Genomic DNA, 57,671 nt, shown 5'->3' on the forward strand with positions numbered 1-57,671 from the left:
GACCTCGGTGACATCAAGGAAATCATGCTGGATATGAACAACGGCAAAATCGCTTACGCTGTATTGTCATTCGGCGGATTCATGGGCATTGCCAACAAGCTCTTCGCCGTGCCCTGGAATGCGCTGAAGCTCGATACCGGGAACAAGCGCTTTATACTCAACGTGGATAAGGAACGTCTTGAGAGCGCACCGGGATTCGACAAGGATAACTGGCCCGATATGGCTGACCCCACCTGGCAGAGCACAATACATTCCTATTACGGAACAAAGTCGTACACTGACACAAGCTACACGGACACAAAATCCACCAAGGATTACACGACGCCAGCTCATAAAAACAACGAAAGAATAATACCGGTCGCGCCTGTTGGCACCGATCATGTCAAACATGACATCGACTGATCAAGTAAAAAGGCAGCCGGGGCAAGATATGGTTCACAGGTAAGTACGGATTCATATCTCGCTATCGGCTGGATCGGGAACTGAGCAATATAAAACAAGAGAGGCAGGTTATCTTGCCTCTCTTGTTTTATATTGCTCAACCTTCCACCAGGCGGGTAATAGTCGAAGAACATCGGGTCGCGTAAACCTGTCGTCAATAAGGTAAATAACGCCCTGGTCCAGATGAGTGCGAATGACGCGGCCTGCGGCCTGCACCACCTTCTGTATGCCTGGAAAGAGATAAGTGTAGTCGTGACCGGCCTTGAAGGCCGCATCCATGCGCTGCTTGATTTGCTCGTTGACGGGATTGATCTGCGCCAGCCCGAGGGTTGCGATAAAGGCTCCCGTCAGGCGCTTGCCGGGGAGGTCGACGCCTTCGGCAAAGGATCCGCCAAGCACGGCAAATCCTATCCCGTGTCCCGCAGGGGTGAAGCGTGCCAGAAAGTCCGCCTTTTCAGCCTCTTCCATTCCACGCGTTTGCTCCCAGACGGGAATTTCCGGGTATCTTGCCCTGAACAACAGCGCGACCATCTGCAAGTAGTCGAAGCTGCTGAAGAATGCCAGATAATTTCCAGGCATTGTTTTATATTGGCCGGCTATCAAATCAGCAATAGGCGAAACAGAACGCTCGCGATGCTGATAACGGGTAGAAATGTCGCTGACGATTCGTACTGATAATTGCTCGGCTTTGAATGGCGATTCCACGTCTATCCACGCAGCGTTCTCCGGCAGGCCCAGCGTGTTGCCGTAGAAACGCCAGGGTGTCAATGTAGCGGAAAATAACGCCGTTGACTGAGCGGCCGCAAAACGCGGCGCCAGTAAGGGCCCTGGAATAATATTTCTGAGGCAGAGTACTGCGCAGGACCGGTTCTTTTTTACGACGCTGTTTACAGAGCTCTTTTCAGGATTTCTCGTAACCTTCGTTATATCGAATAGCGAGTGCTCATCAAACAACTCGCTCACTCGGCAGAAGTGCAAGGCATCGAAGTAGAAGCGTTGCAGTTCCCGGTTTATGCCCGTCGGGTTATTGGTCAGATAATCCGTGATCGCCGTAATCGCTTGCTGTAACTCAGTAAGAAATTTATCCGGTAAAGCGGAATAAACCCGGTAAGCATGTTCCTGATCCTTGTGCAATTCATTCCAGCGGCGATTGACGCGATCAAGAATCTTCTTGAGTGCCATCGGCGCCGAACGGCGCATCGCTTTAAAAGCTGCCTGATCCAGCTCCGCCGAATACATCTTTCGTCCGCGCTCCAGCAGGTTGTGCGCCTCATCCACCAAAACGGTGACGCGCCACTGATTGGCGCTGGCCAAGCCGTATAGCAAGGCGCTCAGATCGAAGTAGTGGTTGTAGTCGCCCACGACTACATCACACCAGCGCACTAAATCCTGGCCGAGATAGTAGGGACAAACCTGATGCTCGCTGGCGACGGCTCGCAGTGCATCCTTATTCAATACAGCCCCGTCTCCGCCATTTATCGAACCAATCGCCAGTGCAGCGGTTCTTGCTGCGGGCAAGCGGTCATAAAACCCGCTTGCAAGGGGGCAGGAGTCGCCGTGACAGGCTTTATCGGGATGTTCGCATGCCTTATCCCGGGCTACCAGTTCAAGCACTCGCAGCGCTAATGCCGGTTCCTTGTTTTTAATTAACGTGAGTGCGTCGAGCGCAAGTTTCCGGCCTGACGTCTTCGCCGTCAGGTAAAAAATCTTGTCCAGTTCCTGCCGGGGGCAGGCCTTCAAAAGAGGGAATAGGGTGCCGATTGTTTTGCCTATGCCGGTGGGCGCCTGGGCGATAAGGCATCGGCCTGCTGAGGCCGTCTTGTACACAGCCTCAGCCAGTGGACGTTGGCCCTGGCGGAAGGATGGATGGGGGAAGCGCAGGGAGTTTAACGCTTCATTCCTCATCGTGCGGTGGGCCAGTTCCTGTTCGGCCCAATTCAGAAAGCATTCGCACCGGCTTTCGAAGTACTGCTTGAGCGAACCCACATCATGGGTTTCGCTCAACCACGTTTCTTTCTTGCTGACGATATCGAAGTAGATCAGTGCCAGACGAATCTCGGATAAATCCAGCTTCTGGCAGAGCAACCAGCCATATATTTTGACCTGCGCCCAATGCAGTTGACGATGATTGTCCGGCATGGCGCCGAGGTCACCCCGAAAAGTCTTGATCTCTTCGACCTGATTTTGAACCGGGTCAAAACCGTCTGCCCGCCCCCGGATGAGCAAGTGTTTATACTCGCCTGCGAGACTTACTTCCCTTTGGTAATTGGCCGGGCGGCGCAACATTACAACTCCATGCCCGGCAATGCCTTCCTGCGCGGAAGGCGTGGGGGTGAAGCGCAGATCGAGATCCCCTTCTTTGGCGGTGAATTCGCACAGGGCGCGCACGGATACCGTATATTTTATTTGGTGTTCCGTATGAGCCTGCGGGTCAATCCCTTGAACTACCCCTGCGCCAGGAGTGCGTTTTGGCCCGGTCGGCGCATGAATCAAGCCGTTACTCATTATGCCTCGCCCGCAATGCTTTTTTGCCCGGAAATCGGCATAACGATTATCGCCGACTTCAGGATGTCCATCGTTTCGTTAATGAAATGAGCACCATTAATATGGATCAAAAACCGATTTATTGCCGAGGGCACGGTCCTTGATGTCATACGTGGCAGTTCCTGCCCCGATTGTTATCAAAATCATCAGGAATCAGCTTTTAATTTTTACCGCTACAGGCTGTTAAACTCTGCGAGATGCACTCCATCCCCTATTGGCGCCTTTCCGGCTTTTATTTCTTCCATTTCGCTTTTATCGGCGCCTTTGCCCCTTACTGGAGCCTTTACCTCAAATCCCTCTCCTTTGGCGCTTTCCAGATAGGCGTGCTTATGTCGCTGTTGCATGTTACACGTATATTCGCACCGGCTGCTTGGGGCTGGCTTGCCGACTATACCGGTAAACGGCTGCTGATTGTCCGATGGGCGGCAGTTACGGGATTGATAAGTTACTGCGGATTTTTTCTTGGCGAGTCGTTCGCCTGGATATTCGTGGTCATGGCGCTGATGAGTTTTTTCTGGAGCGCATCGTTGCCATTGATAGAGGCGACCACCCTTTCTTATCTTGGCGAGAGCACCTCAAAGTATGGACGCATTAGAGTTTGGGGTTCGGTAGGATTCATTTTCGCGGTAACGGGTATCGGCTACCTTCTGGACGCTACGGATATCAGCTCGTTATTGTGGGCGGTGCTTGGGTTCAAGCTGGGGATCGTCATTTTTTCTCGCCAGATTCCCGAGGCAGAAATAGTGGTTCATTCCGCGGATGGTCATTCCGTAAGGCAAATATTCGAGCGGCCGGAAGTGCTGGCGTTTTTCGCGGCCTGCTTGTTGATGGCGCTTGCCCATGGTCCTTATTACACTTTTTATTCCATTTATCTGGTGGAGCACGGTTACAGCAAGAGCACGGTGGGATGGCTGTGGGCTACCGGCGTAGCCTGCGAGATCGGCATATTTTTCCTGATGCCGCAGTTGATGCAGCGGTTTCGCCTGAAGCAGATCATGGCTTTCAGCCTGAGTTGTGCGATTGCCCGTTTTCTGATGATAGGCTGGGGAGTTGATTTTCCGGTTGTGATATTGGTGGCGCAAGTACTTCATGCTGCGACCTACGGCGCGCATCACGCTACCTCCATGATGCTGGTGCATCAATTTTTTCGCGGACGGCATCAGGCCAAAGGGCAGGCCCTCTACACCAGTCTTACATTCGGCCTTGGGGGGGCCGCCGGGGGCATACTCAGCGGTTACGCCTGGGAGTGGCTGGGGCCGGGTCTGACATTCACGCTGAGCGCCGCCGCGGTTCTGCTTGGGCTGGTGCTGGTGATCTGGAAGATGAATGTCGACCCGCGAGTGTAACAAGCAAGAGGCGGTGGTGTTCTAGCTGTTTCTTGGCGGCCCGTTATGGGATAATCCCTGGTTCCATTAGGATTTGAAGCTGGATTCCAGCTCCCGATATGCAAACGTTATACGACAAACTCTGGCAAAGCCATTTGGTACATGAGGAATCCGATAAGCCGGATGGCATGGCGCTGATCTATATCGATCGCCATCTTGTGCACGAAGTTACCAGCCCACAGGCGTTTGAGGGACTGAAACTGGCGGGGCGCAAGCCATGGCGGCTTGATTCGATTCTGGCCGTGGCCGACCATAATGTACCCACGACCGGTCGCGATCACGGCATCAAAGATCCGATATCGCGTCTTCAGGTAGACACACTTGACCAGAACTGCGAGGAATTGGGCATCACTGAATTCAGGATGAACGATCGGCGCCAGGGTATTGTTCATGTCATCGGTCCGGAGCAGGGCGCTACCTTGCCTGGCATGACAGTAGTATGCGGCGACTCGCATACCAGCACACATGGTGCATTTGCGTGTCTCGCTTTCGGCATAGGCACTTCTGAAGTGGAGCATGTGCTCGCGACACAGTGCCTGCTGATGAAAAGGGCAAAAACGATGCAGGTTTCGGTTGAGGGCGAACTTGGCCACGGCGTGACCGCCAAGGATATCGCGCTCGCCGTCATTGGTGAGATCGGGACAGCGGGAGGCACGGGCTTCGCAATCGAATTCTCCGGCAGCGCCATCCGGGCGCTTTCCATGGAAGGGCGCATGACACTTTGCAATATGGCGATAGAGGCGGGAGCGCGCGCCGGCATGGTGGCGGTAGACGATACCACTATTGAATATCTTGGCGGACGGCCTTTTGCACCAAAAGGCGAGCGATGGGAGAAGGCGGCTGCATACTGGCGTACGCTGAAAACCGACGAGGGCGCAAGCTTCGACAAGATCGTGTGGGTGGATGCGGCACAGGTTAAACCCCAGGTAACCTGGGGGACGTCTCCGGAAATGGTAACGACTATTGACGGAAGAGTGCCCGATCCGGCGCAGATTACCGATATCGTGAAGCGTCACGATATGGAGCGCGCTCTGAAGTACATGGGACTTGCTCCCAACACGCCGATCAGTGAAATTCGCCCGGACAAGATATTCATCGGTTCCTGCACCAACGCGCGCATAGAAGACTTGCGGACTGCGGCGGAAGTGGTCAAAGGCAGGCACATTGCCGCGAATATCAAGCTTGCGATGGTCGTGCCGGGTTCCGGTTTGGTCAAGCACCAGGCGGAGCAGGAGGGGCTGGACAAGATATTTCGCGAGGCAGGATTTGAATGGCGCGAGCCGGGCTGCTCGATGTGCCTCGCGATGAATGATGACCGGCTTGAATCCGGGGAACGCTGTGCTTCTACTTCCAACCGTAACTTTGAAGGCAGACAGGGGCCAGGGGGACGCACTCACCTCGTGAGCCCGGCGATGGCAGCAGCTGCAGCGGTAGCGGGACATTTTGTGGATGTACGGGAATTATATTAAAATTTGAATGCAACAAAAGTGGATCTGTTTTTTTACTATAAAAAGGGGTTTGTAATGAGAATGCTAACGGTAATGATTGCCTTGGTCGCTGCTTTTGGTTTGTCCGCCTGTAATACCATGCAAGGCCTGGGCAAGGATGTTCAGAGCGGCGGCGAAGCGCTGGAAAAACAGGCGAAATAAAGCAGTATCAGAGTAATCAGCTTGTGAAAAAATTTGATTTCTGCGACGGATTGGTGGCGCCGCTGGATCGCGCGAACGTCGATACCGACGCCATCATTCCGAAGCAGTTTCTGAAATCCATCAAACGATCCGGCTTCGGGCTGAATCTGTTTGACGAGTGGCGTTATCTGGATCATGGCGAACCGGGCATGGATGCCAGCCAGCGTGTACTGAATCCGGATTTCATACTCAACCTGCCGCGCTACCACGGCGCGCAAATTTTGCTGGCGCGCGCGAATTTCGGTTGTGGCTCAAGCCGCGAACATGCTCCTTGGGCACTTCAGGACTATGGCTTCCAGGTGATCATCGCACCCAGCTTTGCCGATATTTTTTTCAATAATTGTTTCAAGATCGGCTTGCTTCCCATTGTGCTGGATGCAGGCAGCGTGGATAAACTGTTCCACGAGGTAGAGGCAACCGAAGGATATCGGCTGGCGGTTCATTTGCAGGATCAGTCGGTGACGGCGCCGGCCGGTAAAACTTTCTTTTTCGATATCGATCCTTTCCGCAAGCATAGCCTGTTGAAGGGCCTGGATGAAATCGGGCTGACGTTGCAACATTCGGACAAAATCAAGGCATTCGAGGAAAAGCATCGCGCAGCGCAACCGTGGCTGTTTGCATGAAACATCGTTACCGGGTTGCAAGAGCCTTATGAAAATAGCAATCCTGGCCGGGGACGGTATCGGCCCGGAAATCGTTGCTCAAGCGGTACGAGTTCTTCAAGCGTTGAGAAGTGACGGGCTGAAGTTTGAACTGGAACCCGGTTTACTGGGCGGATGCGCGGTAGAAGCCGCTGGTGAGCCATTTCCAGAGGTAACACGCAAGCTTGTTGCCGATGCGGATGCGGTGTTGCTGGGGGCTGTAGGAGGTCCGCAATATGACGCGCTCCCCCGTCGGCAGCGGCCGGAACAAGGTTTGCTCAGTATAAGGAGAATGCTGAATCTGTTTGCAAATCTTCGCCCGGCGATACTGCATCCGGAGCTTGCGAATGCCTCGACGCTAAAGCCTGAGGTGGTGGCTGGCCTGGACATTCTCATCGTGCGCGAGTTGACCGGCGATATTTACTTCGGAGAGCCACGCGGTATTGAACGGCGGGACGGTCAACGTGTCGGTTACAATACCATGATATACAGCGAAGCCGAAATCCGGAGGATTGCCCATGTAGCCTTTCAGGCGGCGCGCAAGCGTAACCGCAGGCTTTGCTCCGTGGATAAGATGAACGTGCTCGAATGCACGCAATTGTGGCGCGATGTTGTGACCGAGACGGCAAAGGAGTATCCGGACGTGGAGCTTTCGCACATGCTGGTGGATAACGCTGCAATGCAACTGGTACGCAACCCCAGGCAATTCGATGTGGTGGTGACAGGCAACATGTTTGGCGATATTCTGTCGGATGAGGCATCCATGCTGACCGGCTCAATCGGTATGCTGCCATCGGCCTCACTGGATGATCGGAGCAAAGGGCTTTATGAGCCTATCCACGGCTCCGCTCCCGACATTGCCGGCAAGGATGTGGCTAACCCTTTGGCAACAATATTGTCAGCGGCAATGATGCTGCGATACACGTTCGATGAGGAAGCTGCGGCCGTTCGAATCGAGAGTGCAGTAAAAAAAGTTTTGGCGGGCGGATATCGAACCCGGGACATTTACGAACCGGGAACGAAAAAGGTCGGCACTGCGGCAATGGGCGACGCGGTACTGGCGAATATATGATTATGGATCATGCATGGAAGAGACCAGGAACCGTAATCCTGGAAAGAGGCGATCGATGAAACGAGTCGGGTTTATCGGATGGCGCGGCATGGTAGGTTCAGTACTCATGCAGCGCATGCGGGAAGAGAATGATTTTGCCCTGGTTGAGCCGGCATTTTTTTCCACGTCCCAAAAGGGCGGAAAAGGTCCGGATATCGGCCAGGAAACGTCATCGCTCAAGGACGCGCATGATATAGATGAACTAAAATCGATGGACATCCTTGTTTCCTGTCAGGGCGGTGATTACACCAGCGCGATTTTCCCAAGGCTGCGCCAGGAGGGGTGGAAAGGTTACTGGATCGATGCGGCCTCTACATTGCGGATGGGACAGGACGCGATCATCATACTCGACCCCGTCAACCGCCCGGTTATTGAACAGGCACTGCACGATGGAGTAAAGAACTATATTGGCGGCAATTGCACAGTGAGCCTGATGCTGATGGCAGTTGGCGGATTGTTCGAGGAAGACATGGTGGAGTGGATGAGCGCCATGACTTATCAGGCGGCTTCCGGCGCGGGCGCACAGAACATGCGGGAGTTACTGCTGCAGATGGGCGAAGCGCATCGTGTGGCAAAAAATTTGCTGGACGATCCGGCTGCGGGCATACTTGACATTGACCGCGAGGTTGCGGGAACGCTGCGCAACGCCGGTTTTCCAACGGAGAATTTCGGCGTGCCGCTGGCAGGCAGCCTTATTCCATGGATAGATAAGGATCTTGGCAATGGGCAGACGCGGGAGGAATGGAAAGGCCAGTCCGAGACGAACAAGATCCTGGGGCGTAGCGGTCAGTCGATTCCCGTTGACGGGATATGTGTTCGTGTCGGTGCAATGCGATGTCATAGCCAGGCGCTGACCGTCAAGATGAAGAAGGACGTCCCGCTGGATGAGATCGAGGATATTCTGGCAGCTTCCAACAATTGGGTGCGGGTTATTCCCAACGAACGCGAGAGTACACTAAGAGAATTAACCCCCGCCGCGGTTACCGGGAAGTTGACCATTCCGGTGGGCCGCTTGCGTAAGCTTGCGATGGGTGGAGAATATCTTTCGGCGTTTACGGTAGGCGATCAATTGTTGTGGGGTGCGGCGGAGCCATTACGCAGAATGCTGAGAATCCTGGTGGAAGCCTGAGAGCCAGAGGCGCGTTTTGCGCTCGCTGCGCGTTAAGAGAGGCAATAATCCGGGACTCTGCTAACCAGCGGTTGCTGTCGAGCATTTCCTGCTCTCCGTTTCGGGGACATCTTTTCAACAATCCCAATTGAGCGTACGCCAATTACCGGGATTAATTGCTTGCCCGATTCCGGGGAGCGATAGTTCTTCTCGCCGTGAACGGGGTTTGGCAAAAAATTTGCCGTACGGCAAAGACAAACTTCAGCAAAGCGTTATTCCCCGCTAGTTCTGATACGTGTTCATAATCCATAAGCTTTCTTGAGAGTGTATTTGCCTGTGCGGAAGTTTGCTTCTAAAGCATGTTTACTTTTGTTTGCGATTATGTCGCCAGCAATCGTATACGCAGCCGGATTGGGCAGATTAACCGTTAATTCCGCTCTGGGCCAACCGTTGAGCGCGGAAATCGATCTGGTGGCAGTCAAGAAAGAAGAGAAGTCTTCTCTGACGGCCCGTCTCGCGTCGGAGAATACCTTCCGCCGGACAAATGTAGATTACTCGCCCCTTCTTTCGACATTTAAAACGAGTATCGAAACTCATCCCGATGGGCACCTGTATGTCAGGATTATTTCTTCGCAGCCAGTCGCCGAACCGCTACTGAATATGCTTGTTGAACTGAATTGGTCATCAGGACGATTATTACGTGAATATACCGTTTTGCTCCCTTCACAAGAACAGGATGGACATTCGCAGGCAGGACCGGCAACGCAAACCGCCCCGCCCGTCGGCGCCAGAGCGGAATGGGCGGGCAGCGGGCCGGATTCATCAATCGGGCGAGATGGCAGTTCTCCTCTACGGGATAAGACCGTTTCGGGGACAGCGGGCGGCAGGACTGATACCGTTTATGGTCCCGTAAAGCCGGGAGATACGCTGGGCGGAATAGCGAAAATTATAGGTCTTCCCGCCGGCGTCAGTTTCAATCAGATGCTGGTGGCTTTGCAACGAGCGAATCGCAATGCTTTCTTTGGCAACAATATACACCAGCTTAAGACAGGGCCGATTTTAAGAATACCGGACAGTAACGAAATTAGTACGATAACCGCGGCGGAAGCCAACCAGGAAGTAAAAGTACAGACTGCGGACTGGCGCCGGCGCAGATTTGAAGACGTAGAAAGCGCGACTGAAGAACTGGATCAAGTGTCAGCCGGAAAGATCGAGCGGGCCGCTGAGGTGTCAGCCGCATCAGATCATGCGCTGCCGCGAGAGATATTAAAGCTTTCCAGAGTCGAAGAGCCGCGCTATGCCACAAATAACGCGGGCAGTAATGTGGACGGGAGCGTAGATGGCAAGGTGCGCGGAAAAGAATCAAATTTACAGAGCCAGTTAGAGGCGATGGAAGAAGATGCCATAGCAAGACATGGATCGCTTCGGGAAGCAGGTGAGCGTATTGCGTTGCTTGAGAAAAATATCGAGAAATTGCAACAGCTGCTGGCGTTGAGAAATCCCTCACTGGCGGGCATGCAGATGCGGGCAGAAGCTATCCTGCCTGTCGAGTGGGATGCGGTCGCATTGACTTCCTACCCCGTTTCAGCAGCCCGGCCTGTCTCCTTTCGTACTGAAGAAAATACCGGAATAAACAACCTGGGAAGCCACGAAGAATCGGAGATAGCTCTTGCAGCAGCGGATGAGCCGGTAGAAATAGCCAGACCGGTGCAATCAGCCTCGTTGCCAACCGCTCGATCTGCGCCTGACTTTGACCTCGCGCCGGGAACACATACCAGTAACCTGACCGGTGATCTGGATGCGAATGTAGAATACCTGGGTGGCGCGCTTGTCCTTCTGGTGACAGGTATCGTCGGAGTGTCCATGGCGCGTCGCACCAGGGAGGCGCCCAGTGACAATGGTACGTTCGCTTCCACTGTCCGCGTGCAGCCGTCTGACCAGACGGTTGCCTCCTTCATGAGCCAGGAACTGTATAATGCTGCGGGAGCCGATGGGATGGACGCCGGAAGGCAAACTCATCCGGAGCGTGATGACATTCGGATTGGGACTGCGAAAATTGCCGAAAATATCGTGCCGGAAGATTGCGCGCAATCCGGCAAATCCGGGATACCGGCCAGTTCACCTGGCCGTGCTTCATCAGCGCTTATTCCTGTCGCCACCGAAGACCATGCATTGGATGGCATCAAGCTGTGCATGGACAACATCCGGTTTGCGAGTCCGTCTGCCGATTCAATAAAAAGCGGAGTCGTAGAACGTAACCACCGGTGGCACGAGATAGTTTCGGGGATTGACTTGGCCAGAGCTTATCAGGAAATGGGTGACAACGACGCCGCCGCGCAAGCTCTTCAGCAAGTAATGCAGGAGGGCGACGCACAGCAACAGGAAAGCGCAAGATTGGTATTGGCGAGACTCCACGATCCGGCTCAGCTTGGCTCACAAGACTGAACCTACTACCGGCGATCGACCGCTATTTTTCACTATTCTGCGACGCCAGGTCCACTTGTACACGCAGTGTTCAATTCCCCATATTGTCTTCCGGCAAGCCTGCCTGGGAAGTCCCTGTATAATCCTCAAGTGAAGTTCAGGATAATCATGACCATTGCGATGCCGCTGCCGTGAGAATCGCAATGGTGCTGGAGTACGATGGCAGCAATTTTTGCGGCTGGCAAAGCCAGCGATCCGGCGGTTCGGTGCAGGACGCGGTAGAAGCAGCGCTATCGAAAATCGCATGCGAAAATATCCGGGTAGTTACGGCCGGACGTACTGATGCCGGCGTTCATGCCTCATATCAGGTTTTGCATTTTGACACCCAGGCCCAGCGCCCAATGACCGCCTGGGTCAGGGGCGCCAATGCGCTGTTACCCGAGAGTATCGCCGTGCTGTGGGCATCGCAGATTTCCGATGAATTCCACGCTCGCTATTGCGCGACTGAACGACGCTATCTTTATCTTCTGTCGAATCATCCGTCCCGTCCCGGGCTTAATCGGGGCAAAGTCGGCTGGTTTCATCAAACGCTCGATCTTGAGCCTATGCGGACCGCAGCGCAGACGCTGCTGGGTGAACACGATTTCAGCGCCTTTCGCGCGGCCGAGTGCCAGGCCAAATCTCCTGTACGAAATCTGACAAAACTTGAGATTACACAATTGGGCGACATTATCGTGTTTGAACTGCGCGCCAACGCGTTTCTTCATCACATGGTGCGCAATATTGTCGGCTGCCTCATTTATGTGGGAAAAGGAAAGTATCCGCCGGAATGGATGGGCACCCTGGTGAAAAGCGGTAAGCGTAGCGAAGCTGCGCCGACTTTTCCTGCCGCGGGGTTATACTTGACGGGAGTCAGCTATGACGCCAGATGGAAATTTCCTCCCTTTGTCGAGCCGCCGCTTGCGTCAGTTTTGCCAAGGACAAGCAGGCCTCGCTAATTGCTTTGTGACAGGCCAGGATTATGGGAACACCAGAGATTGGGTTATGGCCGTTCGAGTAAAAATTTGCGGTATAACACGTGTCGAGGATGCGCTCGCTGCAGTGCGGCTTGGCGCTGATGCCATCGGGTTCGTGTTCTGGAGGCAAAGCGCACGTTACATCACGCTCTCCAAAGCCCGCGAAATTATCGCTGCGCTACCGGCATTCGTTACCGTCGTGGGTGTGTATGTGGACCCGGACCGGGATTGGGTAGAAGAAACCTTGTCAATAGCGGGTCCGGATTTGCTCCAATTTCATGGTAACGAGCCCCCGGAATTCTGCGGGCAATTTTCGCGGCCTTATATAAAGGCTGTGCGAGTCAGAGAGGGGGTAGATTTGCTACAATACGCATCCCGTTATGCTGGAGCCAGAGGCTTGCTGCTGGATACCTATATTGAAGGCGAGACGGGTGGAACGGGGCATGCATTTGACTGGAGTCTGATTCCCCCACATTTACAGCTGCCGCTTATCCTTTCGGGGGGGCTGCATGCTGGCAATATTTCAGAGGCGATTCAGCAGGCCAACCCTTGGGCGGTGGATGTGTCAAGCGGTGTCGAATCATCCAAAGGTATCAAAGACGCGGAAAAAATTGACGCGTTCATGCGAGGAGTCCGAACCAGTGAAAGTTTATGATCTTCCAGATGGCGGTGGGCATTTTGGCCCGTATGGGGGCGTATTTGTTGCTGAAACGCTCATTGCAGCCTTGGAGGAATTGCGCGCACAGTACGATCGCTATCGTGAGGACGCGGATTTTCAGGCCGAATTTGCCTATGAGTTGAAGCATTATGTAGGACGGCCCAGTCCCATCTATCATGCAAAAAGATGGTCGGCCCATTTGGGCGGCGCACAGATTTTATTGAAGCGCGAAGACCTGAATCATACCGGCGCCCATAAAATCAATAATGCCATCGGACAGGCTCTCCTGGCGAGGCGGATGGGCAAATCGCGGGTGATCGCCGAGACCGGCGCCGGCCAGCATGGTGTGGCCACCGCGACGGTAGCGGCGCGCTACGGCATGAAATGCATTGTTTATATGGGCTCGGTGGACGTAGAACGTCAAGCCGCCAATGTTTACCGGATGAAGCTTCTGGGCGCCACGGTGGTTCCGGTTGAATCAGGGTCCCGGACATTGAAGGATGCGCTGAATGAGGCCATGCGCGACTGGGTGACCAATATCGGGGATACCTTTTATATCATTGGCACGGTTGCAGGACCGCATCCCTATCCAATGATGGTACGTGATTTTCAGGCAATCATAGGGCGGGAAGCAATTGTGCAGATGCAGGAAGAATATGGACGCCAGCCGGATGCGCTGATCGCCTGCGTGGGCGGCGGATCAAATGCAATCGGCCTTTTTTATCCCTACCTGGACAGCGACATCCGCATGATCGGCGTGGAAGCGGCGGGTCGTGGAATAGAGAGCGGGGAGCACGCAGCTACTCTGACGACGGGAAGGCCGGGTGTATTGCACGGCAATCGCACCTATCTGATTCAGGATGAGAATGGTCAGATTATCGAAACCCACTCCATTTCGGCCGGTCTGGATTATCCCGGCGTCGGCCCCGAACACGCGTGGCTCAAGGACAGCAATCGCGCTGAATATATCGGGATAACCGACGACCAGGCACTGGAGGCATTTCATGCCCTTTGTCATTACGAAGGGATCATACCGGCGCTGGAATCGAGCCATGCGCTGGCATATGCCGCTCAGCTTGCACCCACGCTTGCCAGGGACAAGCTTTTGCTGGTGAACCTTTCCGGGCGCGGCGACAAGGATATGGCCACCGTGGCGCACGCTTCCGATATCACCTTCTGACACCGCCACTCATGACCCGGATCACTACCGTTTTTGACAAACTGCGCAAGCAAAACAGGAAAGCACTGATTCCTTTCATAACCGCAGGCGACCCCGATCCTGCCCTGATGATTCCACTGATGCATGAACTGGTGAAGGCGGGAGCTGACGTCATTGAGTTGGGCGTTCCGTTTTCCGATCCCATGGCTGATGGACCGACCATCCAGCGGTCTTCGGAACGGGCGTTGAAGTATGGCGTGGGTTTGAAAGACGTCCTGACCATGGTGGAGGAATTCAGAAAAGATGATATTGCTACGCCGGTTGTACTGATGGGCTATGCAAATCCGATAGAAGCGATGGGATACGAGGCATTTACGGCAAGAGCAAGAGCATGCGGCGTGGATGGAGTATTGACAGTGGATTATCCGCCTGAAGAATCCGCGGAGTGGGTAGCGTATCTCAACCGGCAGCAAATTGACGCAATTTTTCTGCTTTCTCCCACTACTCCGCTAGCGCGCATCGAACAGGTGGCGAAGATGGCGCAGGGATATATATATTATGTTTCGCTGAAAGGCGTAACGGGCGCATCGAATCTTGACCTGCGCGAGGTAGCGGGCAGATTGGCCCAGCTACGTTCCTGCATCTCCATTCCCATTGGCGTTGGTTTCGGCATTCGTGACAGCATGACCGCCAAGGCAGTGGCGGGGCTTGCCGACGCGGTCGTTATAGGTAGCCGCATTATCGAAGAAATAGAAAACTCAACCAGAGAAAACCTGCTGTCAAACGTATATCGCCTGGTGAAAAGCCTCCGCAGCGCCATTGACGAAGCCCAGCCCGAAACATTAGTCAGCCATCATTAACTTCACCTACTTATGAGCTGGTTTCAGAAACTTCTTCCGCCAAAAATAAAGCGTAAGGAAAGCGGCGAAAAAAAGGCCGTGCCCGAAGGGCTGTGGAGCAAATGCGCGTCCTGCGAAGCAGTGCTTTACTACTCTGACTTGGGAAATAATCTCAACGTCTGCCCCAAATGCAATCATCACAACCGCATTTCTGCCCGGGTGCGCCTTGATTTATTCCTGGATGCGGAGGGACGCCACGAGATCGGCCGTGAGGTTCAGTCGCTTGACCCGCTTAAATTCAAGGACAGCAAACGCTACGTTGATCGGCTGTCAGAGGCAAAAAAAGATACCGACGAGGACGACGCTCTCGTGGTGATGCAAGGCAGCGTCAAAACGATACCCCTGGTTGCAGCGGCATTCGAATTCGGGTTTATGGGCGGCTCGATGGGGTCGGTGGTGGGAGAGCGCTTTGCCCGCGGGGTTGAGTCCTGCCTTGAGCAGCGCCTGGCCTTTGTATGCTTCTCAGCCAGCGGGGGCGCGCGCATGCAGGAAGGCTTGCTGTCTTTAATGCAAATGGCTAAAACAACGGCGGCGCTTACGCGGTTGGGTCAGGAACGGTTGCCCTTTATCTCTGTGCTGACAGATCCCACAATGGGTGGAGTATCGGCCAGCTTTGCCTTTATCGGTGACGTGGTAATTGCTGAGCCAGGCGCCCTCATAGGATTCGCAGGGCCACGCGTTATCGAGCAGACGGTGCGGCAAACCCTGCCGGAAGGATTTCAACGCGCGGAATTCCTGCTGGAACACGGAGCGATAGACATGATAGTAGACCGCCGCCGCATGCGAGACAAGATCGCCAATCTCTGCACCTTACTGATGCGTACCTCTCCGCCGTCATCTTGACGTTTCTTTGCGTTCAGACCGGAGTGCGAGGATGGTAGGAAACGAGCTCCGTCCGGAATCCAGAACACTTTCAGAGTGGTTGCGCCAACTCGAACGTATCCACCCCAAGACGATCGAGATGGGACTGGAGCGTATAGACTATGTCAGGGCCGAGCTGGGCCTCGTGCCTTCCTTTCCCATCATTACGGTCGGCGGGACCAATGGCAAAGGGTCGTCATGCGCCATGATGGAGGCGATTCTGAGCCATGCCGGGTATCGTGTGGGTTGTTATACGTCACCGCATTTATTGCGTTATAACGAGCGCGTGCGAGTAGGCCGGCAGGAAGCAAGCGACGACGAGTTGTGCAATAGTTTCCGGGCTGTAGAGTCCGCTCGCATCAGGGCAGGTGTTTCCCTGACTTATTTCGAGTTTGGCACGCTGGCGGCAATGGAACTGTTCATACGGGCCGAAGTGGATATCGCGATACTGGAGGTGGGACTGGGCGGACGTTTGGACGCTGTAAATATTTTTGACGCTGATTGTGCCGTGCTCACCAGTGTAAATTTCGATCATATGGATTACCTGGGCAATACGCGCGAGGAAATTGGATGGGAAAAGGCCGGGATTTTCAGACGCGGGAAGGCTGCTGTGTGTGCGGAGCCTGATATCCCTGCCAGCGTGCGTAATCATGCCAAGGCGATCGGCGCAAATTTAATCCATATCGGGGAACAGTTCGGGTACTCAAGCAATGCCGACGCATCCGCCTGGAGTTATTGGGGGAGCGGAGGAAAACGTCATTCGCTTCCCTATCCCGCCCTGCGGGGAGCTTGTCAGCTGCTTAACGCCAGCGCCAGCCTGGCTGCGCTGGATTGTATCAGGGACAGGTTGCCGATTACCATGAGTGATATACGTCAGGGTTTACTGGATGTGGCATGGCCAGGCCGATTTCAGGTTTTGCCGGGACGGCCCGTCACAGTGCTGGACGTGGCTCACAATCCAAGCGCCGCAGGTGTTCTGGCCAGCAGTCTCGACAGCATGGGGCGATATCGGAAAACCTATGCTGTATTCGCGATGCTTAAGGATAAGGATATTGCCGGTGTAGCGAGGGCACTCGCTGCGAGGGTGGATATATGGTTGATAGCGGGCATCGACGCGCCGCGTGGTGCCTCGGCCGATGAAGTGATACGAGTATTGGAAGAGGAAGGCATTGGGAGAGAGGGGCCAGGAGGGGGAGGAGAGAAACCAATTCTTGCTTTTTCCGATCCTGCCGCAGCCTATGCATTTGCCTGTGAGCAGGTCAGCCGAGATGGCAAGGGAAATGATAGAATCTGCGTTTTCGGCTCGTTCCATACTGTGGCCGAGGTATTACGATACCGGACCGCGGTTGAGCACGGTTAGAATCATATGGCAAAGACCGTCAGCGAAGAAGAAATTCAATTAAGGAAGCGCGCCAGAAGACGCCTTGTCGGTGCTGTTACCCTGGTGATCGCAGCAATTGTCATTTTGCCCATGGTGCTTGATAGCAAGCCCGAGCAGCGAAGTCACCAGATTGACATTCGCATACCATCGGAAGACTCGGTAGGTGAACTCGCCCCCGAAGCCACTCCCGGCACTCCCCCCGCTGAGGCACAGGTTGCGACTATCCCTGAAGGACCTGCAACTGGAATGCAGGAGGACCAAAGCGCGTCCCAGCCAGCAGCCAATGCCGCTCGATCGGTGAAAAACCCCATGGAGAAACGGGATGCCGCTTCCGGAACCGAAGGGCGGACTCCGGACCCCAAGGCCCCCAAGGCCCCCAAGGCCGAATCAACCGGCAAAACGTCCACATCTGCCGTTGACGCAGATCTGTTTGTCGTGCAATTGGGCGCTTTTTCCAACCCTGCGAAGGCCAGACAACAGTTGCGAAGCGTGATGTCGAAGGATATCAAGGCACAGCCGGATGCGAAAGCCTATACTGAAACACTCAAGTCGGACAAGGGGGACATAACGCGCGTGCGCGTTGGTCCTTTCCGGACACGCGAAGAAGCAGAGAGTACGCGCGAGACACTGAACAGCTTGGGATTCGAAGGCGTAGTGACAGAGAAAGGGCCATGATGAGATCACCGAACAGCAACAGGCTTCGTAATTTTTGTGTTTACAGATGACCTGACTATCTTCGATTACTCTGTTCTCGCCATACTCGTCTTATCGATATTGCTGAGCATGGTACGGGGCGTGGTGCGCGAGATATTGTCGCTGGCTGGCTGGGTAGTTGCATTCATGGTGGCGAACTCATTTGCAGCAGGTTTTGCGCCCCTGCTTCCTTCCGGAATCTCTGGTGAATCACTGCGTTTATTGCTGGCCTTTGCCGCGTTGTTTCTCTCATCATTGCTGGCAATGGGCTTGATTACCATGTTGATATCGGCTTTGGTAAAAACCGTGGGGCTCGGGTTTGCGGACAGATTCATGGGGTCGCTGTTCGGTTTTGCCCGTGGATTGCTGGTAGTGTTATTAATGGTGCTGGCCGCTGGACTCACAGCGCTGCCGCAGGAACCGTTCTGGAAGAAAGCCGTGCTGAGCAAGCCTTTGGAAATGGCGGCGATGATGGTTATACCCTGGCTGCCGAGAGATTTATCGAAGCGCATCAGTTATGTGAAAACTGAAGCCTGAATAATGTGAACGGTGATCTTAGGTAGAGAAAAGGCGGGCGGAAAAATACATTTCTCCTTGCCGTATGAAACCTTCTGAATATTTTTTTGCACTTTTTTGTGCAGCGTTGATATAAAGCCATCTTTGCGGAGCGCATCATGTGTGGAATTCTCGGCCTTGTCGCACAAACCCCCGTCAATCAGTTGTTATACGACGGCCTGCTCGTGCTGCAACACCGCGGGCAGGACGCGGCCGGTATTGTCACTGCCCAGGATAATACTTTTCATATGCACAAGGCCAGTGGATTAGTGCGGGATGTGTTTCGCACGCGGAACATGCGTGCCCTGCTTGGCAATATGGGTATTGGCCACGTGCGCTATCCCACGGCCGGCTCTGGCGAGTCGCCATCAGAGGCGCAGCCGTTTTATGTCAACTCGCCGTTTGGTATCGTGCTCGGACATAACGGCAATCTTACGAATGCGGCGCAACTCAATGAAGAATTGTTCCGTGAGGACCTGCGCCACGTCAATACCAATTCGGATTCAGAAGTGCTGCTGAACGTACTGGCCCACGAATTACAGAGAAGCACGAAAAACCATCAGCTTGACACCGCAGCCATTTTCGCGGCGGTGTCGGGCGTGCACCGGCGCTGCCGTGGCGCTTACGCAGTGGTTGCGATGATAGCCGGTTATGGCTTACTGGCGTTTCGCGATCCTTACGGCATCCGTCCCCTGGTGTTTGGTTGTGCCGAGACCGAGCATGGAATGGACTATCTCGTGGGGTCGGAGAGTGTGGCGCTAGATACCTTGGGTTTTAAGCTGATTCGCGATGTTGCGCCGGGGGAGGCAATTTTTATCGACGAGAGCGGCAATTTCTACAATAAGCAATGCGCGGACAACCCCACGCATAATCCCTGTATTTTCGAGTATGTTTACATGGCGCGGCCGGATTCCGTGATGGACGGTATTTCGGTATATGAAACACGGCTTAACATGGGTGAAAGCCTGGCGGACAAGATCAGCTCCACCATGCGGCATCTGGACATCGATGTGGTAATACCAATTCCCGATTCCAGCCGTCCGAGTGCCTTGCAGCTTGCCAACCGCCTGGGCGTAAGCTTTCGTGAAGGCTTCGTCAAGAACCGCTACATAGGACGTACCTTTATCATGCCGGGGCAGCAGCAGCGGCGCAAATCAGTGCGCCAGAAGCTCAATGCCATGAGTGTGGAATTCCGCGGCAAAAATGTACTGCTGGTTGATGATTCCATCGTGCGCGGCACCACCAGCCGTGAAATTGTCCAGATGGCGCAGGAAGCAGGCGCCCATAAGGTATATTTCGCTTCTGCCGCGCCCCCGGTGAGGTTTCCAAATGTTTATGGAATTGATATGCCTACCCACCAGGAACTCATCGCCACCGGACGGAACGAAGATGAAATCTGCAGGGAGATTGGAGCCGACCATTTGGTTTACCAGGATATCGATTCCCTAATAAAAGATGTATGCCAGGTCAATCCATCCATTACCCACTATGAAACCTCCTGTTTTGACGGACATTACATTACCGGTGATGTTACGCCGGAGTATCTTGCCCTTCTGGAGGCGCAACGTCACGGCGGCGTACCTATGAATCGAGCCCGCTCCAGCACACAGCTGGATTTGAATCTGGTCGCGGCGGATTAGTGGAGATTTGACAAAAAGAATTACCAGGCGTAGTTTGATCCGTGCGTTATCTTGCATGCGCCGATTTGATATTCAGCTTGCGGGCGCATTATCCTGAATCCGGCAGTTGACCGCCTATTTGCGGTTTAATGCTGTGACCTGCAAAGACTTTTGCATCACTTCACCTTTACGGTGAGTTCGCTACAGGGTGGATTGAGCAATTTTGCCGCGCATGGCTGCGTTGCAACTCCTTGGAATAGAATGACTATTCTGCATCGTTGCGCCTTGCCCTGCACCCCAAAAACCACTCACTCCATCCTGTCCAACTGACGGATTCAGGATTATAAATTCGGCTAAAGCGGGAAGAACCCGTTTTGGCGAATGCTGGACGGGTTTTTTTGAAGGAGATCCAGATGTCTGATGATTTTGAGCCGGAAACCCTCGCGTTACACACGGGTATCCACCGCAGCCAATTCAATGAACACTCGGAGGCGCTGTATCTTACCTCCAGTTTCGTATTTGACAGTGCGGCTCAGGCCGCAGCCCGTTTTTCCGATGCGGAACCGGGGAATATTTATTCCCGCTTTACCAACCCAACGGTTACGGCTTTCCAGGAACGGCTTGCTGCGCTGGAAGGTGCGGAAGCCTGTGTGGCTACTTCTTCCGGTATGTCGGCCATCCTCGCCTGCGTAATGGGTCTTCTTTCCGCCGGTGATCACATCATTGCATCGCGTAGCCTGTTTGGCTCGACAGTGAGCCTGTTCAATAACATCCTCAAACGGTTCAATATCGATACGACATTTGTTTCCGCCACCGACGTCGCAGCATGGGAGGCGGCGGTAAAACCAGGCACAAAACTGTTGTTCATAGAAACGCCATCCAACCCGCTAACTGAGATTTCAGACATCGCCGCGCTTGCGGCCGTGGCAAAAAAAGCCGGGGCGTGGCTTGCGGTCGATAACTGTTTCTGCTCGCCGGCGCTGCAACGCCCGCTGGATTTGGGCGCCGATCTCGTGATTCACTCGGCTACCAAGTATCTGGAAGGGCAGGGAAGGGTATTGGGTGGTGCAGTCCTCGGAAAGCGCGATCTGGTGATGGAACGGGGGATATTTGGATTCCTGCGCACCGCCGGGCCGAGCCTGAGCCCTTTCAACGCCTGGGTTATCCTGAAAGGAATGGAAACGCTGAAAATTCGCATGGAAACGCATTCCGCCAATGCCTTGCAAATTGCTCATTGGCTCGAGGCGCAGCCCAGCGTGGCGCGGGTTCATTATCCCGGTTTACCTTCGCACCCGCAGCATGAACTTGCCAAGCGCCAACAGAAAACCGGTGGCGGAATTGTTTCATTCGAATTGAAGAAGGGGAGGGAGGCGGCCTGGCGGGTTGTGGATTCCGTTCGCCTGATTTCAATCACCGCCAATCTTGGGGATACGAAGAGCACGCTTACCCATCCCGCTACCACTACGCACGGCCGCATCAGTCAGGAAAACCGGGATGCAGCGGGAATTACCGAAGGCTTGTTGCGTATCGCAGTGGGGCTAGAGGCGGTAAAGGATCTCCAGGCTGATCTTGCCAGGGGGTTAAACGCCTGACAAGACCCTCACCGCCTCATTCGTTCCCAAGCTTCAGCGTTTTGCGGCTTCGTAGAGTGGCAAAACGGTTGGTAGCAGTGATTCAATTTGCTGGACCCGGGTCGCGTCTGCAGGATGAGTACTCAGAAACTCGGGTAACTGTCCGCCACTCTTGGCTTTCATCATTTTTTGCCACAAGGTAACGCCCGCCCGCGGGTTGTAGCCCGCGCGCGCCGTCAGTTCGAGACCGATGCGATCTGCCTCGGCTTCATCCGTTCGGCTAAAATGTGTGGCGATAAAGGCTTGATAACCTATACCGGCGAGGTTAGTCGCAGCCTGGCTGAGGCCAAACGCTGCCGAACCCAGGCCCAGCGCAGTTTGCGCTGCAATTGCCTGCGACACCTGTTCGCGAGAATGTTCACGTAAGGCATGGGCTATTTCATGGCCCATTACAACTGCAATTTCCTCATCCGTGAGTTTAAGCTGATTGATCAGCCCTGAATAAAACATGATCTTTCCACCAGGCATGCAGAAGGCGTTGAGCTGATCGCTATCGATTATATTGACCTCCCACTTCCAGCCCGGTGCATCCGGGCGGAAAACCGCTGTTTGCGGTTTGATCCGGTCTGCTATTGCCCGCACCCGCTGCAACATCTTTTCATTCTTGTTCAGTTCCCCCTGCTGCGCCGCTTCCGACTTCAACTGGCTGTAGCCCTGTGCGGCGGTTTGCTCCAGCTGCTCAGAAGATATGAGCAACAATTGTGAGCGGTTTGCGCCAACTGCTCCACCCGAGGTGGTCGTCGCACATCCGGTGAGCGTGACTAACCAGAGGCTAATGGATATCGTGGCAAGAAAACGAAAGGTGTACATAATTATCCCGATAACAGAAAAGATATTCCTTCTTATAGGCCCGGTGGCTGCTTCATCGTATAAAAGTGTTATTTCTCTCTCGTCACGTCATTCCGCTTTCAGGGGTAAGGCGTTTTTTCCAGCCCATCAGTCGATACTCGCGCCTGGCATGGAAGCCCGAAAAAATGCTCAGTTAATATCATAGCTCATAAACGGAGGCGAAACCATCGCCGCGCTCGCCTTATATCGGCGCTATCTTGACCAAGGCCCAATACGCCGCTTGGCCGCGCCTGTCCCCGGTTACCCGCTTTAAACCACTTCCGCTTTCTCCAATACCACGTCTTCCAGTGGTACATTCTGATGGCCGCTTCGGTTGCCGGTTTTAACCTTCCTGATTTCGTCCACTACATCCTTGCCATCCACAACCTTGCCGAATACGCAATAGCCGAAACCTTGAGAGGTGGGCGCGGTGAAATTGAGGAAATCATTACCGGCGGGATTGACGTTAATAAAAAATTGTGCGGTAGCGGAATGGACATCAGACGTCCGCGCCATGGCGACGGTATAGACATCGTTCTTGAGTCCATTGGCCGCTTCATTCTGAATCGGAGCGCGAGTCTTCTTCTGGTTCATTCCTGGCTCAAACCCGCCGCCCTGAATCATGAAGCCATCGATCACACGATGAAACAAAGTGTTATCGTAGTGTCCGCTTTTTACGTAGTCGATGAAGTTCTGAGCGGTTAGTGGCGCTTTTTCGCTATCGAGTTCGAGGGTGATGACGCCGTGATTGGTGTGCAGTTTGATCATGTTTTTTCCTTGTCCAGGTCTTGATTTGACGATGAGCTTAATTTATCGATCTACCCACATTGGGCGCAGGCTCTTCTGTTATGAGTTTGATTTTTTCAATGACTACGGTCACTTTAGGCACATCGGCCGGGAAGGGTCCCGCGGGTCCGGTAGGTGCCTGAGCAATCCTGTTCACGACTTCCATTCCCTTCACAACTTTTCCGAATACTGTATAGCCATAGCCCTGGGTGGTGCGCGCAGTATGATTTAGAGAAGCGTTATCGGCGACATTAATAAAAAACTGTGCCGATGCCGAGTGCGGGTCCGATGTGCGAGCCATAGAAATGGTCCCGGTCTCATTCCTGAGGCCGTTGGCTGCCTCGTTCTCGATCGGTGGTCTTGTGGGCTTTTGTTTGAGCGTCTCCTCGAAGCCGCCGCCCTGGATCATGAATCCCGGGATGACACGGTGAAATACCGTCCCTGTATAGTAGCCGTCCTTTACGTAGCTTAAAAAATTTTGCACTGTCCTGGGCGCCTTATCCGGATAGAGCTCAAGCAATATACTACCTAAATTCGTCTTTATTTCAACCTGCGGATTGGCGGCGCAAGCTGCGCTGAAGAAAAGAAATGTGAGGGCAGCGAGAAGTTTCTTGATATGCATGGGATTTCCTGTAAGGGAAAAAAAATAAATAAGTACTTACGGATCATGCCGCGCTTTCATAGATAATTTTCCACGGCCCTTTTTTGTCTTCCTTCATCCAGTATTGGCGTTTTTTTATTCTGTTAGAAAGGTTATTGCTGGAATACTCCTGATCAAAATTGACGACTGCAAGATCGTCTCTTCCGGGATAAAGAAACACCCCTATATTGCTGATTCCTACCTTGATCCAGTCTTTGCCGGTATTGACCTCGCGTTTGTGCCGCGTCCATTCCATCAGATTCTGGTTGCCGCTGGAAAAGTTACGTCCGTAATTCCGGATATATGCCTCGATATTCCCGCTTTCCCAATCGCGCCGCCAGTTTTCCAGGTGCTTTGTGAGTTTGCGGCGCAGGCTTGCTGCGTCCCCCGGTTTTACCCATTCCATTTTGTCGCTGATTATCACCGGTGTTATGCCAACCTGCAGTCTGGCGCCCACGGTCTGCAAGTCATCATTCGAAAGCACGACACAACCGTCGCTCGCCCGAGGGGGGCGGCTGTATGTATCCGAGGGCGTACCATGGATCCAGATGCCAAAACCGCTACGGCCATTCCGTTTATCCCATTCGTTGGGATAATTGATGGGAAAGGCACCGCCACCATAAAAATCAGTAAGTTTCTGCCGGGGTACATTGGCAGTGACAAAATAAACGCCAATGGGAGTTTTCTTGTCTCCTTCCTTCAGTTTTTGCGACCCATTCTTGCCGCTGCTGATGTAATAATCAGCAAGGTAACGTGCATGGCCTCCCACGTTCTCGTAGATATATAGTCGTGATTTGCCGGTGTCGGCAATAACCGCATATTTTTGTTCAGACGGCATTTGTACAAGATACTTTGGCGTCATATTACGGGGAATTGTTTCCCGATGACGCTGCAGACGTGCTCGCGCTTCTTCACGCAAATCAGCTAAATGTTGTTGCGAGACACCCGACGTATCTCCCATAGTACTGATTGGACGCGAACGGGACAGCAGCAAATCGCCTTTAATCAGATGGGCCAGTCGGAAGTTCGGGTTGGCCTTGATCAATTGTTCAACACCGCTTAAGGCCGAATCCATGCGGCTCTCCCCGATTTCCTGCAGGCTTTTGACGAGCATTGTTTCCGGTACGGTCAGTGAGCCGGGCAAGGCCGAGTGATCGGTAGCGGATGCGCCTGAGGCGAGGAAGCCGAGGAGGGCTATAGCGCATGTCGTAAATGCGGTTGTGATAAACAGGCCGGTGGATCGGGATCGCCCGGGGGAAATCGGTCCACTCGGGGACTTCATCGGCCGACCCGTTCCTGCTGTATGAGCCATTTTCCCCCGGTCTTGACCATCTCAAGGGTTTTAACCGTGTTACTCCTGAGCGCATCGGAGTGATAGGACTGCTTGAAGGTCACCTTGGCCTGAGTAGCATCGGTAAAGCTTATTTTAGGATCAGCAATGGCAACACGGATGGATTTGGGCTTGGTGATGCGCTCCCTCCGGCTCTTTTCCCAGGCGGTTCGCGAAAGGACGCCATGAGGGCGGAAGCTGCTTGCATAGAAGGTAAGGTATCCGGCTACATCCTTGCCAGACCAGGCCTTGGCCCATGCGTTCACAGTCTGGAGTATTTCATCTGAATCGTCCGGACCGGCAAATTGTTCCAGCGACGGTTTTTCAGCAACGGCAAGCTTTTTGGCCTCAGGTTTTTCCACTTTTTCTTCCGGCTTCTCCACCATTTTTCCCGAAGCTTTCTCTGGCGCCGCTGCTGGGGGGTTTGCCGGCGGATTATCTGGGGGCGCCAGGGAAGCGGGCGGGCTTGCAGTTGCGACTTGTACTTCTTTGGACCTGCCCGTGAATACGTCTTTAATCATCGCCAGCTTGGTTTGTGCAGCGGCATTATCCTTGTCCAGCTGTAATGCCTTGCCGTATGCCTGACTCGCCATCTTCGCATAAATATCACCCAGATTCTCGTGGGCGGTAGCATAGCTGGGGTGAGTGCGTATCGCCGCTTCCAGCGCGCCTTTGGCTTTATCATATTGGCCCTGGCTGGCGTAGAGAACTGCAAGATTATTGTAAGGTTCCGGCAGGTCGGGAAATTCTTCCGCGAGCGAAGAAAATATCCTGATGGCGTCAGCGGTCTTTTTTTGCTCGGTAAGTATCAGGCCTTTATGGAAGCGCATTTGGGCATCCTTGGGCTTGAGCGCGAGATAAGCATCAGCCTGCTGCAGGGCCTTGGTTAAATTGCCCTGTTTGTAGAGTTTGGCAACTTGGTCGTTTTCATCGGCAAGCGCTACGGGACTCGACAGCAGGAACAGCGCAGCAACCGCGATGGATGCGCTTGCCCAGCGAAAATCCAGTGTTTTCATTATGCTATACTGCTCCGATTTTTGTTGGGTTATCCTGAAACCTTCGGGATTCTACCAAGAAGCCTGCCCAATTCACAATCTCGCCAAGATGCTTAAAATCCATAATTCGCTTGCAAGGGAAAAACAGGACTTTATTCCCCTGACTCCCGGCAAGGTTAAAATATATGTTTGCGGCATGACGGTCTACGACTATTGCCATCTTGGTCATGCACGCATGATGGTGGTATTCGACATGGTACAACGCTGGCTTCAGGTGAGCGGCTTTGACGTTACCTACGTTCGCAATATAACCGATATAGACGACAAGATTATCAAACGCGCACAGGAAAACAACGAGTCCATCGAAGCGTTGACCGCCCGTTTTATCCGGGCAATGGAAGAAGATGCGGCCGCACTTGGCGTGACTCCGCCATCATTTGAGCCGCGAGCCACCCGACATGTAGAAGACATGATAGTCATGATACGCACGCTGGTGGATAAAAATCTCGCCTATGCAGCTTCCAATGGTGATGTGTACTTTGCCGTGCATAGATTTCCCGGATATGGAAAGCTTTCCGGGAAATCCCTTGAAGATTTACGTGCGGGAGAGCGGGTGGTTATCGATCCACACAAGAAAGATCCGCTGGATTTCGTATTGTGGAAAGCAGCCAAACCAGGTGAACCACAATGGGACTCACCGTGGGGTGGCGGGCGCCCTGGTTGGCACATTGAATGCTCGGCGATGGGCGAACGTTATCTGGGCGAACATTTTGACATACATGGGGGCGGCCAGGACCTGCAGTTTCCCCATCATGAAAACGAGATTGCGCAAAGCGAGGGCGCCCACGGTCATCCTTTCGTCAACTACTGGATGCATAACGGTTTCGTGCGGGTAGATGATGAAAAGATGTCGAAGTCGCTGGGAAATTTTTTTACGGTTCGCGAGATTCTCGCCCGTTATCAGCCGGAAGTGGTGCGGTTCTTTATCCTGCGGGCGCATTACCGCAGTCCGCTGAATTATTCCGATCAGCACCTTGAAGATGCCAGGCGCGCACTTGACCGGCTTTACACTGCGATCAAAGGAAGTGAAGACAGCGAAGTTGCGCCGGCAATAGACTGGAATGGGCCATACGCCCGGCGTTTCAGGGAAGCAATGGACGACGACTTTAACACCTCCGACGCGATAGCAGTGCTATTTGATCTCGCCAACGAAATTAACAAGACCGGATCCCAAAAGACTATAGTATTAATGAGAGCGCTCGGCGGTGTCCTGGGGTTGCTGCAACAGGACCCTCGGCAATATTTCCAGGATGTTGTGGCTGCGGCAGATTCTGCATTTACTCCGGAACGTGTTGAGCAAATGATTCAGCAGAGGCTCGTTGCCCGCGCAAAAAAAAATTATGACGAAGCAGACCGTATCCGGAAGGAGTTGCTGGATGCCGGTATTATTCTGGAAGATGGCGCGCAAGGCACAACCTGGCGGCGAGGCACAAGCGTTTCCGCTGTTTGATGCTTGGCGTACCTAGATCATCAGCCTCAGTTGCCGCTACACTCCACGGGCAGCTGATACGAGGAGAGTCAGAATGGATTTGAATGTTAAAAGGCTGGTATTCTCTGAGGAAAGCACCGTTGGTGAGTTATCAATAAATGGCGAGTTCGAATGCTACACACTGGAGGACAAGGTAAGACCGGTAAAGATCAAGGGGAAGACAGCGATCCCCGCCGGACGCTATGAAGTCATAATCAACTTTTCGCAGCGGTTTCAGCGACAACTCCCGCTTCTTTTGAAGGTACCTGATTTTGAGGGTGTCAGGATCCATCCTGGAAATACAGCCGCCAATACGGAGGGATGCATACTAGTCGGCGAAACGAAAGATGATAATTTTGTTGGGCACAGCAGATTGGCGTTTGATCGGTTATTCGAAAAATTGAAGGCTGCATCCACGACCGAAAAAATATTCATAAAGATAGAGTGAGATTGCAAATAGGGGCAAGTTCAAAAGGGAATGGCTATAACTGACAATGTTGAGCTTTCTGAAAATGCTGCTTGCCGGTTCTGCTGCATGCTCTTTTTGTGCCCTTGCAGAAACAGAGGCAATACCTTTCGTCCATGAGAAGACATATACGCTGCCGTCCGGCAAAAAAGTCGCTGTCAAGTTACGGGAACGCCAGTGCAAAGCCGGCGAGTGCCGCGAGGCGGATGCAGGGATGTGGGGGATGGATGGCGGTATCCCGCGGGTTGTTACTGAAACTTTCGTTGTTTTCATTGATGGCACACAATTTCTCATCCCCGAGAAATTCCATAAAGATCTTACCAATACGCATTACGTGAACGTATATGAGCAGAAGGGCCGCGTCGTTATCGAACTCAAGGGTGGGGATGCCGCAAGCGCCTATACCGGGCAGTTCATACTTGGCGGCGGCTGCGGGTTCGAAAGGAAAATCTGCGGCGAGGTGTGCAAGGAAATCTGGGAGCGCACGACCTGGCATAACTCCTTCGCCTACGGCCACGATCCGCAATGCCAGAGTGGAATCCAATGAGGCTGCACCGTGTGCCAGCGCACAGCGGTGGTGTGTGTGTTCGGACATACTGATTAATTCATGGGGCCGAGAGAATACAAACTATAACTGCTGATAAGCTTGCCCTGCGTTCAGATTTTTGAGCACGGGCACTGTTGAGTTGTTGAGCCTTTATTCCCTCTGTCAGAAGTTCTGAGAAAGGAGAATGCATGGCACAAGTATTCAATGCGCTTTCGCGTGCCTTTCGCGATTTGTTCCAGTTTCAGGTCTTGTGGATCGTGGTTTGGCCCATTCTGGCAGCCAGCCTGTTGTGGTTGATTCTGGGTGTTGCGTTCTGGGGCACTTTTTCGGGATGGATCGCAAGCGGTCTGACGGCAATCGGCATTCAAACCTGGCTGGAAGGCGTGGAACCAAGGTGGGTCGCGTACGGAATTCAGGCGGTTGCACATCTGATTCTGTTCGTGCCCCTGGTTTTCGTGACCGCGCTGGTGATTACGGCCCTGTTTGCAATGACTGCCCTGATTCGCCTGGTGGCAAGTCGCGACTATCCGCAACTGGAACGCGAGAACGGGGGCGGTTTCACAGGCAGCCTGCTAAATGCCATGATCGCGCTTGGAATCTTTGTTGCGATTTGGTTGATCACTCTTCCCTTGTGGTTGGCCGGCGTAGGCGTGATCATTCCATTTATTGCCTCCGCCTATCTGAACCAGCGCCTGTTCCGTTACGACGCACTCGCGGAACACGCCAGCCGGGACGAAATGCAGGCAATATTTTCTGCGGAGCGGCCGGCTCTTTGGGGGCTGGGGCTTTTGACCGGTCTGGTACAATTCATTCCATTTCTAAATCTGTTCGCACCCGTGCTGGCCGCGCTGGCCTTCATTCATTTCTGTCTGGCACGTCTGACGAACCTGCGTCATTCAGCCGCCCATGTTAACCCGCATTTATCAAGGAGGTAATGTCCATGCAAACCCGCATTCTTCATTCCATGACAATCGGATTGGCGCTGGCAGCGGGCATTTCCACGTTGGCGGATGCGGAAGAGCCAGCCTCGGCTATCGGGGGTGGCGCTCATAAGCATCACACACAGCCAAGCCGGTCCGGCTCTGATAATCAGCAGATAGCTCCGAAGCTGCTGAACCTTGGTTCACATACCTTCCCGGTCAGCACGAGGAACAGCCTGGCCCAACAGTACATCAACCAGGGAGTGAATCTCTCCTACGCATTCAATCATGCCGAGGCAGGCCGCGCGTTCAACGAGGCGGCGCGGCTCGACCCTTCGCTGGCGATGGCTTATTGGGGACAAGCGCTCGTGCTGGGTCCCAATATCAACGCGGCAATGAAACCTGAAGACGAGCTACCGGCGCTGGAGCTTGTGCGAAAGGCAGCATCGCTTGCCGGGAAGTCGTCACCGCGCGAGCAGGCGCTCATCCATGCGCTGGAGAAGCGCTATAGCGGCAACGCCGAGAATCGGAAAGCTAACGATAAAGCTTATGCTGATGCGATGCGAGATGCGCACCAGCGCTTCCCGGACGATCCGGATGTTGCGATGCTTTATGTCGAAGCCATGATGGACACCAAACCTTGGGGTTACTGGATGAACGATGGCTATCCACTCGAGGGAACAGCTGAAATAGTTGGAGTTACCGAAGAGGTGATGCGTCGCTATCCCAGACATCCGGGCGCGGTGCACTTCTATATTCATCTGATCGAGCCGACAAACATGCCCGAGCGGGCGGAGAAGGCGGCCGATACGCTGCTTACCCTGATGCCGGATGCAGGACATGCGGTGCACATGCCATCTCATATCTATCTGCGAATCGGCCGGTATGCTGATGCAATAAAGAGTAATCAGCTCGCGATTGCGGCCGACAAAAGGTATTTTGGGCAGCGCCAGGCGCAGGGCTCGGAATCACAGGAACAGGAGCTCTACCCCGTAATATATTTTACGCACAACATGCATTTTCTCTGGGCTGCGGCTACCGCAGACGGACAAAGCCGTACTGCGATAGAATCAGCGCGAAAAGTGGCCAGCGTTATAGACGATGTCGTGCTGAAGGAAGTGCCGCCAACAGCAATATTTCGCGTTGTACCGTACTGGGCGCTTGCGAGGTTCGGGAAGTGGAATGAGCTCCTCCAGGAGCCCGCCCCATCAACCACGAATGCATTCGTGAAAGGGGGCTGGCATTATGCGCGAGGCCTGGCCTTTGCCGCAACGCGGCAGTTGCAGAAGGCGGAGCAGGAGTTGATGGCACTGCGGGAAGTGCTGAAGGATCCCTCTCTGGATGGGCCGCTTCTTTCGCTCAACACCGGGCGTTCTGTCCTGCGCATCGGCCCGGAAGTGCTCGCGGGCGAGATCGCCGTTGCCCGGGGACAATTCGACACCGCCGTTGCGCACCTGGACCGCGCTGTCCGTCTGGAGGATGCCCTGGCTTATACCGAACCGCCGGAATGGCAAGCTCCCTCAAGATTGGCTTTGGGTGCTATTCTACTTGAATCGGGACACCCCGCCGAAGCGGAGACCGTGTATTGGGAAGAGCTACGACGCAATCGCAATAATGGATGGGCGCTTTTCGGCTTGATGCAGGCTTTGCGCGCGCAAAACAAGGACGGCGAGGCAGCGCTGGTCGAGACGCGTTTTAAAAAGGCCTGGGCGCGCGCGGATGTGCAACTCAACGCATCTCCTTCGGCTGTGTTTCAGCATTGCCCGAAAGAATGGTTTCGGAAACAGCGGATAAATAACAAAGCACAGCTATAGCGGTTAGTCCACTTCGATGAACTGTTTTTTAAAGGTTTTCATGGAGAGGGCATAGGGATGCGCTGACTGTTTCCCCGTATTTTATCTGGATCGCACGGCAATATCTGGACGAGAGAAGCAAGCGTGGTGAGAAAAAAACAAGCTGTACTCGAACCCCTGGTATGCACAATCGGACATTCAACGCATCCCTTCAATGAATTCGTCGATCTGTTAAAAACAAACGAAGTCACACATATCCTCGATGTACGCACCGTGCCGCGTTCGCGGCACAACCCTCAATTCAACAATGAAACATTGCCTGGCGCGTTGCAGGCAGAGGGTATTAAATACACGCACATTCCGGGTCTTGGCGGATTGAGGCGCACGAACAAGGACTCGATTAACGGTGGCTGGCGCAACTTGTCATTTCGCGGATACGCGGATCACATGCAAACGGCTGAATTCAGCGAGAATGTAGAGAAGGTGATGGAGCTTGCCGCGCACGAAAGGTGTGCCCTCATGTGTGCTGAAGCGGTTCCATGGCGCTGCCACCGCTCGTTGATCGCCGATGCGCTTATCCTGCGCGGCGCCAGGGTTGAAGACATAATCAGTACGCATGGAAGGAAAACGCGTTCGGTAACACCATGGGCACGAACCGATGGCCTGAAGATTTTCTACCCTCCACAAACAATGGGGGACGCTGAAGATAAGTAATTTAATGGATATGGCAAGTCGTTGAGTTCATAATGCACATCAATAGTGCGTTGATACCAATGGCAAAGGAGTCATGGTGATGAAAACCTTGTGTACCGGGTGCGCAGCACTCGTCGCTTTTGCCATGCTGGCTCCACAGTCTGTCATGGCGTATGAAGAAAACCTGTTAAGGCCACCGCATCTGCAACCTCAACCGGGAAAGAGCCCGGCAAACCAGGGAGGACAGGAAAATATTCCTCCCAAGCCCTGGGAGTCCAGACCATGGGACTCGGCTTCTGAAGAAGTGAGACCGAAGGAGTTGAGGCCGGGCGAGCAGAAAGCGATGGATGATAGGCGCCGCGCAGGTAGAAAAGCCCGCAAGGAGCGGCTCGAGAAAGAGAGGGGGAAAGAAAAAGAAACGACGGAGGAGGTCAGCAGCGTTCCGGACCGCACCAGGCAACATCATAGCAAATGGCGGAGGCACCAGATGGAAAGTGAGCGGTATTATCCAGCGGGCATGAGATGACGGAGAGATAAGGAAGTAAGAATATTCCACGAAACCCGATTTTGATGGCGTTTAATATCACCTGAAGAGAACCGTGGGCTCCGTGCATTAGAAAAAAGGTGATTATTTAATGAGCGCATTCAGTATACTTTTATAGATGATGTCTCCAAATTTTCTGATTATCAGTGCTGCCGCCGTTCTGCTTGTTACCATGGCTTTTCTGGTAATCAGGCTGGGCATTCTTTCGTCAATGGTACGCGACCTGCTGGGGCAGCAAGCGAAGTTGATGGAAGATAAGCATCGCGACATGCTCAAGGATTTGCACGAGGGCCTCGCAAATCAGGGCGAACGGATATCGGAGGCGCTTGGCAAAAGTTCCGAGCAGTTGCGCGGAACGGTAGAAGTCCGCCTGGATCAGATCAGCGGACACGTTACCGAGCGCCTTGATGAAGGATTCAGGAAAACGAACGAGACGTTCACCAGCGTCATGACGCGGCTTGCCACCATAGACGAGGCGCAGAAAAAAATAGACAGCCTTACCACCAACATGGTGAGCTTGCAGGAACTTCTGGGCGACAAGCGTTCCCGCGGCGCATTCGGCGAGGTGCAACTGGAGGCGCTGGTACGTAATATTCTACCTCCGGCGGCATACGCGATGCAGCATACGCTTTCCAATGGAAACCGTGTGGACTGCGTATTGCAACTGCCGCCGCCGACAGGGATGGTGGCAGTCGATTCAAAATTCCCGCTGGAAAATTTTCATCGCATGTTCGACCGCAACGGGGATGACGCCAGCCGGGCATTGGCGCAAAAGCAATTCAAGGCCGACGTGAAGAAGCATGTGGATGACATAGCCGGCAAATATATACTTCCGCCGGAAACCTGCGACGGCGCCGTAATGTTCGTGCCGGCGGAAGCTGTTTTTGCCGAAATTCACGCCTACCATTCCGATGTGGTCGACTATGCCATGCAGAAACAGGTCTGGATAGTTTCGCCCACCACCCTGATGGCGGTGTTGAACACGGCACGGGCAGTACTCAAGGATATTGAAACCCGCGAGCAGGTTCACATCATCAAGAACGAACTCTCCAGGCTCGGCAAGGACTTCGCGCGTTTCGACGAGCGGATGAAAAGACTTGCCGATCATATTCGTCAGGCTAATCAGGATGTGGAAGAGGTGCATGTTTCCAGCCGCAAGATCAGCCAGCGCTTCGCCCGGATCGATGCGGTGGAACTGGACGCACAGCAAGTGGTAGCACCTGTGCTGGAATCCGGCGATGACTGATCAATGCTTTCCAATCTTAAAGCCTGGCATCGCCGCCGCATTCTTAAAAATGAGCCGGTTTCCGATGATGCCTGGCAAAGCGCGCTATCCCGGTTGAAATGCCTGCGCGGCCTGAGCCTGGCCGAGCTTGAACACTTGCGCGAAAAGGTCATACTGTTTCTTCATGCAAAGCAGATTAGCGGCGCGCATGGGTTGATTGTCACCGAAGAGATGCATGTTCTGATCGCGGTGCAGGCTTGCATACTGATTCTGAACCTCGATCTGGATTATTATGACGGCTGGGTCGAAATTATTATTTATCCCGGTGAATTCATACGCGATTACGAGTATGTGGACGAAGATGGCGTGGTGCACCTTACCCGGGAGCCGATATCAGGGGAGTCCTGGTTAGGCGGGCCCGTAATACTTTCCTGGGAAGATACGGTTGTTGCTGACGCTGGGGTCGGATATAACGTCGTAATACACGAATTTGCCCACAAGCTCGATATGTTGAATGGCGACGCCAACGGGTTTCCACCCTTGCACCCCGACATGAGCAGACAGGCATGGAGCGAGGTATTCAGTAAAGCCTATGCGGATTTTTGCAGAAGCATCGATGAGAATGAGGCGACTGAGGTGGACTCTTATGCGGCAGAGAATCCCGCTGAGTTCTTCGCAGTAATGAGCGAGGCTTTCTTCGAAACGCCTTTGTCGGTAAAACTTTATTTTCCTTCAGTATATGAACAGTTGGCCCTGTTTTATCGGCAGGACCCGGCGCAACGGCGGAGCATATCTTGATCGAATATCTCATTGGCGGCGATATCGGCGGAACGAAGACTTTGCTGCAGGCAGTGCAACTGAAAGAAGGCAATGCACGGGTGTGCTGTGAGCGGCGCTATGCCAGTCGCGCGTACCCAAGCTTTTCCGACGTACTGAGGGAATTTCTGAATGACGCAGCGTCGCTCGGTATTGAATCCATTCCCGCAAGCGCCTGTCTTGCAGTGGCGGGCCCAATTGCAAAACAGGAGGTGGCGCTTACCAATTTGCCCTGGGTGATGAATGCAGCGGCCATTGCCAGGGAATTCTCCATTCCAAAGGTCAAGCTCATCAATGATTTTGCAGCCGTGGCATTGAGCGTCGAAATTCTGTCCGCGAGCGATCTGGAGACGTTGCAGGCAGGCAAGCCCTACGCCGCCGGGATGCGGGTTGCGCTTGGCGCGGGCACAGGCATGGGTGGGGCCTGGCTGGTATGGCAGAATGGCCGATATATAGCCTTGCCCAGTGAAGCTGGCCATATTGACTTCGCTCCTGCCGATGAGTTGCAGGCCCGGTTACTGCAATATCTACGGAAGATATTTGGTCATGTGTCGGTAGAGCGCGTGTTGTCCGGGCCGGGATTGACCAATATTTTCAATTTTCTGCAAGCCGACCTGAGCGGCACGGCAGATCTGCTGACGCAGGTGCATCTTGAAGCTGATGGAGCCGCACAGGTGGCGGACCTGGCGTTCAATCATAAGCATCCCATTGCAGCGAAAGCAATGGATTTATTTGCCGAGGTTTATGGAGCCTATGCGGGAAATCTGGCGCTGGCTGGGCTGTGTCGTAATGGTGTGTATGTAGCCGGCGGAATTGCGCCTAAAATCATCGCAAAATTGAGAGAAGGCGGTTTCATGAAGGCATTTCGCGACAAGGGGCGCTTTTCCTCGTTAATGGGAGAGATACCCGTGCATGTGATGATGAATCCCAAGGCCGGACTGCTGGGTGCTGCTCAGGAAGCACAGCGGATGCTGGTCGAAAATGACTAGGGATGCAAAGTATTGATATTTTTTACCTGCCAGTGGGCGAGGCGGCACATACTCAAATCGTCGCAAGACAACGACATTTGGTTCACGATTCCTGCATATGAGTAAGGCATTTACCAGGGAAACAGAACCTGATAACGATCATGGCGAAGAAACTGTCGGTTCCCCTTCTCCCTTGCCTGCGGGTAGCAAGAACTATATTACTCCTGGGGGCCATAAGAGGTTAATGGACGAGTTTCTTTGGCTGATGAACCGGGAAAGACCCCATGTCACAGCTACCGTTTCGTGGGCCGCCAGCAACGGCGACCGTTCGGAGAACGCTGATTATATCTACGGCAAGAAGCGCCTGCGGGAAATCGACCGGCGCATACGTTTTCTTACCAAACGGCTGGATACGGCGGAAGTAGTGGATCCTGCTGCGCCGAGGGAAGATGAAACACGGATTTTTTTCGGCGCTACCGTTACCTTCGCCAATCAAGAGAGCGAGGAGAAAACAGTCTCCATTGTGGGCGTTGATGAAATCGATACTTCGAGAGGCTATATAAGCTGGATTTCGCCTTTGGCGCGAGCATTGATAAAAGCGCGGGAAGGCGATGTGGTGACACTACATGCGCCAGGTGGAACTGAAGAGCTGGAGATTTTGGAAGTCAAATATCAGGTGATTCCAATGGCGCCGTTCAGGAATGGAGTGGGCGATGACAACCCCAAGGACAACCTGAATAGCTGATGAAATCACTGCGACATGTCCCGGTGTATCGAGAGCATATTGATCGGCGGTTAAAATCCAGGCTCAGTCATCCGACACCTCAGTAATGCGTTCTGCATGTACTGGCAGATAATCCATACGAGCATCTGAATTCTGTCTTGCCATACCCATCATTGCGCTCGCGGAGTTGGGCCACGGCGGGGTTTGATGACTCGGCGGGCTCGTCCCCAACAGCCGGGTACGTGTTTGCGCTGGTAATCCCCCCAGCCAGAACCTCGTCTAATATTGTGCTCTTGTCTGTGCATACGGGCCGCGTGCAATAACGGCCGCGTATTGTTTCTAGACAAATGGGTTTCTTATATTTAACCATGTGGATAACCGCTAGCTGAGCTCGGCTACCAACAAAATGAGGCGACAGATCTTCTTGAGGCACTCCTTCAGTTACTTTTTATTGAGCCGGTTCGATTCGCTGCCGCATGTGGCAAAGTCCATTTTTTTGTACTATAAATAGCACTTGTTTTGCCTTCGTTTGTCGTTCGATCTGACCTTCATCCCAGAGTCGAAGTGTTGATGTTGTTCGTCGCTGAAGATCTCGTGCCTGAATCAGCGCTATTTCTATCCAGGGTGCGAAATCACATTTCATGAGCTAAGTAATGCGGTTATATGCAAACTTGCTGCCAATTTTTCTGCTCTTCCAATTCAATTTCTGAAAGGGCGCTTATAAACGCTCTGGCCGCAGCGGGAATAAGCGCACTCTCGTCCGATAGGGGTGAGCAGAAACCGATAATTCTTTTTTTTGATAAATTTGATGACGGGCTGTGCGAGCGCGTTCAGGAGCTTAGCGATAGCGGTACGGAGCGCGTCTTCGCGATTGCCTCTTCGGAAGTGGCGTTGACCAATGCCGACACGTGGACACTGCTACACGCCGGGGCTTCCGAGGTATTCGTCTGGAATCATTCCGCTGATCCGGCGGCTGAGATAGCTTGTCGGATCGAGCGCTGGGCCGCTGTGGATGAATTGCTTGAATCCCCGGTTGTTCAAACAACCTTGGTGGGGCAAAGTCCTGTCTGGAAAAAAATGTTACGGCGAATTGTCGAGCTTGCCCATTTTACTAACACCACCATCCTGATTCTGGGCGAAAGCGGCACCGGGAAGGAGCTCGTAGCACGTTTGATACATACCCTTGATTCTCGCATAAAGAAAAGCGAATTCGTTGTTCTGGACTGTGCGACTATTGTTCCGGAGCTCTCTGGCAGCGAGTTCTTCGGGCACGAACGGGGTGCGTTCACCAGTGCTGTTCATTCTCGCGACGGTGCTTTTTCACTCGCGGATAAGGGAACGTTGTTTCTTGATGAAATAGGGGAGTTACCCCTGCCATTGCAGGCTCAACTACTGCGCGCAATACAGGAGCGTACATACAAGCGAGTCGGTGGCAATACATGGTATTCCGCCGATTTTCGTCTGGTATGCGCAACGAACAGGGATTTATTCGAAGGCGTAAAGCTTGGTGAATTCCGGCACGATCTCTATTACCGGATTGCGACGTGGATCGTCAGGCTACCCCCGCTAAGAGATCGTCGTAGCGATATTCTTCCTTTGGCGCGTCATTTCCTGAGGCAATTGCGACCCGAAGCGGAACCGCTGGATTTCGACCACTCTGTCAGGGAGTATCTAATAACACGTGAATACCCCGGAAACGTGAGAGAGCTATGGCAGGTAATAGCAAGAATCGTGGACCGGCATGTTGGTCCCGGCTCCATTACAGTGGGGGACATTCCCGAAGACGACCGACCGGTTAACGGAGAATCCGGCACCTGGCTTGATGAATCCTTCGAACAAGCTATCCGCCAGGCACTCTCCTCCGGGGCAAAACTTAAGGAAATCGGGCGCGCCACAGAGGAAACCGCGGTGCGAATTGCGGTCGATGACGAGCAAGGAAATTTGCAGCGTGCAGCGGCCAGACTAGGCGTCACCGACCGTGCATTGCAAATGCGCCGGGCTAGTGCGCGTCGCTCATCTCTCTAAATTGAGATCCTTCGGGAAGTTGCCCGGGATGGAATTACGAAACTCGCGTTTGACATGACGCTCCAGAAGGAAGTCTTCCATTACTCGTGGTCTTCGGCTTCGGACACGCGCAATGAGCCGCCGGAAGTTGCCCGCCAATACAAGCTGTTCATCCACCGGCCGCAACCTAAGCGCCTTTATTTTTGCGAGTTCCACGGCTGGGTGCAGCCAGGGACCGTCCGATCCAAATAGAATCTTGTACGCACCCGCCCGCTGAACTGCCTGTTCAAGGAGATCGAAGCGGCGAACACCGGACGTGTCCGCATAAATGTTGGGGTGGCGCACGAGGTGGTCGATCAGCGCGAGTTGCGCTCGCCAATCATCGGCAAAACTGCCGAGATGCGGAATGATGAAGTCAACGCCTGGATACTCCTGTGCGAGCAATTCGCATACCGATACTTCTCCAGCCACATCGTAAAGGACCGGAAGCCGGAACACGCGCGCCGCCTCGCAAATCTCGCGCGAAATTCTTGCATCGTGCCTGTGTACTTTAATCCCGACAAAGCCGAATTCTTCAACTGCCTGTTTCACCAACGCTATTACACGGTCTCTATCATTGGCCGCGTTGACAAAGGCAAAACCAAAGAAACGGTCAGGCCGCCTGGCAACGATGCGGGCCACTTCTCGATTTGCCTTGGCGTAGTCCGAATTGAATGCGGCAAAAATGACCGTACGATCGATGCCGGCATTACCTGCGCGTTGCAGATATTTTGTTAATGGGGCTCCGGTATCCCACGGACCCATGAGGCCGTCACCTTTGCCGGCGTGGCAGTGGCAGTCTATGATCATAATCCTTTGAGTGCAGCGAAAATGGCTCTAGTAGAGATTGTCCTGGCAGACCTCGAATCTGATTTGAGCATAAAGAGAAGCAGCTAAACAGTCATACGGGCGCATTCGACACTTTGATTCCTCTGGCCGCCCTCCAGAAAGCAAAAATCTCATCCTAGAACAGTGCCTTTTTTGCTAATGATGTTTTTTGCTAGCATCCTGTTCGATGGAACAGGATCCTTTTCACTCAGGCTGCGCATTCTAGCGATCAGGGCTGGATTTTGCCGGGTTGCCGCAGATTTTATGGCGAATTTGCGTACTCCTGGGTCACGATCGCCCAGCAGCGTAACTAGTACTCCGCTCACTGCTGGTCTTTGCAGGTTGAGAGCGGCACTAGCGGCAGCAAGGCGCACGGTGGCAGAAGGGCTTTTGGCAGCACGCTGCAGGACTCTCACCGCATCGTCATGGTTGATCATGCCAGCCAGCGAAGCTGCCTTGGCAGCGAGATCAGAATCCGGGCCGCGAACGAACTGGTCGAGGTACGGAAGAATCTTCGGACCAAACCGTGCGAGGGCGGTGTAGTTGGGTTCATCTGAGCTTAACAAGCGCTGCAGCTGAATTGTTGAGATAGCCATAATGGCCTCCATTAGCAAGGGATTGTTATACTGCTTCGTTCCATAGTTTGAATTTCCGAACGCACGAGATCAGGTGGAGGATTTTTAATATTATTTGTGCCGTTTCCTGTCATAAGGCGGTCATTGTTATTGACATGTGATAAACCCAGAACATGGGCAACCTCATGGGCAAGCGTCCAACGTGATGCATTTGCCGTAACCACGACGCCCGGGCGTCCTGTTGGGTGCGCGCAACAGCCGTTGAACGTTGGAGTAGTTCCCCGGACAAAATAGACGGCAAGTTCATTAACGCCGACTTTGTTGCGATTCTTGAATAGTGCAACATGTTCGGCGTTCAGATTAGAGGTGGGACATGGAAACGGACAGCAAACTGAGGTGCTCTTTGGGCAGCGAATATCCAGGTCCTCAAGATGCGGGAGTTTCAGGTTTTCCCTGGAAGCAACTTCGACGCGGAACCCAGCCGGGCCATAGACTTGCCGCATTGATTGCACCATAGTCGCAATCGAAAATCTCCTGGGGCGAACAAGGACTTTTATGTGAAGCCTAACTCTGGATTTGAAAGGTGGGCAGCCTTTGTGCCGGCATGGCTGCTGGAAACAAACGACGACGCGGCGCGCCTTAACTGGACTTAGGCCCGTAGATTCGGCTTCGCCGCGAGATTCTGTTGAAAACGTAATACCACGAGAGCTTCCGGGACGGATCCGGTCAAGGATTTGGCGCAGATTGCTTTCAACCTTCTTTGCACGCCGCCTGCCAAGATCGAGGTTGTACCCGGCATCTCCGACGGGGTCTGTATGACCTATGATTTTTACCGAACGGACGGGTTGCGCGCTCTTCTGACTGCCGCTGATGATACGCCGCGCGATAGTGATGAGCTGATTTTGATGGGACGGCTTAATGGTGTCCTTATCGAAGTCGAAGTCCTCAAGCACTTCGCATAGTTGCTGCGAAACAGTTCCTGCTGGCCGAGAGGGTATTCGTGAAGCTTCGGTCTCAAAATCTTCTAAATCCTCAAATTCTTCCAAATCCTCGGAATCCTCAAATTCTTCCAGATCCTCGAAATCCTCAAATTCTTCCAGATCCTCGAAATCCTCAAAATCGTCGAGGTTACGCTTCGATTCCAGGTTAAATTTGGCATTCGGATAGAATGAAGCTCTTTCAACAACAATCCGGTTATTGCCATGGGTTTTGGCAGAAATGGGGTTAAACGTCGCGTCGGGGCGCCACTGATGAGCGTCAGGGCTGGCTTCTACCAACCCTTCATTAGTCTCTTCCAAGTCTTCAAATTCCGAATCTTGGTATGTCTCGCTATCTTCAAACTCATCCAAGGCTTCTAATTCCAAGTCTTCGAATTCATTGGCATATTCACCTTGCAACGCACTGTATCGATCATTCATGTTCCGTTTCTCCTTTTAGGTAAACAGCTTGTGTTGAACCCTGCTGTATCCTGGTGGGATTCTTCAACAAATGCTCTTGTTTATCTTGATAAGCGCACCTCGCTCGAATTCTGAGCGTTTCAAAATGTCCCGCCTGCCCATAATGCTCCTTAATAATTCATTTCCTGCCTCACAATCGTTTAAGTTGCTGAACGGCTGAGGTACATCTGACAGCCTTTACCGCACGAACAATTTCGTGCGGAGCGTGCTGTGCAGTAATAAAAAAGCTTACTTGAGCGACATGGCCATTCCGAGCTTGGTGCAGAACCGTTCGGACTCCTGATTTCAGCAAGCTGTCGTGTAGTGCTGGGGCATCGAGGCTCGGCAGGGGCCTTAATGTCTGCACAGGGAAATATCCTCCCTGTGTTGAGAATCCAGCTTTCATCAGTCCGGTGCGAACAAGGGAGACAAGTTGCGCAAGTCGCAACCGCAAAGCGTCCCCATGTTTGCGATTGATCATCAATGCATGCTCGGCCGCGTGGATTGCAGCTATAGAGGGCGGACTGCAATGCGTTCGTGTTTCGCTCCTGGCTTCGAATGCTTGCACCATCGCATGGCTTCCGCACAACGCTGCAATCGGCGCGCCGAATGCCTTCGCGAGTGAACTGATCAGCAGGACGCGTGGGCTCGAGACATTGTGCAAACGCAGCGACCCGCCGCCACCGTGACCCAAGGGCATTTCCGCGTTTTGCGAGTGGCCGAAAATTCCCAGCGCCTGGGTATCGTCGAGCACCAGCAATCCGTCCCGCTCGTGGATGATGTTTAAATAAGCGTCGATCGGAGCTGGTTTTCCGCAGCCTGGGCAAAAGCCGTCTGCTACCACTACCGGTCTCAGCCGCTTTTGCGTGCTGCGTTTTAGCACTCGCGACAAAGCATCGGCATCGTAATGGGCTATAACCTGAACAGGCAGACCCCGGCAGGCAGCTCGCTCCACCCCCCAGCGAGCGATGGGGTATGTGCCGGCATCCAAGTAAATCGCTGCTCCTTCGGACAGCATCCCGAACAAATCCCAGAACAGGTGCAGCGTTGAAGAGCCCAGGGTGGCGCGCTCGCACCCCGCCAGTTCGGCGAGCGTCCGGGCAATCCGTTCTTGATCCGAAGGTACAGCCAGTGCTGCTGGCCGTCCCATCGTAAATTCTTCCCATGGACGCAGGCGTCGGCTCGGATGGTGCAGGCCGAGATAGAGTGCTGAGGTAAAGTCGAGCATTTTCAGTTTGATTCATGCTCGCCTCGACCCTTTTTGCTGCTCCACAAGCCGGTTGCGCAGATGTGTGGAAGGCTGGAAATACCGCTCCGACGCCTTTTCGGCTGCAACGGGCTCAACGGCTAGATCAACGCCTGTTGCCGCGCGATAAGCGTGAATGTACCCTTGAATCTCCGGTCTCCAATAACGCGCCCAGTTTTTGGCTTGTTCCTGATCGTTGACGTCTATCCAGTCACCGTAACGGATCGAGAGCAGGATCTGTTCTCCCCAGACTCCGAGATCGCTGAAGTGGGTGATTGTCGTATCGGTCCATCCTTGCAGTTTCTTCATCGTGTCGACCTGACCCATCCACGCTTCTTTATACGGCACCATGGCGCGACCACGCAGAAACTCCCGGAGCTCCGGTCGTGCCAGTAGCCATTGCTCGATCAGCATCTCCACCCGTGCCGTCCATGGGAGATCACCGAATTGGTTATGTGCGCCCTCGGCGAGCAGCAGGTGCGTTTCCCGCAATGCGGTAAGCAGAGGGAAGCCATCAGCGATAACCGTGGTATCGGCATCTTCGTGGTAGAAGACCGAGGTTCGATAAAGCAGGTTATGAAAGGACTCAAGGAACTTCGAGCGGCTATCCGCGGAACGCATGGTTGGTACTGCCTTGCCATAAAGAGTCAGACCATAGTGATGGTCATATTCATAAGCACGGCGGGGTACGCTAAGCCGCTTTTGTTCATTCTGGATATAACCCCAGAAAAGATTGTTGAGCGATTGCAAGGGATCGATCTCAAGATGCGCCAGGGGATCTCTATCGCCCCCGCGGTGCCGGTTTTGGAACCGCAAGGCAATCGCATTCATCGTTTGGGCCAACATCCCCTCTTCATGCCAATAAGACCAGATCAGTTCGATCAGACTCGGACAAGAAAAGCGATTTTTGAGAATTCCTTCGCAGTAAGGAAGCTTCTCTTCACTTCTTGCCGAACCGATACCAAATAGAGCATTCACGATGCGTTTGAGATAAGGAAGCGTGAAGGGTTGACTTGGACCTAAATATTGTTTCAGAAGCAGGGTGATTTCATCGAGATTGAGAGGAGAAATATCTAATCTTGATTCCTCTTCCGTAATATTCAGCGTCTCGCCATGCCGGATTTTCCCAGATTTATCAAGTAACCCGCATTCAAGGATCAGAAAGATTTCTGTTGCTGTTCTCAGCAATTCATATGCGTCTACACCATGAATTGTGGGCCGATTGTTCAGGTCGTCTCTTCGATCCCCAAGTGGCGGTGATCCTAAATTCAACGGGCCAGGCAGTGCGCCCTGCTCCGAATCCTGACCTCTACATAAAACAAGATCGATAAACTCGCTGTAGCGGTTGAAACCTATCATCTCCGTGTGATGCCGTATCGCTATCCACAGGGCCTGGTCGCCTGTCTGTGCGGTAGACGAGCGTTGTAGAGCTACTTTAAGCGGTTGGCGCACTCCGGAGGATGGAGCGAAGCCTCCTACGCCGCTTGCTACTTTCGATACCTCTTTGGTAAGGGATTCCATCTTCCCGTCGAAGTTGTGCTTCAAGTACTGCGCGAATTCCTTCGCTTCTGTCGTCAACCTGTCGAGGTCATAAGATGAAAGCGATCGCGGCTGCACGCTGAGCGCGGTCTCGCCCTCGCCTTGCCTCGCACCTCTAGGTACGTTTTCCTGGTCGGCAGGATCAAGTTCGGCACGGACGCTAATTTTGTAGGATCCTGGTTGCAGTCCTGTGGTATCCAATAAACAGAGGCCAGGGTCTGATACCGGATTGACGATGAGATTCTCGTCCAACATCCAAGTATATTTGTAATTGTGATTCGCGGAGGGAGCGGAAGTTACCAATCTAACTACCGTACCTTCGTTAATGTCCTTTGGGTTGTAATCAATATCAATCTTCATTGCAAACCTCCTGTTATCCTGGTTATATTGTTAAGTCACTGTTCCAAATTGGATCTTTCAGACTGTCAGGACGCCCTTTCGCTTGAATCCCGAATGTATGAAGGCTCTTGCTTAGCGCCCAGTAAGTGAGCAAGCCCGCCAGGAGCCGGCTCTCCTCTTCGGGCGTTATCTGACGATCGAGTCTCGCCTGCCCGATTACAGCAAACACGAGTGCAGGTGGCGCTTTGCGCATTTGTTTTGGCGAAATACGCCAGGACCGCCAATATGCAGCTAGTTGGGCGGGTTGCCGTTGCCCCACGTCCATTGCTTCGATAAGTGATTTTCCGTGCAGGGTTTGAGGCCGGTGATGCACCAGAATTGTGACAAAGCCCGACATCGTGGATTGAAGAGCCGCGATCAACCTTTGCCGCTCTTCGTCCAATCCGCCTAGCGGATAAAATGCTTCCCAAAGTCCAGCAAGTCTTGCCCATTGAGGATGAGGATAGAGCGCCTGGCCGATTGCACACGAGAGCTTTACCCGAATCCATGGTATCGGATGGGGATCATCAAGGTTAAGCCGAAATACAAATACGCGTGGGAGACTTACGACCCCGATGAGCCCGAACGTGGAGGCGATACCGACTCTTGCTACGGACCAGAAATCCGATAGGATTTCCGAGATCCAGCGCTCCCACAGGCGCCATGCAACACCCTCGCTGCCGCTACTGCTTTGCATCTCCTTGAGGATCGGCCGTAACGAATTGATAAGGTCGAGCAGCGCAACGCCTTGATGACCTATTTCATGGATCAGAGAAGAAGCAATACCGCTGCCAACCATGCGTTCGCGCGGCACGCGGATAACCCCTACCGGGTTTTCCCCGCCGCCCGGCAAACGCGTACGTACACGCCGAATTGCTGCCCCAGTTCCCCGGTCCAAATAGCAGATCATGGGTGGAGGCTGGAAATATCCCCCCGGCAACGTCAAAGCGTCCTCTGCAAGAATGTCAAGTCCCGACAACCAGACACCCGTTTCATGTTCGCTCCGCTGCGTAATGACATCAGCAAACAGGTCAAATTGCGATAGGACAGCGTTGAACCGCAGGCGCAGAAAGGTAAAGCGGCGCTGAGCTTGTGCTGGAGGAGCAAGCTGGCCTTCACGTCCCCGCAACCAGTCAAGATAAGAACGTACTCTTGCGCGCAACTCCCTGCGTCCAGTGGCAAGGTAACGCTCAATGGCTACCTGAGCCGCAGGCGAGATATTTGCTGCGGGTACCATAGGCTCATACACGACGAAGGGCTTGACGCGCGCGAGCCGGGTCAGCATTCCTCGCGCCTCTTGCTCTAGCATCCAGGGAGCTGGCAGGTGGGTCGGCATGGCTGGGCTCAGACACCTAGCAGAACGATTTTGCGCCCACGACGGTACCAACGCCCGCTCCGTCCGCTTCCAGCTCCCGCGGCCGATTTGCCGCCGGCACGGTTTCGCGTGACGCTGCCCAGGTTGGGCACATGCTGACGCGCGGCCGCGACGAGCGCCGCTTTTGCGGCAGCCTGCGGATCAACATCAGGTCCAGCAGCAGTAGCTTGTTTTGCCGCCGCGCCTGTCACGCGTACGATACGCTTTGCCACTTCAAATTCCTGATCTTCTGGATCCATACCCTCAAATTCAGTTTCCAGGGCTTTACCCACGGCCGAGCCCAAGGCAGAACCAACAGCTGTTCCTACCCCGGGAATAGGAATGAAAGACCCCAACGCGCCACCGACAACTGGCAGTGCTTTTTTTACCAACCCTTTAAACATGCCCTTCAAAGGGCGGAAAGCCTTTCCGACCTTCTTGAGGCGGCCCTTTAGGCGGCTGAAAATTTTGCCAAAAAACTGGTCAAGCTCCTCCTCGCTTTGAACAGACAATAGCTCGGCAGCCAATTCCATTTCTTCGATCTCGTCGAAGGGGCTTTCCAACTCGGTTTCATAACTCTCTGATTCATATTCCTCGCCTAACTCGAATTCATCCGCTTCAAGTTCGTCCATTTCTGTGTCAAATTCCGTAAGGGTGCGGTCTATGTCATGCATGATTTTCTCCTTTAGTTTCGATTTGAGGGGTGCCAGAACCCTGGCAGTTGATAATGATGATGTTGCGTCCGCGGCGTACCCAACGGCCGTTTCCAGGTGCACCATAGTTTGCAGGTGCGCCATAACCTGGATAACCTCTCTTCCTGCGTTTCGCGGGACGGATTAGTCCAGGTGCATGACGTTTAGCCGCCCTGACGGCCGCCACTCGTGCCGCTTTCCGTGGATGACCGGTTCGAGGACCGGCAGCGAGGTTCTTCGCAGCTGCATTTGAGAAGCGTACAAACCTCCGTGCAACTTCGAATTCGGAGTCTTCTTCACTCATACCCTCCAGCTCGAGGCCGAAAATCTGACCTGCGGCCGATGTGAGCTTGTTGCCGAGTTGGCCGCCGACCGGTCCCCCTAAGTACGACTTGGCGGCGCTACCCAAGATAGGTAATGCCTTATTGGCAGCTCCCTTGAGAATTTCCACCAGTGAGCGGCCGGCATCCGATTTTACGAATTGACCGGCAGAACGCCCCGCGCGCTTGACCAGATTTCCTATCCATTGCTCAAGTTCCGCCTCATCGGCGACTTCGAGCAACTGTGAGGCGAGCTCCATTTCTTCTATTTCATCAGAGACCATTTCGGCGTTATCTAATGACTCCAGTTCGTCGCCAAACTCGAAGTCACCTGACTCCTGAGCTTCCATGGACTCCTCAGCTTCCATGTCTTCTCCATATAACCCTATTGCTTCATCCTCATAGCGCATACACCCTCCTAACCTCGTTAAGATTCCATGACAGAACTTATGACCTCATTAGTGGATAATGCACAAGGTGTGCCAGTTCGTTTAAAGCTTGCTGCTTGCGCTGAAATCCAAGGGGTGAGCGGGTTTCAGCGGGTAGAATGATTTATGGCGCGAATTTGGTAGCCTCGTGATAACGAAGACGCCTTCGGAAATTCACCGTATAAGAGATAAATCAGCGAAATACACTTCGGGATGTAGCAGCCATGGCAACGGGACCAGGGAAGAAAACATGTTTCATCCGAGCTTATATCGAGAAATTGGCCATAGACATGGAGATGAAGCACCGGTGAAATTCATTTCTTCTCGCGATAATCCAGTCTTCAGGCAACTCTTAAAGCTGTCGGATTCTGCCCGACACCGTAGAATGGAGGGCCTGACCCTTCTGGATGGCCTGCATCTGATCAGGGCCTACCAACTTACGCTGGGACGATCCCGAAGCCTGATCGTGGGTGAGTCGTGGAGTGAGAACACGGAAATAAAGCGCTTGCTGGCAGAGCCGGGGATTCAAACGAAGGTAGAAGTGGTCGTACTAAGTGATGCCTTGTTCCGCGAGATTTCCCCGGTAAAAACGCCTACCGGCATCATGGCGGTGATACTTATCCCTTCGCCTGAAGCCATTCCCATCGAGAATGGCGAAAGCTTTTGCGTGTTGCTCCAAGCGATACAAGACCCGGGAAATGTCGGCTCCATATTGCGTTCTGCAGCCGCTGCGGGAGCAAGCGACGTTTATCTGTCTGAAGGTTGCGCAGACGCCTGGTCGCCAAAGACGCTGCGTGCAGCGATGGGCGCGCATTTTCTGATTCGCATCCATGAGCAGGCCAATCTTATACAGGTCGCACGGGGCTTCAATGGCAAGATCATCGCCACAGTCCTGAAATCGAAAAGGAGTCTTTATCAGACTCCGCTAATCGGCCCGGTTGCGTTCGTGTTTGGCAACGAAGGTGCGGGCTTGAGCAATGAGTTGCTTCAGGCAGTGACCGAAAAGATTACCATTCCGATGGTGGGTAGCACGGAATCATTGAATGCGGCGGCTGCCGCGGCGGTGTGTTTTTTTGAGAGGATGAGGCAGATAAAGGCCGGCCCGTGCGATTTATAATCATCTGACATACATGGTCAGATCAGGACATGTGGCGCAATGCGCTTCGCTTATTACATCCTACCATTGTCGTTGTTATCGCCCGTCCTGTTATTGTCATCCGGCGCTCGTATGATCCAGCCAGTTTTCCAGGCCCTGTGCGTTAAGTCCGACATCCAGACTCAACAGGCTGCGAATTTCTTCCTCGGGCAATTTGCAGCCGTGCGCGATTACTCGACGTAACAATAGCTCTCCAAGCTCTTCCACGAGCGCCGTATGTCTTTCAGGAACGTTCCGCAACTTCCCGGCGATCGCCACATGGGCGTCCACCAGATCGTGCATCTCGGCCGCATGACGTGGCAAGTTGCCGATGCGGCCATAATGGGTAAGGAAAGCGTAAGATGGGTTATAACTCATGAGCCGATCCAGGGAGGCATGAGCGGCCACAGGGTCGAACTGCACCGGGGTCGTGGTGGGAAATACGAACTCCATGCCATCAACATCGAATTCGCGATAGGAAATTCCAAAAGTGTCGCCGGTGAAAAATGATCCGTTTTGCTCATCGAAGATGCAGTAGTGATGCCGCGCGTGCCCCGGCGTGTCGAGGAACAGCAATGGCCTACCGTTGAAATCCAGGCGGAATCCATCTGGCGCCTCGACAATGCGCTTTACGTCAACGGGACGGATGATCCCGTACATGCGTTTGAATTCGGCTTCGCCGTAAACAGTCGTTGCACTGGCGACGAGTCTGGCGGGGTCAGCCATATGTCGCGCACCGCGAGGGTGCACGACCAGTTTTGCATGGGGAAAATGGTGCATGAATTCCCCCGCCCCTCCGGCATGATCCAGATGTATGTGTGTGACAAACACATATGCCACATCTTCAGGGGCAAGATTCTTCTCTCGTAGCACTTCCATTACGCCTGCAACGGAAGATGAGGTTCCTGTATCCACCAGCGCAGCTTTGCCCGCCTGGACAATCAGGTGAATCGCAGCCAGCCCGGGCCGCAGATAATCCGCGTCGATAGCGCTGACGCCATTGCCGTAATCAGTGACGCGCCGCCGGGCAGGTCGGGCGAACGGAATCACAGGCGCTTCCGCGGAGTGAGGCAAGTTGTTATCCATAAGGCGATGAGGCATGATTCCGCGAATTACGTTATCGGGTGTTTCAATTGTTCGAGTATTGCCGGGTTTTCCAGGGTGGAGGTATCCTGCGTTATTTCCTCACCCTTGGCCAGGGTGCGCAGCAAGCGCCGCATGATTTTGCCGGATCGGGTTTTCGGGAGGTTATCCCCAAAACGTATCTCATCAGGTCTTGCAATAGGGCCGATCTCGGTCGATACCCAGTTACGCAATTCGACGGCGATATCATGAGCATTCGCGCCTTGCGGACGTGAGCCTTTCAATACCACGAACGCGACTATTGCTTCCGTTTTTATCTCGTCAGGCTTGCCCACTACCGCGGCTTCCGCGACCAGGGGGCTCGCGACCAGCGCGGATTCGATTTCCATGGTTCCAAGACGGTGACCGGAAACAGTGAGCACATCATCGACGCGCCCCATGATCCAGAAATAGCCGTCCGCGTCGCGGTTGGCAGAGTCTCCAGCCAGATAGTATTTGCCGCCAAGCTCTTCGGGAAAATATGTTTTCCTGAATCGCTCGGGTTCGCCCCACAAAGTGCGCGCCAGCGAGGGAAACGGTCGTTTGATGACCAGAAAGCCTCCTTTGCCATCGGGTATATCGTGCCCCGCTTCGTCCACGATCCCGGCAATGATGCCAGGCAACGGTAAAGTGCAGGAACCGGGCTTGAGCGGTACAGCGCCAGGCAGGGGGGCGATCATGTGGCTGCCGGTTTCGGTCTGCCACCAGGTGTCCACGACAGGACAGCGGGACTGACCAACCACGGTGTAGTACCATATCCATGCTTCCGGATTTATTGGCTCGCCCACCGAACCCAGCAGGCGCAATGAAGAAAGATCATATTTTCCCGGAAAATCGGGTCCAAGTTTTATAAGCGACCGGATTGCGGTGGGCGCGGTGTAAAACACCGTGACTTGGTGATCCTGTATCATTTTCCAGAAGCGACCCGCATCGGGATAAGTGGGGACGCCTTCGAATATGACCTGGGTAGCCCCTATTGCCAATGGGCCATACGTAACATAGCTATGCCCGGTGACCCAGCCTACATCGGCCGTACACCAGAATACATCCGCGGGCTTGTAATCGAAGACCCATTTCATGCTCGTAATCGCGCCCAGCAGATAACCGGCGGAAGAGTGCTGCACGCCCTTTGGCCGGCCCGTGGAGCCGGAGGTATAGAGCGTGAACAGGGGGTGCTCGGAATTGACCCATTCCGGCTCGCAAATATCGCTCTGGTCTTTTATCAGCTCATGCCACCAGACATCGCGCGGAACATGCAGCTGCACATTGCCAGCCCCCCGTTGATATATCACGACCGAGGTCACAGAATCGGCCCCTCCCCGGGCAATCGCGTCATCCACTACCGCTTTCAAGTGATTGATCTTGCCACCCCGCCTTTGCTCGTCCGCGGTAATCACAGCCACGGCGCCCGCGTTGAGAATCCGCTCATGCAGGCTTTTCGCCGAGAAACCGCCGAATACCACCGAATGGGTGGCGCCAATGCGGGCGCAGCCCTGCATGGCTACGACCGCTTCAATGCTCATCGGCATGTAGATAACGACACGGTCGCCTTTTTTGATGCCTAGCGACTTGAGTCCATTGGCAAACTGACATACCTGATGATGCAGCTCGCGGTAGGTGGAGCGGGTGATTGCGCCGTCGTCCGCCTCGAAGATGATTGCCGTTTTGTCCGGTTGCGTGTCGAGGTGCCGGTCGAGGCAGTTGAAAGAAACGTTCAGTTCACCGTCATCGAACCAGTTGAGAAAGGGATGGTTTGTTTCATCCAGCACGCGAGTGAACGGTTTGTGCCACAATATGTGCTCCTTCGCCAGTCTGCCCCAGAACGCAGGAAGGTCTTTCTCCGCTTCGGCACAGAGAGCATGGTAAGTTTCCATGCCGGACACATTAGCCTGTTCGACGAACGCCGGGTCCGGCGGGAAGATGCGGGTTTCATGCAATATGGATTTAATTGTAGCCATTGGGGCCGCTCCTGTGAGTTGTTTTTCTGCGGAAAACGATGAAATTGTATCACTCGTCGGTTCGTCGCATGAAGCCCGCCCCGGATAATCAGCCGGCGAGGAGATATTCTATACAGGACTCGAGCAGCAAGACTCTGCGTTTCAAGCCTTCGGCCAGGTGTGTGGCCGAGGCTGGCGGCGAGGCATAGCGTAAATGCATTCTTCACTTGGAGTAACCGTTTATAATCTGGTGCCGAGCAGGACCCCGAGTTTGTCCCGCAAGTGCTCGATTCGAGCAGGTACATAAGTTTTTTTGACCGGCGCCGGCAGAACTTATGCAGCAGTTCCTGATCAAAGCATCTATTTCATTAGTGATAAATTTTTGCTAAAATAGGGATGACTATGGGCTCTTTTCAGCCCATTTTTTGTTTGTGTCGGGGCTATGGATCTTTATGAATTGCTCGAATCGACCCTGGCTGGGCTAGGTTACGAATTGATTGACGTGGAACGGTCGGCCCGGGGAAGGCTCTTGCGAGTGTTTATTGACAAACCCGACGGTGTGGGCGTAGACGATTGCGTGGCTGTCAGTAATCATTTAGGCCGGTTGTTCGCGGTTGAGAACATCGATTACGAGCGGCTGGAAGTATCATCGCCCGGCCTGGACAGGCCGCTGAAAAAGGTTTCTGATTTTATCCGCTTTGCGGGAGAGTCCGTTAAACTCAGGCTGCGTGTAGCGTTACAGGGTCAAAGGAATTTTGTCGGAATTCTGCGTGAAGTGAACGACGGGGTGTTAAAGCTGGAAGTAGACGGGAAAGTGCTTGATCTCGAGTTGAATAATCTTGAGAAAGTTCGTCTTGTTCCGAAATTGTAATTATACGAGGAATTGGCTGGAGGTAACATGACCCGCGAGGTTTTGCTATTGGTGGATGCACTGGCGCGCGAAAAGAATGTCGAAAAGGACATCGTTTTTGTCGCTCTCGAATTGGCACTGGCATCCGCTACGAAAAAGCGTTTTCAAGAGGACGCTGATGTGCGCGTGTCGATTGACCATCAAACGGGTGATTATCAGTCGTTGCGCCGCTGGCAGGTGGTGGCGGACGACGCGGTAGAGGATCCTGCCCGTCAAATCGCGCTGAGCGAGGCGTTGGAGCGCAATCCTGAAATCAAGCCGGATGAATTCATCGAGGAAGTATTGGAACCGGTGGAATTTGGACGTATTGGCGCCCAGGCTGCGAAGCAGGTGATATTCCAGAAAATACGAGATGCGGAACGTGAGCAAATTCTGAACGATTTTCTCGAACGCAAAGAATACATGGTTACCGGAACCATCAAGCGAATGGAACGCGGCAATGCCATCATCGAGTCCGGCAGGGTTGAAGCGGCATTGCCGCGAGACCAGATGATTCCGAAGGAAAACTTGAGGATCGGCGACCGGGTGCGCGCATATCTGTACAAGATCGACCGTAACGCGCGTGGCCCGCAGTTGATATTATCGCGGATTGCGCCGGAATTCCTGATCAAGCTGTTTGAGTTGGAGGTGCCGGAGATTGAGGAAGGTCTGCTGGAAATCAAGGTGGCCGCGAGGGACCCGGGTTCGCGTGCGAAAATTGCGGTGAAATCCAATGATCCGCGTGTTGACCCGATAGGTACCTGTGTGGGTATGCGAGGGTCAAGGGTGCAGGCAGTGACCGGCGAATTGGCCGGAGAAAGGGTGGATATCATTTTATGGGCGGATGATCCGGCTACGTTCGTGATCAACGCGCTGGCGCCTGCCGAAATCAGCAGTATTTTGGTAGATGAGGAAAAGCACAGCATGGACATCGTGGTGGATGAGGATAACCTTGCCCAGGCGATCGGACGGGGAGGCCAGAATGTGCGGCTTGCCTCGGAGCTGACCGGTTGGGAGCTCAATATCATGACGATGGAAGAGTCACAGGCAAAAAATGAAGAGGAATTTTCGGTCCTTCGCGAACTCTTCATGGAAAAACTCGATGTGGATGAGGAGGTGGCGGATATTCTTGTGCAGGAAGGCTTTACCACCATTGAAGAAGTGGCGTATGTTCCGCTCAGCGAGATGCTGGAGATCGAAGCATTTGACGAGCAAACCGTCAATGAGCTTCGCACCAGAGCTCGCAATTCGCTTTTGACCGATGCGATCGTAAGCGAGGAAAAAGTAGAGCACATAGCAGAAGACCTTCTCTCCCTTGACGGCATGGACGGGCAAACGGCACGCGAATTGGCGGCTAAAGGGGTGAATACCCAGGAAGACCTTGCCGACCTGGCTGTGGATGACCTGGTGGAAATGGTCGAGATGGACGCTGAACGAGCCAGGCAATTGATCATGGCAGCGCGTGCGCCGTGGTTTGCCTCGGCGGACAAGGTATAGGTTAATAAAGGGTGTCAATGTCTCAGATGAACGTAGAACAATTCGCTAGTGAACTGGGCGTGCTTCCAACAGTGCTGTTGGAGCAACTCCGGGCTGCCGGCATCCGTAAGCACCTCACTGAGGACAGTTTGACGGAGAACGATAAAACGCAGCTTCTCGAGTATCTGCGCAAGATTCATGGCGCCAAAGAGGAGAAAGGCAGGATATCCCTCCCGCGCCGGCAGACTTCTGAAATCAAGAAGTCGGACAGTACCGGCAAAGCTCGAAGCATTCAGGTGGAGGTGCGAAAGAAGCGCGTATTTGTAAAAGGTGATCTGGCAGCCGTGAGTAAAACGGCTGAAGCTGCTGTACCTTCCGCCCCCTCTGCAGTGCCCCCGACGTCTGCACCCACTCCCGTCATAGATGCTGCACAGCAGGCATTGCGTGAGGAAGAAGCAAGAAGACAGGCGGAATTGATTGCACGGCAGACCGCCGAGCTCAGGGAAAAGCAGCAGCGTCTAAAACCGGCGTCTGCCGATGTCAAGGAAACTGAGGCCGTCGTTTCGGCAACGGGGATGCCAGCGACCGCTCCCGAGCCGGCGCCGGCAACGGCGGCTGGCGCCGAGCCTGCCCCGTCGCCAGCGCAAGCCGGCGAGACCGTTCAGCCCCAGGCCGTTCCCACAGAGGGCACATTGCATAAACCGGTAGTCAAGCCGGAGGATAAGGCGGCAAAAGCGGAAAAGAAAAAGAAACAGACCAAGCAAGTCGTCTGGAAGGATGAAAGGGCCGACAAGCGGGGACTCAAGACCCGCAGCGACCTGTCCAGTGTCAAGGGGTGGCGCACGCGCAGGGATAAACATGGGAAGCCGTCCTCTGAAGATCAAGGCGCCCATAGTTTTTCCGCGCCAACCGAACCGGTTGTCCATGAAGTATCGGTACCTGAAACCATATCGGTAGCGGCGCTAGCGCAGAAAATGGCAATCAAGGCTGCTGAAGTCATCAAGGCTTTGATGAAGATGGGGAATATGGTAACCATCAATCAGATGCTGGATCAGGAAACCGCCATGATTGTGGTGTCGGAACTGGGGCACGTTGCAAAATACGCGGCGCTGGATAGTCCTGAAGCTTTTCTTGCCGACACGGAGTTACCCGGGACGGAATTCAAGACAGAGCCACGCGCCCCGGTCGTCACCGTAATGGGACACGTCGATCATGGCAAGACTTCGCTTCTCGATTACATACGCCGTACACGCGTGGCAAGTGGAGAAGCGGGCGGCATCACTCAACATATCGGGGCCTATCATGTTGAAACTGAAAGAGGCGTGGTCACATTTCTCGATACGCCGGGACACGAAGCCTTTACAGCCATGCGAGCCCGGGGCGCAAAAGTTACCGATCTGGTAGTGTTGGTTGTAGCGGCGGATGACGGAGTGATGCCTCAGACAATCGAAGCAATACATCACGCCAAGGCCGCGAAGGTGCCAATCGTGGTGGCAATGACAAAAATAGACAAACCAGAAGCTAATCCTGAGCGCATCAGGCAGGAACTTGTGACGCAGGAGGTCGTGCCCGAGGACTGGGGCGGCGATACCATGTTCGTCGAGGTTTCCGCCAAGACGGGTCAGGGCATCGACGCATTGCTGGAGAGCGTGCTGCTTCAGGCTGAGGTGTTGGAGCTCAGCGCGGCAAAGGATGCGCCCGCCAGAGGTATTGTCGTCGAATCGCGGCTCGATAAGGGCCGAGGCCCGGTGGCGACAATACTCGTGCAGTCTGGAACCTTGAAGCGTGGCGATATACTGCTCGCAGGCGCGGTATTTGGCCGGGTGCGGGCGATGCTGGACGAAAACGGAAAACCAGTGGAAGAGGCAGGGCCATCCATTCCGGTTGAAATCCAGGGCCTGTCTGAAGTTCCCGTGGCGGGCGAAGCGGTGGTGGCGCTGGGGGATGAGCGTAAAGCTCGTGAAATCGCGCTATTTCGTCAAGGCAAATTCCGCGACGTAAAGCTTGCCAGACAGCAAGCTGCCAAACTTGAAAACGTGTTCGACCAGAAGGGCGAGGTGAAGGTGCTCGCACTCATCATCAAGGCCGACGTGCAAGGGTCTTATGAGGCCCTGGCGCATGCGCTGGAACGACTTTCTACCGACGAGGTCAGGGTTAACATCATACACAGCGGAGTAGGCGCAATTACCGAGTCCGATATTAATCTGGCGCTGGCCTCCAAAGCGGTCGTGATTGGCTTCAACAGCCGCCCGGACACTGTCGCACGCAAGCTCATTAATTCTACCGGCGTGGATGTACGTTACTACAGCATTATTTACGAAGCTGTGGACGAAATCAAGGCGGCACTGTCAGGCATGATGGCCCCGGATCGCAAGGAGAACGTTACCGGTCTGGTGGAGATTCGCGAAGTGTTCCGTATTTCCAAAGTGGGTGCAGTGGCGGGTTGCCTTGTACAGGAGGGTATCGTCAAACGGGGTTCGCTTGTGAGGCTGATACGCAACGGCGAGGTGATCCATACGGGCGAGCTTGAATCCCTCAAGCGCTTCAAGGATGACGTGAAAGAGGTAAGGGCAGGTTTTGAATGTGGCTTGTCACTGAAAAACTTTAACGATATCCAGGTCGGCGATCAAGTGGAAGCATACGAAATCGTCGAAGTTGCACGTACCCTGTAACAACACAGGGTCTGCACGGAACATTATGCCTAAAGATTACTCCCGCTCGTTGCGTATAGCCGATCAGATTCAGCGTGAACTAGCCGACCTGATCCGGAACGAACTGAAAGACCCCCGGATCGGCATGGTCACTTTGACCGGTGTTGAGGTGAGCCTCGACTATACGCATGCCAAAGTTTTTTATACGACGCTGGGTAGCGAAAGCGATAATTTTCTCACCGATAAAGGTCTGGAGCACGCAGCCGGATTTTTGCGCAGCCATTTATTGCACCGGTTGAAGCTTCGGGTCGTACCGCAACTTCATTTCATTTATGACGTCTCGGTGGAACGCGGCATTCGTTTATCACAACTGATAGATGAAGCCGTGGCGCAAGAGGGGTCCGCGAAAGAAACGGATGAGGGCTGATCCGAGTTCGCTGAAGCCCCTGAAGCCCCTGTTTGTCTCCTATATTTGAACCTGAATCCAAAGCCCGAACGCATCAAGCGTCCAATCAGCGGCGTTCTGCTGCTCGACAAGCCTCCCGGCATCTCATCCAACCAGGCGCTGCAGATTGCCAAACGCATCTTTGCTGCGCGCAAGGCTGGCCATACCGGCACGCTTGATCCGATGGCGACTGGTATGTTGCCGATTTGCTTCGGCGAGGCCACAAAGTTTGCCTCCGCCCTGCTTGGAGCGGACAAAACATATGAGGCGACGCTAAGATTGGGTTATATCAGTACAACGGGGGATGCGGATGGGGAGCTTTCCGTTGCAAGTGATATCGAACCCCATGATCTGGTGTTTTCCCTCCCTCAGGTCGAGGCAGCACTGAAAAGCTTTATCGGGCGGATTATGCAGGTGCCACCCATGTATAGCGCTCTCAAGCACCATGGAAAGCCCATGTATACCTATGCCAGGAAAGGAGTGGAAATCGAGCGGCAATCGCGTGCGGTAATCATCCACGATATCAGCATTGAAGCCCTTCAGGGTAACGAACTGAGTAT

The 57,671-nt window shown here is 53.7% G+C and carries 52 protein-coding genes and 1 pseudogene (2 of these 53 cut by a window edge); 37 read left to right on the forward strand and 16 right to left on the reverse strand.

Translation table 11 applies throughout. From position 1 onward, the window contains the following. Positions 1-402, forward strand: partial view of a PRC-barrel domain-containing protein gene (locus BMZ14_RS11025; RefSeq protein ID WP_074797497.1) — the 3' portion only. 138 nt of this gene lie to the left of the window's left edge; 402 of the gene's 540 nt are visible here — the last part of the coding sequence; its start codon lies off the left edge, out of view; the stop codon is at positions 400-402. Positions 403-510: 108 nt separating this feature from the next. Here the strand turns inward: BMZ14_RS11025 and BMZ14_RS11030 are convergent, their stop codons facing one another. Continuing rightward, positions 511-2,946: an ATP-dependent DNA helicase gene (locus BMZ14_RS11030; protein ID WP_143071969.1), complete on the reverse strand. Its 2,436-nt coding sequence runs from the start codon at positions 2,944-2,946 to the stop codon at positions 511-513. Positions 2,947-3,182: 236 nt separating this feature from the next. Here BMZ14_RS11030 and BMZ14_RS11035 point away from each other — a divergent pair, with 236 nt between their 5' ends. The 18 genes and pseudogenes from BMZ14_RS11035 to BMZ14_RS11115 all read left to right on the forward strand — a co-directional run bounded on the left by BMZ14_RS11035 (position 3,183) and on the right by BMZ14_RS11115 (position 21,775). Further along, a complete protein-coding gene (locus BMZ14_RS11035; RefSeq protein ID WP_074797499.1) occupies positions 3,183-4,331 on the forward strand; it encodes an MFS transporter in 1,149 nt (382 codons plus the stop codon). 98 nt (positions 4,332-4,429) lie between these two features. Continuing rightward, entirely contained in the window at positions 4,430-5,839 is a 1,410-nt protein-coding gene (leuC, locus tag BMZ14_RS11040; RefSeq protein ID WP_074797501.1) for a 3-isopropylmalate dehydratase large subunit, read from the forward strand. A 54-nt stretch (positions 5,840-5,893) separates the two neighbouring features. Beyond that, a complete protein-coding gene (locus tag BMZ14_RS11045; protein ID WP_074797609.1) occupies positions 5,894-6,019 on the forward strand; it encodes an entericidin A/B family lipoprotein in 126 nt (41 codons plus the stop codon). Between the two features lie 23 nt (positions 6,020-6,042). Continuing rightward, on the forward strand, positions 6,043-6,681 hold the full coding sequence (gene leuD, locus BMZ14_RS11050; protein ID WP_074797504.1) for a 3-isopropylmalate dehydratase small subunit: 639 nt from the start codon (positions 6,043-6,045) through the stop codon (positions 6,679-6,681). A gap of 28 nt (positions 6,682-6,709) precedes the next feature. After that, positions 6,710-7,771, forward strand: a complete 1,062-nt coding sequence (gene leuB / locus BMZ14_RS11055; protein WP_074797506.1) for a 3-isopropylmalate dehydrogenase — start codon at positions 6,710-6,712, stop codon at positions 7,769-7,771. 55 nt (positions 7,772-7,826) lie between these two features. Next, on the forward strand, positions 7,827-8,939 hold the full coding sequence (gene asd / locus BMZ14_RS11060; protein WP_074797508.1) for an aspartate-semialdehyde dehydrogenase: 1,113 nt from the start codon (positions 7,827-7,829) through the stop codon (positions 8,937-8,939). 360 nt (positions 8,940-9,299) lie between these two features. Beyond that, positions 9,300-9,626, forward strand: a pseudogene (locus tag BMZ14_RS15680) (type IV pilus assembly protein FimV); the annotation flags it as partial. 219 nt (positions 9,627-9,845) lie between these two features. After that, positions 9,846-11,363, forward strand: coding sequence for a FimV/HubP family polar landmark protein (locus BMZ14_RS11065; RefSeq protein ID WP_371265749.1), 1,518 nt, complete (start codon positions 9,846-9,848; stop codon positions 11,361-11,363). A 170-nt stretch (positions 11,364-11,533) separates the two neighbouring features. Continuing rightward, complete coding sequence (gene truA / locus BMZ14_RS11070) at positions 11,534-12,340, forward strand: tRNA pseudouridine(38-40) synthase TruA (protein ID WP_177186969.1); 807 nt, start codon at positions 11,534-11,536, stop codon at positions 12,338-12,340. A gap of 46 nt (positions 12,341-12,386) precedes the next feature. Then, entirely contained in the window at positions 12,387-13,013 is a 627-nt protein-coding gene (locus tag BMZ14_RS11075) for a phosphoribosylanthranilate isomerase (RefSeq protein ID WP_074797514.1), read from the forward strand. After that, the gene (trpB, locus tag BMZ14_RS11080; RefSeq protein WP_074797516.1) at positions 13,000-14,196 is read left to right on the forward strand and encodes a tryptophan synthase subunit beta; all 1,197 of its coding nucleotides are present in this window, start codon (positions 13,000-13,002) and stop codon (positions 14,194-14,196) included. The genes BMZ14_RS11075 and trpB overlap by 14 nt, the downstream gene beginning before the upstream one ends. A gap of 11 nt (positions 14,197-14,207) precedes the next feature. Next, on the forward strand, positions 14,208-15,035 hold the full coding sequence (gene trpA, locus BMZ14_RS11085; RefSeq protein WP_074797518.1) for a tryptophan synthase subunit alpha: 828 nt from the start codon (positions 14,208-14,210) through the stop codon (positions 15,033-15,035). Between the two features lie 12 nt (positions 15,036-15,047). Next, on the forward strand, positions 15,048-15,917 hold the full coding sequence (gene accD, locus BMZ14_RS11090) for an acetyl-CoA carboxylase, carboxyltransferase subunit beta (RefSeq protein WP_074797520.1): 870 nt from the start codon (positions 15,048-15,050) through the stop codon (positions 15,915-15,917). Positions 15,918-15,948: 31 nt separating this feature from the next. Continuing rightward, positions 15,949-17,295, forward strand: a complete 1,347-nt coding sequence (gene folC, locus BMZ14_RS11095; protein WP_074797522.1) for a bifunctional tetrahydrofolate synthase/dihydrofolate synthase — start codon at positions 15,949-15,951, stop codon at positions 17,293-17,295. A gap of 6 nt (positions 17,296-17,301) precedes the next feature. Continuing rightward, on the forward strand, positions 17,302-17,991 hold the full coding sequence (locus BMZ14_RS11100) for an SPOR domain-containing protein (RefSeq protein WP_074797524.1): 690 nt from the start codon (positions 17,302-17,304) through the stop codon (positions 17,989-17,991). A 36-nt stretch (positions 17,992-18,027) separates the two neighbouring features. After that, positions 18,028-18,546, forward strand: a complete 519-nt coding sequence (locus BMZ14_RS11105) for a CvpA family protein (protein ID WP_256208580.1) — start codon at positions 18,028-18,030, stop codon at positions 18,544-18,546. Between the two features lie 137 nt (positions 18,547-18,683). Then, complete coding sequence (gene purF / locus BMZ14_RS11110; RefSeq protein ID WP_074797526.1) at positions 18,684-20,204, forward strand: amidophosphoribosyltransferase; 1,521 nt, start codon at positions 18,684-18,686, stop codon at positions 20,202-20,204. A 392-nt stretch (positions 20,205-20,596) separates the two neighbouring features. Further along, the gene (locus BMZ14_RS11115; protein ID WP_074797528.1) at positions 20,597-21,775 is read left to right on the forward strand and encodes an O-succinylhomoserine sulfhydrylase; all 1,179 of its coding nucleotides are present in this window, start codon (positions 20,597-20,599) and stop codon (positions 21,773-21,775) included. 33 nt (positions 21,776-21,808) lie between these two features. Here the strand turns inward: BMZ14_RS11115 and BMZ14_RS11120 are convergent, their stop codons facing one another. From BMZ14_RS11120 to BMZ14_RS11140, 5 genes are all read right to left on the reverse strand, one after another. Beyond that, complete coding sequence (locus tag BMZ14_RS11120; protein ID WP_074797530.1) at positions 21,809-22,624, reverse strand: M48 family metallopeptidase; 816 nt, start codon at positions 22,622-22,624, stop codon at positions 21,809-21,811. A 288-nt stretch (positions 22,625-22,912) separates the two neighbouring features. After that, positions 22,913-23,410, reverse strand: a complete 498-nt coding sequence (locus BMZ14_RS11125) for a peptidylprolyl isomerase (RefSeq protein WP_074797532.1) — start codon at positions 23,408-23,410, stop codon at positions 22,913-22,915. A gap of 37 nt (positions 23,411-23,447) precedes the next feature. Next, positions 23,448-24,050, reverse strand: coding sequence for a peptidylprolyl isomerase (locus tag BMZ14_RS11130; protein WP_143071971.1), 603 nt, complete (start codon positions 24,048-24,050; stop codon positions 23,448-23,450). A 43-nt stretch (positions 24,051-24,093) separates the two neighbouring features. Further along, entirely contained in the window at positions 24,094-25,350 is a 1,257-nt protein-coding gene (locus tag BMZ14_RS11135; protein ID WP_074797534.1) for a L,D-transpeptidase family protein, read from the reverse strand. Next, positions 25,347-26,414 (reverse strand): tetratricopeptide repeat protein, encoded by a 1,068-nt coding sequence (locus BMZ14_RS11140; RefSeq protein ID WP_074797536.1) that lies wholly within the window; start codon positions 26,412-26,414, stop codon positions 25,347-25,349. Before BMZ14_RS11140 ends, BMZ14_RS11135 begins: the two co-directional genes overlap by 4 nt. Positions 26,415-26,502: 88 nt before the next feature. On the opposite strand from BMZ14_RS11140, the gene cysS reads away from it, so the two are divergent. The 12 genes from cysS to BMZ14_RS11200 all read left to right on the forward strand — a co-directional run bounded on the left by cysS (position 26,503) and on the right by BMZ14_RS11200 (position 38,642). Continuing rightward, on the forward strand, positions 26,503-27,903 hold the full coding sequence (cysS, locus tag BMZ14_RS11145; RefSeq protein WP_074797615.1) for a cysteine--tRNA ligase: 1,401 nt from the start codon (positions 26,503-26,505) through the stop codon (positions 27,901-27,903). Between the two features lie 73 nt (positions 27,904-27,976). After that, positions 27,977-28,369, forward strand: coding sequence for a DUF5675 family protein (locus BMZ14_RS11150; RefSeq protein ID WP_074797538.1), 393 nt, complete (start codon positions 27,977-27,979; stop codon positions 28,367-28,369). Positions 28,370-28,415: 46 nt separating this feature from the next. Further along, entirely contained in the window at positions 28,416-28,934 is a 519-nt protein-coding gene (locus BMZ14_RS11155; protein ID WP_074797540.1) for a hypothetical protein, read from the forward strand. Between the two features lie 188 nt (positions 28,935-29,122). Continuing rightward, positions 29,123-29,869 carry an EI24 domain-containing protein gene (locus tag BMZ14_RS11160; RefSeq protein ID WP_074797542.1) on the forward strand — a complete coding sequence of 249 codons (747 nt, stop codon included), beginning with the start codon at positions 29,123-29,125 and terminating at the stop codon, positions 29,867-29,869. Positions 29,870-29,874: 5 nt separating this feature from the next. Continuing rightward, on the forward strand, positions 29,875-31,668 hold the full coding sequence (locus tag BMZ14_RS11165; protein WP_256208581.1) for a tetratricopeptide repeat protein: 1,794 nt from the start codon (positions 29,875-29,877) through the stop codon (positions 31,666-31,668). A gap of 126 nt (positions 31,669-31,794) precedes the next feature. After that, a complete protein-coding gene (locus tag BMZ14_RS11170; RefSeq protein ID WP_074797617.1) occupies positions 31,795-32,361 on the forward strand; it encodes a DUF488 domain-containing protein in 567 nt (188 codons plus the stop codon). A 79-nt stretch (positions 32,362-32,440) separates the two neighbouring features. Further along, entirely contained in the window at positions 32,441-32,866 is a 426-nt protein-coding gene (locus BMZ14_RS11175) for a hypothetical protein (protein ID WP_143071973.1), read from the forward strand. Positions 32,867-33,005: 139 nt separating this feature from the next. Continuing rightward, positions 33,006-34,130 (forward strand): DNA recombination protein RmuC, encoded by a 1,125-nt coding sequence (locus BMZ14_RS11180; RefSeq protein ID WP_074797547.1) that lies wholly within the window; start codon positions 33,006-33,008, stop codon positions 34,128-34,130. 3 nt (positions 34,131-34,133) lie between these two features. Further along, complete coding sequence (locus BMZ14_RS11185) at positions 34,134-34,907, forward strand: M90 family metallopeptidase (RefSeq protein ID WP_074797549.1); 774 nt, start codon at positions 34,134-34,136, stop codon at positions 34,905-34,907. Then, positions 34,904-35,914 carry a glucokinase gene (gene glk, locus BMZ14_RS11190; RefSeq protein ID WP_074797550.1) on the forward strand — a complete coding sequence of 337 codons (1,011 nt, stop codon included), beginning with the start codon at positions 34,904-34,906 and terminating at the stop codon, positions 35,912-35,914. Before BMZ14_RS11185 ends, glk begins: the two co-directional genes overlap by 4 nt. 97 nt (positions 35,915-36,011) lie before the next feature. Continuing rightward, positions 36,012-36,638 carry a transcription elongation factor GreB gene (gene greB / locus BMZ14_RS11195; protein ID WP_074797552.1) on the forward strand — a complete coding sequence of 209 codons (627 nt, stop codon included), beginning with the start codon at positions 36,012-36,014 and terminating at the stop codon, positions 36,636-36,638. 642 nt (positions 36,639-37,280) lie between these two features. After that, on the forward strand, positions 37,281-38,642 hold the full coding sequence (locus BMZ14_RS11200; protein ID WP_074797553.1) for a sigma-54-dependent transcriptional regulator: 1,362 nt from the start codon (positions 37,281-37,283) through the stop codon (positions 38,640-38,642). Here BMZ14_RS11200 and BMZ14_RS11205 read toward each other — a convergent pair. The 8 genes from BMZ14_RS11205 to BMZ14_RS11240 all read right to left on the reverse strand — a co-directional run bounded on the left by BMZ14_RS11205 (position 38,631) and on the right by BMZ14_RS11240 (position 47,438). Next, positions 38,631-39,470, reverse strand: coding sequence for an amidohydrolase family protein (locus tag BMZ14_RS11205; protein WP_083396763.1), 840 nt, complete (start codon positions 39,468-39,470; stop codon positions 38,631-38,633). The genes BMZ14_RS11200 and BMZ14_RS11205 overlap by 12 nt on opposite strands. 149 nt (positions 39,471-39,619) lie before the next feature. After that, positions 39,620-40,084, reverse strand: coding sequence for a HEAT repeat domain-containing protein (locus tag BMZ14_RS11210; RefSeq protein WP_177186970.1), 465 nt, complete (start codon positions 40,082-40,084; stop codon positions 39,620-39,622). A gap of 11 nt (positions 40,085-40,095) precedes the next feature. Continuing rightward, positions 40,096-41,481: an OmpA family protein gene (locus BMZ14_RS11215; RefSeq protein ID WP_074797557.1), complete on the reverse strand. Its 1,386-nt coding sequence runs from the start codon at positions 41,479-41,481 to the stop codon at positions 40,096-40,098. A 169-nt stretch (positions 41,482-41,650) separates the two neighbouring features. Continuing rightward, the gene (locus tag BMZ14_RS11220; protein WP_074797559.1) at positions 41,651-42,727 is read right to left on the reverse strand and encodes an aminotransferase class I/II-fold pyridoxal phosphate-dependent enzyme; all 1,077 of its coding nucleotides are present in this window, start codon (positions 42,725-42,727) and stop codon (positions 41,651-41,653) included. Positions 42,728-42,739: 12 nt separating this feature from the next. Then, entirely contained in the window at positions 42,740-44,644 is a 1,905-nt protein-coding gene (locus tag BMZ14_RS11225) for a hypothetical protein (protein ID WP_074797560.1), read from the reverse strand. A 22-nt stretch (positions 44,645-44,666) separates the two neighbouring features. Continuing rightward, positions 44,667-45,947, reverse strand: coding sequence for a hypothetical protein (locus BMZ14_RS11230; RefSeq protein WP_218145022.1), 1,281 nt, complete (start codon positions 45,945-45,947; stop codon positions 44,667-44,669). A gap of 59 nt (positions 45,948-46,006) precedes the next feature. Then, positions 46,007-46,648, reverse strand: coding sequence for a hypothetical protein (locus BMZ14_RS11235; protein WP_143071974.1), 642 nt, complete (start codon positions 46,646-46,648; stop codon positions 46,007-46,009). Between the two features lie 34 nt (positions 46,649-46,682). Continuing rightward, positions 46,683-47,438, reverse strand: a complete 756-nt coding sequence (locus tag BMZ14_RS11240) for a hypothetical protein (protein WP_083396764.1) — start codon at positions 47,436-47,438, stop codon at positions 46,683-46,685. A gap of 268 nt (positions 47,439-47,706) precedes the next feature. Between BMZ14_RS11240 and BMZ14_RS11245 the strand changes: the two genes are divergently transcribed. Continuing rightward, positions 47,707-48,573, forward strand: coding sequence for a TrmH family RNA methyltransferase (locus tag BMZ14_RS11245; RefSeq protein ID WP_074797566.1), 867 nt, complete (start codon positions 47,707-47,709; stop codon positions 48,571-48,573). A gap of 96 nt (positions 48,574-48,669) precedes the next feature. Here BMZ14_RS11245 and BMZ14_RS11250 read toward each other — a convergent pair whose 3' ends face one another. Continuing rightward, entirely contained in the window at positions 48,670-49,692 is a 1,023-nt protein-coding gene (locus tag BMZ14_RS11250; protein ID WP_256208582.1) for an MBL fold metallo-hydrolase, read from the reverse strand. 11 nt (positions 49,693-49,703) lie between these two features. Continuing rightward, positions 49,704-51,671 carry an acetate--CoA ligase gene (gene acs / locus BMZ14_RS11255; RefSeq protein WP_074797568.1) on the reverse strand — a complete coding sequence of 656 codons (1,968 nt, stop codon included), beginning with the start codon at positions 51,669-51,671 and terminating at the stop codon, positions 49,704-49,706. 421 nt (positions 51,672-52,092) lie between these two features. Here acs and rimP point away from each other — a divergent pair, with 421 nt between their 5' ends. The 5 genes in view from rimP to truB are tightly spaced (at most 45 nt apart) and all read left to right on the forward strand, a layout consistent with a single transcriptional unit that may run on beyond the window. Next, the gene (gene rimP / locus BMZ14_RS11260; protein ID WP_074797570.1) at positions 52,093-52,521 is read left to right on the forward strand and encodes a ribosome maturation factor RimP; all 429 of its coding nucleotides are present in this window, start codon (positions 52,093-52,095) and stop codon (positions 52,519-52,521) included. 27 nt (positions 52,522-52,548) lie between these two features. Then, positions 52,549-54,036 (forward strand): transcription termination factor NusA, encoded by a 1,488-nt coding sequence (gene nusA, locus BMZ14_RS11265; protein ID WP_074797572.1) that lies wholly within the window; start codon positions 52,549-52,551, stop codon positions 54,034-54,036. 17 nt (positions 54,037-54,053) lie between these two features. Then, the gene (gene infB / locus BMZ14_RS11270; RefSeq protein ID WP_074797575.1) at positions 54,054-56,687 is read left to right on the forward strand and encodes a translation initiation factor IF-2; all 2,634 of its coding nucleotides are present in this window, start codon (positions 54,054-54,056) and stop codon (positions 56,685-56,687) included. A gap of 25 nt (positions 56,688-56,712) precedes the next feature. Next, positions 56,713-57,093, forward strand: a complete 381-nt coding sequence (rbfA, locus tag BMZ14_RS11275; RefSeq protein WP_074797577.1) for a 30S ribosome-binding factor RbfA — start codon at positions 56,713-56,715, stop codon at positions 57,091-57,093. Between the two features lie 45 nt (positions 57,094-57,138). Then, positions 57,139-57,671, forward strand: partial view of a tRNA pseudouridine(55) synthase TruB gene (gene truB, locus BMZ14_RS11280; RefSeq protein ID WP_256208583.1) — the 5' portion only. It continues 409 nt past the right edge of the window; only the first 533 of its 942 coding nucleotides appear in the window; its start codon is at positions 57,139-57,141; its stop codon lies beyond the right edge, outside the window.

The organism is Nitrosospira briensis (assembly GCF_900115125.1).
GTDB classification, from domain to species: Bacteria; Pseudomonadota; Gammaproteobacteria; order Burkholderiales; family Nitrosomonadaceae; genus Nitrosospira; species Nitrosospira briensis_A.

Bases quoted from the DNA above. Each gene is read 5' to 3' on its own strand.
- BMZ14_RS11030 (WP_143071969.1), bottom strand. From the start codon at position 2,946: ATGAGTAACGGCTTGATTCATGCGCCGACCGGGCCAAAACGCACTCCT.
- BMZ14_RS11035 (WP_074797499.1), top strand. From the start codon at position 3,183: ATGCACTCCATCCCCTATTGGCGCCTTTCCGGCTTTTATTTCTTCCAT.
- leuC (WP_074797501.1), top strand. From the start codon at position 4,430: ATGCAAACGTTATACGACAAACTCTGGCAAAGCCATTTGGTACATGAG.
- BMZ14_RS11045 (WP_074797609.1), top strand. From the start codon at position 5,894: ATGAGAATGCTAACGGTAATGATTGCCTTGGTCGCTGCTTTTGGTTTG.
- leuB (WP_074797506.1), top strand. From the start codon at position 6,710: ATGAAAATAGCAATCCTGGCCGGGGACGGTATCGGCCCGGAAATCGTT.
- asd (WP_074797508.1), top strand. From the start codon at position 7,827: ATGAAACGAGTCGGGTTTATCGGATGGCGCGGCATGGTAGGTTCAGTA.
- BMZ14_RS11075 (WP_074797514.1), top strand. From the start codon at position 12,387: ATGGCCGTTCGAGTAAAAATTTGCGGTATAACACGTGTCGAGGATGCG.
- trpA (WP_074797518.1), top strand. From the start codon at position 14,208: ATGACCCGGATCACTACCGTTTTTGACAAACTGCGCAAGCAAAACAGG.
- accD (WP_074797520.1), top strand. From the start codon at position 15,048: ATGAGCTGGTTTCAGAAACTTCTTCCGCCAAAAATAAAGCGTAAGGAA.
- folC (WP_074797522.1), top strand. From the start codon at position 15,949: ATGGTAGGAAACGAGCTCCGTCCGGAATCCAGAACACTTTCAGAGTGG.
- BMZ14_RS11100 (WP_074797524.1), top strand. From the start codon at position 17,302: ATGGCAAAGACCGTCAGCGAAGAAGAAATTCAATTAAGGAAGCGCGCC.
- purF (WP_074797526.1), top strand. From the start codon at position 18,684: ATGTGTGGAATTCTCGGCCTTGTCGCACAAACCCCCGTCAATCAGTTG.
- BMZ14_RS11115 (WP_074797528.1), top strand. From the start codon at position 20,597: ATGTCTGATGATTTTGAGCCGGAAACCCTCGCGTTACACACGGGTATC.
- BMZ14_RS11120 (WP_074797530.1), bottom strand. From the start codon at position 22,624: ATGTACACCTTTCGTTTTCTTGCCACGATATCCATTAGCCTCTGGTTA.
- BMZ14_RS11125 (WP_074797532.1), bottom strand. From the start codon at position 23,410: ATGATCAAACTGCACACCAATCACGGCGTCATCACCCTCGAACTCGAT.
- BMZ14_RS11130 (WP_143071971.1), bottom strand. From the start codon at position 24,050: ATGCATATCAAGAAACTTCTCGCTGCCCTCACATTTCTTTTCTTCAGC.
- BMZ14_RS11135 (WP_074797534.1), bottom strand. From the start codon at position 25,350: ATGAAGTCCCCGAGTGGACCGATTTCCCCCGGGCGATCCCGATCCACC.
- BMZ14_RS11140 (WP_074797536.1), bottom strand. From the start codon at position 26,414: ATGAAAACACTGGATTTTCGCTGGGCAAGCGCATCCATCGCGGTTGCT.
- cysS (WP_074797615.1), top strand. From the start codon at position 26,503: ATGCTTAAAATCCATAATTCGCTTGCAAGGGAAAAACAGGACTTTATT.
- BMZ14_RS11150 (WP_074797538.1), top strand. From the start codon at position 27,977: ATGGATTTGAATGTTAAAAGGCTGGTATTCTCTGAGGAAAGCACCGTT.
- BMZ14_RS11155 (WP_074797540.1), top strand. From the start codon at position 28,416: ATGTTGAGCTTTCTGAAAATGCTGCTTGCCGGTTCTGCTGCATGCTCT.
- BMZ14_RS11160 (WP_074797542.1), top strand. From the start codon at position 29,123: ATGGCACAAGTATTCAATGCGCTTTCGCGTGCCTTTCGCGATTTGTTC.
- BMZ14_RS11165 (WP_256208581.1), top strand. From the start codon at position 29,875: ATGCAAACCCGCATTCTTCATTCCATGACAATCGGATTGGCGCTGGCA.
- BMZ14_RS11175 (WP_143071973.1), top strand. From the start codon at position 32,441: ATGAAAACCTTGTGTACCGGGTGCGCAGCACTCGTCGCTTTTGCCATG.
- BMZ14_RS11180 (WP_074797547.1), top strand. From the start codon at position 33,006: ATGTCTCCAAATTTTCTGATTATCAGTGCTGCCGCCGTTCTGCTTGTT.
- BMZ14_RS11185 (WP_074797549.1), top strand. From the start codon at position 34,134: ATGCTTTCCAATCTTAAAGCCTGGCATCGCCGCCGCATTCTTAAAAAT.
- greB (WP_074797552.1), top strand. From the start codon at position 36,012: ATGAGTAAGGCATTTACCAGGGAAACAGAACCTGATAACGATCATGGC.
- BMZ14_RS11200 (WP_074797553.1), top strand. From the start codon at position 37,281: ATGCAAACTTGCTGCCAATTTTTCTGCTCTTCCAATTCAATTTCTGAA.
- BMZ14_RS11205 (WP_083396763.1), bottom strand. From the start codon at position 39,470: ATGATCATAGACTGCCACTGCCACGCCGGCAAAGGTGACGGCCTCATG.
- BMZ14_RS11210 (WP_177186970.1), bottom strand. From the start codon at position 40,084: ATGGCTATCTCAACAATTCAGCTGCAGCGCTTGTTAAGCTCAGATGAA.
- BMZ14_RS11215 (WP_074797557.1), bottom strand. From the start codon at position 41,481: ATGAATGATCGATACAGTGCGTTGCAAGGTGAATATGCCAATGAATTC.
- BMZ14_RS11220 (WP_074797559.1), bottom strand. From the start codon at position 42,727: ATGCTCGACTTTACCTCAGCACTCTATCTCGGCCTGCACCATCCGAGC.
- BMZ14_RS11225 (WP_074797560.1), bottom strand. From the start codon at position 44,644: ATGAAGATTGATATTGATTACAACCCAAAGGACATTAACGAAGGTACG.
- BMZ14_RS11230 (WP_218145022.1), bottom strand. From the start codon at position 45,947: ATGCTGACCCGGCTCGCGCGCGTCAAGCCCTTCGTCGTGTATGAGCCT.
- BMZ14_RS11235 (WP_143071974.1), bottom strand. From the start codon at position 46,648: ATGGACGAACTTGAAGCGGATGAATTCGAGTTAGGCGAGGAATATGAA.
- BMZ14_RS11240 (WP_083396764.1), bottom strand. From the start codon at position 47,438: ATGCGCTATGAGGATGAAGCAATAGGGTTATATGGAGAAGACATGGAA.
- BMZ14_RS11245 (WP_074797566.1), top strand. From the start codon at position 47,707: ATGTTTCATCCGAGCTTATATCGAGAAATTGGCCATAGACATGGAGAT.
- BMZ14_RS11250 (WP_256208582.1), bottom strand. From the start codon at position 49,692: ATGCCTCATCGCCTTATGGATAACAACTTGCCTCACTCCGCGGAAGCG.
- acs (WP_074797568.1), bottom strand. From the start codon at position 51,671: ATGGCTACAATTAAATCCATATTGCATGAAACCCGCATCTTCCCGCCG.
- rimP (WP_074797570.1), top strand. From the start codon at position 52,093: ATGGATCTTTATGAATTGCTCGAATCGACCCTGGCTGGGCTAGGTTAC.
- nusA (WP_074797572.1), top strand. From the start codon at position 52,549: ATGACCCGCGAGGTTTTGCTATTGGTGGATGCACTGGCGCGCGAAAAG.
- infB (WP_074797575.1), top strand. From the start codon at position 54,054: ATGTCTCAGATGAACGTAGAACAATTCGCTAGTGAACTGGGCGTGCTT.
- rbfA (WP_074797577.1), top strand. From the start codon at position 56,713: ATGCCTAAAGATTACTCCCGCTCGTTGCGTATAGCCGATCAGATTCAG.